Raw genomic sequence first — 41,350 nt, forward strand, 5'->3', positions numbered from 1 at the left:
GGACACTATGCCAATTAATGTACCCATTATCCTGACATGGCTGCGCATCGCCATGATTCCGCTGGTGGTCGGGCTGTTCTACCTGCCCGAAAGCTGGATGTCGGTCCCTGTACGCGACACTTTCGCCGCCTGGGCTTTCATTATTGCGGCGTTGACCGACTGGTTCGACGGCTGGCTGGCCCGCCGCTGGAACCAGACCTCGGCGTTCGGAGCCTTCCTGGATCCTGTCGCCGACAAGCTGATGGTCTGCGCGGCCCTGATCGTCCTGCTGGACCTCAGCCGCGTCGACGCCTTTATTTCCCTGATCATCATCGGCCGTGAAATCACGATTTCCGCGCTGCGCGAATGGATGGCCAAGATCGGCGCCAGCGCCAGCGTGGCGGTGCACCGGCTGGGCAAGTTCAAGACCGCCGCGCAGATGGTGGCGATTCCGTGCCTGCTGTACAACCAGCCGATCTACGGCATCAGCGCCCGCCTGCTGGGCGATGTGCTGATCATCGTGGCGGCGGTGCTGACGGTGTGGTCGATGCTGTATTACCTGCAGCGCGCCTGGCCCGCCATCCGCGAAAAGGCCATGTAGTCCAGAGTCCGATTTATTGTTTGACAGAACGGCGGCTCGGCTCGCGCAAGGCGGCCGCCGTTGAATACCAAGAGCGATCCACCGGCGTGTCCGGCACGGCGCCTCAGAGTCCAACGCCCGGAGCATCCGGACGTTGCCGGAGACAACCCGCGCACCGCCCCATCCGGCGCCGCGCTACCTGCCGCTGACCGCGGCCGCCCGCAATGAACACCGCTGCGAATACCCTGGCCCTGGACGCCGCCGCCCGCCGGCGCGACTGGAAGATCATCCTGCTGATCGGGGTGGCCCACGCTTCCTCGCACTTTTTCCAGCTGGTCCTGCCCTCGCTTTATGTCTCGCTGGGCAATGAGTTCGGCCTGGACTTCGCCCGCCTGGGGCTGCTGGTGTCAACGTTCTACGTGGTGTCCGGCATCGGCCAGGCCTCGTCGGGTTTCGTCGTGGACCGCATCGGCGCGCGGCCGGTGCTGTGGTTCGGGCTGACGTGCTTCGTGCTGTCGGGCGTGCTGATCGGGTCGGCCAACGGCTATGCCATGCTGATCGCGGCGGCAGTCGTGGGCGGCATCGGCAACTCCGTGTTCCATCCCGCCGACTATTCCATCATCAACCATCGCATTTCCGCGCCGCGCCTGGGACACGCTTTCTCCACGCACGGGCTGACGGGCAATCTGGGCTGGGCGCTGACGCCGGTGTTCATGACCAGCATCACCTTGCTGGCGGACTGGCGCGTGGCGGCCTACAGCGCGGCCGGCCTGGTGGCGCTGGTCCTGCTGCTGACGGTGCTGGGCCGCGACCTGATCGGCGGGCCTTCGCCTCTGGAGCACCATGCGGACGCGGAAGCCGGCAAGGCTGCCGCCAAGCCCGCGGCGAAACCACAGGAAAGCGTGCTGACCACGCTGGCCACGCTTTTGTCCAAGCCTGCGCTGTGGGGCGCGTTCCTGTTCTTTGCGTGCACCTCCATCGCGCTGTCCTCGGTGCAGAACTACACCATTCCCTTGCTGGGCCAGCTGTACGACCTGTCGAAGGTCGCGGCCAGCTCGGCGCTGTCCGGGTATATGGTGGCTTCGGCCGTGGGCATGGCCGCGGGCGGCTTTCTGGTGTCGGCCAATCCGCGCACCGAACGCACCGTGATGGTGGCCCTGATCCTGGCGGGCCTGACGCTGGTGGTGCTGGCGCTGGGCCTGGTGCCCGCGGTCCTGGCCGCGCCTGTGGTGGCGCTGGCGGGATTCTGCTCGGGCGTTGCGGCGCCGTCACGCGACATGCTGATCCGCCGCGTCACGCCCAAGGGATCGACCGGATCCGTCTACGGGCTGGTGTATTCCGGCATGGACGTGGGTTCGGCGCTGGGCCCGCTGGCATTTGGCCTGCTGCTGGATGCCGGATTGCGCCAGGGCCCCTGGGTGGGCGCGGGCGTGGCATTCGCTGCCGCCGCCTTCCTGGCGCAATGGATCGCGGTGCAGGCCCGGCGCGCGGAACCCGCGGCCGCGGCTTCGGCGGCTGCGCGCTCCTGATTCTGGCGGGCCCCAGCACGGGGGCCGGCTGTTTGACCCGCCGCAAGGTTCGACCCGCTTCCCTCTGATGTAATAACCCTTACAGGAAAAAGGTTATTCACAGGAGAAGCGAAATGAGAAGGGCAAGCGCGTTGCTGGCGGCGGGAGTCGCCTTGGGCGGTTGGATCGGTCTGGCCCACGCGGCCTCGCAAGAGCCGATACAGCCGGTGGAGCCGGCGGTCATCAAGGAGCCGGCCAAGGTCGAGCTGGGCAAGAAGCTCTTCTTTGACCCGCGCCTGTCCCGCTCCGGCGCGATTTCCTGTAATTCCTGCCACAACCTGGGCATGGGCGGCGCGGACAATCTCAAGGCCTCGATTGGCCACAAGTGGCAGCAGGGCTCGATCAATTCGCCGACAGTGCTCAACTCCAGCCTGAACATCGCCCAGTTCTGGGACGGCCGCGCCAAGGACTTGCGCGAGCAGGCGGGAGGTCCCATCGCCAATCCCATGGAGATGGCCTCCACCCACGAACTGGCGGTGCAGGTGCTGAACTCCATCCCCGGCTATCGGGCGGAATTCAAGCAGGTCTTCGGCAAGGACGACATCACCATCGACGAGGTCACCGGCGCCCTGGCCGCGTTCGAGGAAACGCTGGTGACGCCCAACTCGCGCTTCGACCAGTGGCTGCGCGGCGACCAGAAGGCGCTGACGGTGCGCGAGCTGGCCGGCTATGAACTCTTCAAGAACAGCGGCTGCGTGGCCTGCCATAACGGCGTGGCGGTGGGCGGCAATTCGTTCCAGAAGATGGGTCTGGTCACGCCCTACGTGACCGAGAACAAGGCCGAGGGCCGCGCGGCGGTGACGGGCAAGGACGCCGACCGCTTCAACTTCAAGGTGCCGACGCTGCGCAACGTGGCGCTGACCTATCCGTACTTCCATGACGGCGAGGCGGCCACCTTGACGCAGGCGGTGGACGTGATGGGCCGGTTGCAGCTGGGCCGGACTTTCACGCCGGACGAGAACGCGCAGATCGTGGCGTTCCTGAAAACCCTGACGGGCGATCAGCCGGCGATCCAATACCCGGTGCTGCCGCCGTCGGCCGACGACACGCCGCGGCCCGAGCCCTTTGTGAAGTAACGCGGTTTCCGGCGCCTACTGGCGGACGGTGCGCACGTCCGCCGGCGGCCCGGCTTCGAAGTTGCTGCGCCAGGGGTTGATGTCCAGCCCGCCGCGGCGCGTATAGCGCGCGTAGACCGTCAGCTGCTCTGGCTGGCAGGCCTGCATGATGTCGCTGAAGATGCGCTCGACGCAATGCTCGTGGAATTCCGCATGTTGGCGGAACGAGACGACGTAGCGCAGCAGCGATTCGCGGTCTATCGGCGCGCCCCGGTAGCGGATCTGCACGCTGGCCCAGTCGGGCTGGCCGGTGACGGGGCAGTTCGATTTCAGGAGGCGCGAGGCCAGCGTTTCCTCGACCACGTCGCCCGGGCGGGTGCGCAGCACTTCGGGCGCGGGCTCGTAGGTGTCGATCTCGATGTCCAGCTTGTCTATATAGATGCCGTCCATCTCGCCCATCCGCAATTCGGAGAAGCGCTGCGGCAGGAAGAAATCCAGCCCCACCGGCGCGCCGGCGGCGGCGCTCAGGTCGCGTTCCAGGCGGCCGCGCAGGGCGGCCGAATTGACCAGGCGGGTCTGGTTGAACGAGTTCAGGTACAGCTTGAAGGATTTGGACTCGATGATGTTGGGGCTGTCGGCCGGCACCGAGAAGGTGGCCATGGCTACGCGCGGCTTGCCCTTGGCGTCCAGCCAGGACAGCTCATAGGCATTCCACAGGTCCACCCCGGTGAAGGGCAGCTTGCCGGCTTCCAGGTTCAGCGCCGCGCGATTGTGCGAGCGCGCGATGGGGAAGAGCAGCGAGGGGTCGTATTGCGAGGCGTAGGCCACGCTCTGGCCCAGCGGGCCGTGGGACAGCGTCATAGCGGAGTCATCGGAAACTTGAAGAATGAGCGCATTGTAGGCGGTAGGAAAAAAGCCCGATTTTCCACACTGTGAAATGTAACCTTCGTCATGTGAAAGCCGCTGCTGCGCAGCAGCGGGAACCCATTTCACAGATGATAATTGCGTTCCGCAATACGAAATCAAGTTTGTAATTTATTGATTTATAAGAATAATATTTTTCGTCTTGTATAAGACATCAGTCCACATTGCTCCGCAGCAGAGGCATAGACTTTGTCCAACGATTCACGCAACGCAGGACGCGAATCTTTTGAAGTCTTCCCATCACTGACCAGGAGCATCAACATGAGCAACCGCGAAACCGAAATCCGCAATCTGCAGAAGGACTGGGCCGAAAATGCCCGCTGGCAAGGCATCAAGCGCGACTACAGCGCCGAGGACGTCATCCGCCTGCGCGGCTCGATCGGCGTGGAACACACGCTGGCGCGCCGCGGCGCCACCCGCCTGTGGGAACTGCTGCATAGCGAGCCTTTCGTGAATTCGCTGGGCGCCCTGACCGGCAACCAGGCCATGCAGCAGGTCAAGGCCGGCCTGAAGGCGATCTACCTGTCGGGCTGGCAGGTTGCCGGCGACGCCAACCTGGCCGGCGAGATGTACCCCGACCAGTCGCTGTACCCCGCCAATTCGGTGCCGCAAGTGGTCCGCCGTATCAACAATTCGCTGACCCGCTGCGACCAGATCCAGTGGATGGAAGGCAAGAACCCGGGCGACGAAGGCTACATCGATTTCTTCGCCCCGATCGTCGCGGACGCCGAAGCCGGTTTCGGCGGCGTGCTGAACGCATTCGAATTGATGAAGGCCATGATCGAGGCCGGCGCCTCGGGCGTGCACTTCGAAGACCAGCTGGCTTCGGTCAAGAAGTGCGGCCATATGGGCGGCAAGGTGCTGGTTCCGACCCGCGAAGCCGTCGCCAAGCTGGTGTCGGCGCGCCTGGCGGCCGACACGATGGGCACGCCCACCGTGCTGCTGGCCCGCACCGACGCCGACGCGGCCGACCTGGTGACCAGCGACGTCGACGAGAACGACCGTCCCTTCATCACCGGCGAGCGCACCGTCGAAGGCTTCTTCCGCACCAAGGCCGGCATCGACCAGGCCATCTCGCGCGGCCTGGCCTATGCGCCGTACGCCGACCTGATCTGGTGCGAAACGTCCACGCCCAACCTGGAGTACGCCCGCAAGTTCGCCGAGGCCATCCATCGCCAGTTCCCGGGCAAGCTGCTGGCCTACAACTGCTCGCCCTCGTTCAACTGGAAGAAGAACCTGGACGACGGCACCATCGCCAAGTTCCAGCGCGAGCTGGGCGCCATGGGCTACAAGTTCCAGTTCATCACGCTGGCCGGCTTCCACGCGCTGAACTACGGCATGTTCGAACTGGCCCACGGCTACGCCCGCCGCCAGATGAGCGCCTTCGTCGAACTGCAGCAGAAGGAGTTCGCCGCCGCTGAAATGGGCTTCACCGCCGTGAAGCACCAGCGCGAAGTCGGCACCGGCTACTTCGACGCCGTGACGCAGACCATCGAAGGCGGCCAGTCCTCGACCACCGCGCTGACCGGTTCGACGGAAGAAGCCCAGTTCGAACACGGCAAGGAACAGAAGGCCGCGTAAGCATCGCAGGAGAGTTATGCAGTTGTAGTTGCTGTTGTAGGGTGGATTCGGGTGCCTTCGGGCACCCTTTTTTTTACTTGGCGCTTGGCGTCGTTCGACATCCTTTGGGTCCACACACTCCGTTACAATAAGAAGCTTTGTGAATTCGAGCGATTCGCGCAGCCGTCCCACTTCTGGATCGGCCTTTTTCTTGCTTTCAGAATGCCTCAAGAACCTCCATCCTCAGCTGCCATGCCCGTGGTCGCGGCCTTCGACTTCGACGGAACGCTGACCTATCGGGACACGCTGCTCCCATTTCTGGCGCGAGTGTCGTGGCCCAAGCTGGCGCTAGGCCTGGCCATGGTGTCTCCGGCCCTGGCGCTGCTCATGTGCGGACAGGGGGGCAGCGACCATGGCATGGCCAGAAGGGAACGCGCGAAACAGCGCCTGTGCAGCGTCGTGTTGCGCGGCCGCAGACAGTCCGACCTGAAGGCGCTGGCTGCCCGTTGGATTCCTGGCATCGCGCTGCGGCCCGACATGCTCGCTCGATTGCGGGCACATCAAGAGTCCGGGCACCAGGTGGTGATCGTCAGCGCTTCCCCCGACCTCTATCTCGAGGATGTGGCCCGGGGCCTGGGGGCTGAACTCATTTGCACCAGGTTGGAAACGGAGGGAGGCCGCCTGACCGGACGTTTCAGCACGCCAAATTGCTGGGGGCCGGAGAAGGTGGCGCGCCTGGAAGCGCGTTTCGGGCCTATCGGCGACTACGCGTTGCACGCTTACGGAGACAGCAGCGGCGATGCCTGGATGCTGAAGGCCGCGGATTGCGCCTGGCTCAACGGGAAGAGGGTGGTTCGATGATGCCGGCATGGACCCTGCTGCGGCCCCATCAGTGGCTCAAGAACGGATTCGTGCTGGTCGGGCTGCTGTTCGGGCATTACTGGAACGATCCCGGCCTGGTCATGGCCGTCGCGATCGGATTCGTGGCATTTTGCATGGCGTCCAGCGCCGTCTACGTGTTCAATGACTACCACGACCGCGAGGCCGACGCGCGCCACCCCAGGAAGAAGATGCGCCCCATCGCGAGCGGAAGCGTAAGCCTGCGCAGCGCCCGCATGCTGGTGGCGGCATTGGTTGCGGGGGCGCTGTCGCTGCCCGCGTGGTTCGGCCTGTGGGGGGTGATGGCTGCCGTGGCTGCCTATCTCGCCCTCAATATCGCGTATACCTTCAAGCTCAAGCATGTGGTCCTGGTGGACGTGTTCTGCATCGTGGCGGGATTCATGATCCGCCTGGTCTGCGGAACCTACGCCGTGGGCATCACGCCGTCGCGCTGGATGCTGCTTTGCTCGTTCATGCTCACTTTGTTCCTGGGATTTGCGAAGCGTCGTGCGGAGTTCGGCCCGGCCTTGTCCGGGGACGCCGCCGGGCACGGGGCCACGCGTCAGGTGCTGCGACATTATTCGCCTCAGATGCTGGACGTGCTCATGGCGGTAACCGTGAGCATGACGCTGGTGACCTACGGGCTCTACACCGTGGATGCCACGACCGCAGCCATGCATGGCACTGACAATCTGATCATCACCCTGCCCATCGTGACCTTCGGCCTTTTCCGATACTTGTACCTGATCTACCGGGAAGGGGCGGGGGAAGACACCGGCCGGGATTTGCTGTCCGATGCGCCGATCCGCCTGGCGGTGATCGCCTGGGCTCTCGCGGTTTTCCTTCTGGTCAGATAACCATGGCATACCTATTCCTATTCCTGGCCAGCGCATGCAGCGTCGCTGCGAGCATTGCCTTGAAAATCGCGGGAACGTCCCGCGGCATGCCCTTGTTCGGCGTGCCGGGCGGCGCGACTTATGTCCTGGCCATCGCCTCATACGGCGCGGGCTTTGGCTTTTACGCGCTGTCGCTGCGCCGCTTGGACCTTACGCTGGCGTATCCGCTGATGGTCGCCATATCCATACTTGGCATCTTCGCGTATGGGGCATTTTCAGGCGCCGAGGAACTCGGCGCGTATCGCCTGGCGGGCGCCGCGCTCATCGCCCTCGGCATCTTCCTACTCTCTCAATAAAAGCCGATCCGATGATGACGAGATTCTTCGGCAGCCGTTTCTACAGCGGTTTCCTGTTGCTGTTCTTTTTCCTGATGGTGGCGGCGGCCTCGTTCAATGGCTTCTATACGAAGTGGCGCCTGAACGACGGCCATCCTTCGCTGGGCTTGTCGTACATGGTTGAAGGGACCGCCGCTCGCCCCTACGTCTATCGCCAGCTGCTTCCCGCCATTGCCAATCAGGTCCAGGCCTGGCTGCCGCCGGCAAGCGTGGAGCGGATTTCCAAGAGCCTGTCGGACCCGCGGAAAGTGAACAGCCGCTCCAGCCTGGCGATGAAGTATCCCGAATCAGAGGCCCTGAAGCCGGCAGTCGCCTTGCGCTATTACATCGTCTATTACCTGACCTTCTTCGCCTTGGTCGCCAGCCTTTACGTCATGCGCGCACTCTGCCTGCGGGTCGGGGCGACGGCGCCGGCCGCGATCGCCGCGCCGGCGGTCATGGCCTTGCTCTTGCCGTTCATGCTGACCGAGGGCGGCTACTTCTACGACTTCACCGAGGCGCTCTTCATCATGAGCGCCGTGACGCTTGCGCTGGGCATGACAACGCTGCGTTCATGGCGGGTGCCGCTCCTGCTGGCGCTGGCGGGGCTGGCGACGTGGAACAAGGAGGCGTTCTTCTGGTTTACGCCGGCGCTCTATCCGCTCCTGCGCGGGCACTTGGACCGCGTGCGCGCGGCTGGCCTGGTTTCCGCGTTGATGTTGGTCGGCGGCTGCGTCTACCTGGCGATGCGGCTGCGCTATGCCGGAAATCCCGGTACGACGGTGGATTTCCAGCTATGGGACAACCTGCTGTTCTACGCGGATCCCGGCAACTGGTTCCGCACTGAGAACACGTACGGCATTCTGTTGCCGCGCGGTTTCAGCATCGTGTTCATGCTTGTCTTTGCCGGCCTGCTGGCCAAGGCATGGCGCAGCTTGCCTGCCGCCTTGCGCAACCATGGCGCGACAGCCGCGGCGATCAATCTGCCCCTGTTCTTCCTGTTCTGTTCGCCTGGTGAAATGCGCAATCTCAGCATGCTGTATCCCACGTTGCTGCTGTTGATCGCCTGCGCGCTGTCGGCGTGGCTGGCCGGGGCCGGCCACGCCAACCGGTCCCGATAAGGGAAGCCCGGCAATTCTGCGCGGCGCTTGGCGTCAGAGCCCGAAGAACGCCGAGTACACCAGCCTTTCCTCCACCACGCGGCGCTGCTGCGTGGCGCCGGCGCGCCGTTCGGGCACGGCGTTGTCGGTGTAGTAGCGTTCGTATTCGCGCACCGCGATGCGCGCAGGCTTGCCGCCGCGGTCGGGCAGCGTGACGCTGGCGGACCAGATGACCGGATCCAGCAGCTCGCCCAGCAGCGGGCCTTCCAGCACTGGCGGAAAACGCACCACCGGGCCGACGACCACGTTGCCCAGGCGCGAGAGATCGGCGAGCGTCGTGGGCGTGGCGGTTTCCAGGATGGGCAGTTCGCGCATGCGGTCTATGAGTATGGGGCCAGGTATCGGGCCTGGCGGCTGGGGCGCCGGTCCTGACGGATCCAGCAGGCCCGAGGCCAGTACGGCGGCATCGCTCCAGGCCAGGTCGCTGTCCAGCGCCGGGTCGCGCGTCTGCAGCACCAGCTCGACGCGGTTGCGGCCGCTTTCGGCCGTCTGGCCTATGCCGGGAATGAAGGAGATGTTCAGGTACTCGGAGTCCAGCGGGAACTTCATCGGCCCGTGCTTGGGCACCACGCCGCGCAGGCTGAACGTCAGCCGGCCGCGTTTCTGCTCGAACACGGCGCGGCGGCGCGGCAGCACCTGGGAGAACTCGGCCTGCACCACCCGCGACAACTTGGCCGAACCGATGGCGTTGGGCTGATAGCGGGCCAGCGCCAGGCGCACGAAGGGCATGTAGGTCCGGCCGGGGTCGAGCTCGATGTCGCAATACCAGCGCGCGCGTTCCTCGCTCCAGCGCACGCGGTGTCCGACCACATGCACCAGCTTGGCCGGGATTTCCTGCAGATAGACCTGCTCGTCGGTGACGCGCGCCGAGAAGTCCGACACGCGCGCCTTGTGCTTGGGCGGGGCCGTTTCCCACAGCGGATCCAGGCCCCATTGCGTCACCAGCGGCGTCAGCGGGTTGGTGATGTCGGTGAAGTTCTGGCCGTCGCCCGCGATCACCACGCCCAGCAGCTCGCCGTCGCCGGAGGAGAACCAGGGCCGCTCCAGCCAGACCCGCAGGCCGTTGCCCAGCCGCGTCACGTCCAGCTTGCCGTCGCCCGCCGTTTCCTCCCAGCGGAAGGTCGGCACCACGTAGGTCAGGACGGGGGCGTCCGGCGGCGCGCTGGCGCGCACGATGGTGTTCTGTGCCGTACCGTCGCGCCTGAGCACCGGGGCGCCAGGGTCATCGTCCGCGCCCGTTTCCACCAGCGGGCCGTCGGCAACGGGCCCCAGCCGCGTGACCTTGTCCGCCTGCGCGTACAGCGAGGGCGGCAGGTATTCGCGGAACCGCGTGGCGGCGCGCAGACGGTAGCGGATGAGGCGGAAACGGGTGTCGCCGAATTCATGGCGGTCGCCGCGCGCGCGCAGCTTGCCGTCCGCGTTCAGTTGTTCCTTCACCGCGTTGCTCAGGGTGAAGAGGTTCGCGTAGTTTTCCGACAAGGGAACCTCGGCCAGCACGCCATGGCCGGCCTGGCGTTCCGGGCGCGGCTTCTGCAGGTCGTCCACCCATTCGTGCCAATCGGCCTCGATCTCGACCTTGCCGGTGGTGGGGCCGTGCAGCCGTACGCGGGCGTACAGGTCCGCGTGGGCATCGCCAGGTCCGCGTTGCGGTTCCTCTGCCATCAGCAGCAGCGGCTCGCAGATTGGTTGCTGCGTCGCATGGACCAGCACCAGCGAGCGGTACGGCGTGACCATCCAGCAGCCGCCCAGTACGGAAGACAGGCGCAGCGTGCCGCGCTCGCCTTCGCTGTTCGCCCAGGCGGGGATGCCGAAGGTGTTGGCCAGGCCGGGATTCACGAAGCTGGAATAGCGCAGCCGGGCAATGCGCCCTTTGGGCAGGTAGAAGGTCAGGACCCGCTTGGCTTCGTCCCAGCTGGGGAGGCCGTCGTCCAGGAAGTCCTCCGAGCAGGGCGGGTCGGTCAGGGTGGCGCGACGCTCTTCCAGCACGATGCGCAAGCCCAGCGTGTCCGGCCACTTGGATGCATGCGCCACCAGCAGCACAAGCTCTTGCGCGGGCGTCAGCGCGATTACCGCGCTGGGTCCCAGCACCTTCGGTCCCGTGACGCCGGGCAGGGCATGGCCGGGCTGGGCGCGCAGCGCGATGCCGCCCGCGGCCGGGTCCGGCAGATAAGGCGTGAGCACCTGCGCTTCGCGGTGGATGACATATTGCCCGGCGGCCAGGCGCTCGCCGGTGGGATGCTCGGCCGAGGGTTCTTTCGGCGGCACCTGTTCGGTGGTGGCGACCGCTTTCAGCACCTGCGGCGTCACCAGTTCTATGTCCGTGCCCGGCCCCTCGTCGTAGAGCGTACCGGCGTCGCGAGCTGCGATCTCGTAGGCCTGCTTGATGCCGGCGGGACTGCCCATCATGGCGTCGAACAGGCCGTGCGTTTCGCATTGCAGCTGCGAAGCCTTGGGCGGCACCACGTGGCGTTCATTGATGGCGGTATACGTGTAGTCCTTGGAGGCGTCCTCCAGGCGGGCAGCCTTGAAATCGGGGCTGTCGAGGTAGGTCGCCGGGTCCATGCCGGTATTGCTTCGGATCACCAAGCGCTCCAGCGACTCGCCTTCACTCAGGCGCGCGCGTTGCACCAGCGCCGGCGGGTCCACCGGCTCGAAGCGCCAGTAGACGACGGGCTGGGTGGCGTTGTCGTCGCGTTCCAGCGAGGGATCGTCATGCGCCAGGCTGTTGCCGGCCAGGTCCACCAGGCGCGCGCGGAAGCGGTAGGGCATGCCGAAGCGCAGGCGCGGCAGGCTGCCCTTGGCCGCCGCGAAGCTGACCGCCAGGCCGTTGCCTTTTTCCGCGGCCGTGTCCTGCACGTCTTCCGGCGCCTCGCCTTGCACACCGCTGTCCGGATCGACGCGGTCACGCAGCGTGCGCCCGGGCCGCGGCGCCACCAGGCTCCAGCCGGTCCAGCGGAACAGCGATTCATGCAGGTATTGGTCGTCCGGGTCCTCGCCGCCGCTGGTGGAGGCGCCTTTTACATAGCCTTCGTCGTCAGGCAGTTGCAACGGCGCGCCGCCGTCCGTGCAGCGGTAGGTGCCGGCGCGCTGGCACAACGAGCGCCATTTCGGAGGATCGCCAGGCGCCTGCGGCTGCGCATCCACGCGATAGCCGCGCAGCAGATCCTCGGCATAGAGCACGATGCTGCCCGGCGCGCCCGACAGCGCCGCGTTCTTCAGGGCCGCGGCCGCGGCGTTCTGCGCGACCTCCCAGGCGCGGCCGCGCCGCGCCACGCCCAGGCCGCCCGAGCGCAGCGCAGCCACGCCTTGTTTGTCGCCGGTGGTGTAGGTCACCGCGCCGTCGGCGCCCAGCGCCAGGCTCTTGGCGATCAGGTTCTGGGCGCTGAGCACGAAGTCCACGGTTTTTAGCGCGGCGCCGTCGGCGTCGACCTGGTAGACGTCGAACGGCGTGCGTGGTTCGTACAGGTTCCAGCTGTCGTCCGCGCGGCGCAGCTTCAGCATGCCGCGTTCATGGTCGGCGGGATTGCGGGGACGCGTGGTGAAGCGTTCCGCGTCGCCCGTCCAGGCGGTGGCGGGGCAGGCGTCATCACCGGCGTCGTGGCCGTCCTGCCAGCGCAGGGTCAGGAAGAAATAGCCCTGCGCGGCGGGCGCCGCCGCCAACTGCTGTTCCAAGACCGAACCCGCCGGGACCAGGCAGTCGATGACCAGTCCGAGCTGGCGCAGCAGCGCCGGGTAATCGCCGTAGGACGCCACGATGGCGTGGAAGTCCATTTCCGGCTGCGCAGGCGGCGCGGGCACGTTTGCGCCGTCAGGCCGGCGGATGCTGCGTTGTTGCGCCGTGGGCGGGTTGCGGCGGTAGAAACGGTTGGCCTGGAACAGGGTGTACTCGGCCTGCGAGTTCCACAGCTTCATCAGGTTCTGGTCGGGGCCGGCGAGGCCGCCATCGTTCCAGCGGGTGGGCAGGGCGCGCAGCGGGAAGCTCGCCCCGGGCTGGGGATTGCCCTCGGCGTTCACGCCCGGCGCCGCGGCGTGGCCTTCGTAGACGCTATGCGGGCCGTAGACCTGGGAGCGCAGCACGCGCTCGGCGCCGTCGCCGCCGTCGTCGAAGAAGCGGTCGAAGCCGGGCAGCGGCATTTCGACGCGCCGGTCGCCCAGCGAGATGAAGGCCGTGCGCGTGCCGCAGTCGCTCAGCATGTCCTTCAGGCCCGGATGCGCGTCGCGCCAGGGCAGCAGCGTGGGCGGCGTGCCGGTGGCCTGCACCGCCAGCCTGCCGTAGTGCTTGCGCGCCAGGCCCAGCACGCCCGCCACCGAGTACGAGAACAGGTTGACTTTGCTCATGTCGCGGAACACGAAACCGGCGACCGGCGTGGTCTTGGGCAGCAGCCGTTCCCACAGCGCCGCGTCGGCTTGCGCCTGCGGCTCCAGCTCGATCTCCGCTGCGCCGGTGTTCAGCGCGAAGCGCACCCGCTCCAGCGTGCGCGGCCAGTTGACCCAGTCGGCGAACGCGTGCAGCTGCTGCTCGTTCACGGCCTGCGGCGTCAGGCGCGGCGAGGCCACGATGGAGACGCGCAGCCGGCCGGCGTCGGGGCCAGCGGGTACGCGGCCGTTGGGGATCGCGGTCCAGACTATCGTTTGCTTGGCCATGGACGTTCCTCAGGCAAAGGCTTCGGCGTATTCGCGCCAGGCGTACTCGGTGCCGTCGTCGATCTGCGCCAGCTCCTGCGCCAGCGGCAGGTCGGGATGCGGCCCCATCAGGTCGCGGAAACCCGGGTCGCCATTGGACCCGGCGAACTTGCGTTCGCACGACAGCGACACGCTCATCGAGAACATGAAGACTTCGATCTCGACGGTGATGGTGGCGCGCCCCGCGCACTTGCCGCTTTCGAACTCGTAACGCAGTTCCAGGTAGATCTCGATGGAAATGCTGACGATGCCCAGCACGCTGACGCAGCCGCCCATGCGGAAGTAGCCGGCCAGCGAGCAGGCGTTCTTTTCCATGCGGAAATAAATGCCCGCCATGACGTGCACGCCGCCGGAGGCCACGCCCAGGTTCACCGACACGCTGGCGCCGAACTCGAAGGCGGCTTCCATCAGCTGGATGCCGCTGGGATCCAGCGTGATGCCGAAAAAGCCGCCGCCGCCGAACATGCACACCGACAGATTGAAGGGCTGTTCGCGCGTGCAGAAGTTGAAGCGCACGGCCAGCGGTTGGCCGATGAAGGGCACGGTGAAGCCCGCGCCCAGGCTGAGGTTGGACAGATTGAAGACGCCGATGGCGACGGCTGGCAGCGCCAGGTCGAAACCTGCGTCCACGCCCTTGGCCGAGATATCCAGGTAAGGCGGGTCGGAGAATCCATCCAGCGGGATCAGGTCGCGCAGCGTTTCGACGAAGGACAAGGGGCCCACGAACTTGATGTCGGTCAGCAGCACGTCCACGTCCATCTTCGCGGCCGTGTCGATGCGGAACTCGATCTTCTCGAAGTTCAGCTCCATGAAGCTGGCAGGCGCGATCAGGACCAGGTCGAAGTCCTTCAGAGAGCAGACCACCGACATCTTGGGCGCGCTCTGCCCGTTCTTGCGCACGCGCGCCTCCACCGCCACGCGAAAGCCGCGCGCATCGTTGACGCGGAACAGCGGCGGATCGCCCGGCTTGATCGACCAGCTCTTGATCACCGGGTTCCAGTCGAAGCGGATGGTGAGTTCATCGCCGGTCAACAGCTCCAGCAGTTCCGCGCTGGCCAGCACGGCGTCCACCGCCAGCTTGACCGCCTGCAGCGCAGTCTGCGCGATCTGGCGCGGCGCGCCTTCCAGCAGGCGCGCGCCGCCTATGGTGGCGGACAGAGGATCGACCGCGTTTGTGATGGCCTGCAGGCGCGTCCTGAGCGTCGCGGCGTCGGCAAACAGTTCGTCCAGCTGGTCGGGGTGGCCCACCACCGCATCGAGCGCGTCGTACAGCGCCTTGCCCTGCACCAGCAGCGCCGGCACGACGCCGACGCTATCCAGCAGCGTCTGGGCGGTGTTGGCTGTCTGGCGCAGCGATTGCCGCAGGCCATCCGGCAAGTGCGCGCCGTTCACTTGCGCGTCCGCCGCCGTGCTCAACGCCCGGGAGGCATCGCGCGCGGCGGTGAGCACGGCGGGCAGTCCCGGCAGCGCGGGCGCGGCGTCGAAGGACAGTCCGGCCAGCAGCGCGACCTGCGCGCGCACGGCTGCCAGCGCGGCGATCAGATCGTTGACGCGGGCCTTTGCGTCCTGCACCAGGTTCTGCGCGTAGGCCTGCGCCTGGCTGAGCAGATCCTCCAGCGTGTCGTTCAGCACCTGCAACGCGGCCTCGGCGATGCGGCCCGGCTGCTGCGCCAGGTCCGCCACCAGGCCATAGAGCCGGCCCATCTCGTTGACCAGGCTTTCCAGCTGGGAACAGGCTTCCGATACGAAGCGCGGCACCTGCTCCGGCGTGCCGGCGGCGTTGGACACCGCTTCAATCACGTCGCCCAGCGGTATGCAGCCGAACAGCAGCGGGAAGGGCAGGTCCGGGGACATGACCTTGGGGAAGATGTCCGGGCCGTTCATCTTGCCGGCGACGAAGTCCGCCACCTTGCCGCTGACCGGACCGGCCATGCGCGACAGCGCCGTGGGGCGCAGATTCGGCTGGACGAAGCCGCCCGCGCGGTCGCCTTGCGCGGAAAAGTTCAGCACCGCGTCGCCGCGGTAGCCGGGCTCGGCGTCTATGTTGCCGAAGACCTGGCCGACGTTGCCGGAGTCGAATCCGAACCGCAGGTAGTGGTCGTTCCAGCTCAGCACGTTGTTGCTGTCGCTGCCGGTCAGTTCAGCCAGCGCGGCGATGCGGATCTCGGCGCGCTTGACGCCGGGATAGAACAAGGGGCCGTTCAGCGAGTCGCTATAGGCGCGCAGCTGGGTGTTGCCAGGATCGACCAGGCCGTCGAACTCGATCGTCTCCGCTTGCGCCGCGGTATCGCCCGGCTTGAGCGGGGAAGCGAACGTGACGCGTTGCTGCTTGAACTGCGCCGTGCGGCGGCCGGATTCGGCGTCGCGCCAGGCCTTGCGCGTTTGCTTCGCGAAAAGCTCGGCATTCACGTAGTCGGGCGTCAGCCATTGGCCGCTGATCTTGCGCGGGCAGGCATGGCCGCCGTCCATGAAGATCATGGGCAGGTCGAACTGCACGATGCGGCCGTCGATGTCGGTGGCCGAACAGGCGAAGCGGAAGGGGATTTTGTCTATGCACGGCCAGAACAGCACCTGCCCCAGGCCGTCGATGTCGCTGTCCGGGGAGGTGGGCGCATCCAGGCTGGGCGTGACGGTGGTCAGGATGCGCACGCTGGAGAACGGCATCTGGCGGTGCAGGAAGATCATGTTCCCCGAGTCGTCGCGCGCCTGCAGCAGCGGGTCGGCGTACTGGCGCTCGCGCTGGCGCACGATGAGGAACATGCGCTGGCGCAGGTAGGCGGTGTTGCCGGCCGGGGCGCCCGTATGGAACTTGCGTTCGCTGACCTTCACCAGCGAGGCGCGATGGCCGAAGGGAAACAGCAGGCCCTTGTAGACCACGCGGACGTAATGATCGCGGCCCATGGCGCCGCGATGCGTCCATTCTTCCAGCGACAGCCCGGGCGCGTCCCAGTTGCCGCGCGAGTCCAGCCAGGCGCCCAGCGCGGACAGCATCAGCAGCTTGGCGTCCACCGGCTGCGGCGTGTAGTTGGCGACGGAAAAGTTGGAAGACAGGTGCGCGATCTGGAAGCGGTCGAAATCGTCCATCGGCATGCGGAAGGGCGAGGTATTCGGCTGCGGCAGATAGGTCGTCGCCGGCACCGGGAACGCCGCCTGCATCGGCTTGGTGGTGCCTTCGCCACCCAGCGCCCAGACGGCGCGCACGGTGGGCGTGGGATCGTCCGCCTGCGGCGCCGTTGCGCTGTTCTCCGGCTGCGCGGCCAGCAACTGGGTATGCCAGAGCTCGGTGTGCTGCGTGGCGGCGGAAGTCGCCGGCGCCTTGGCGTGGCGCCAGCGTTCGTCCGCATGCGGGCTGAGGATCAGCCGCCACGGCAGTTCTATCGCCGTCTGCTGCGCGGCGGGCAGCGCGGGCTTGGGGCCGCGCCTGAGGATTTCGATCAGGGCGCTGGTGCGCTGAACCTCACGGACCGGCGCGCCGCCGCCCAGGCGCAATGCGCGCAGGCCTGGCGCGCCGCCTGCCTGCCGCAGCAGCAGCGCCCCGGGCGCGTTCTGCTGCGTGGCGATGCGCGCGCTGCGCAACGCGAAGCTCGACAGCGCCGCGCGTTGCACCGGCGAAAGTTTGTCGATGCGGGTGTCGAACAGATCGCGCAGGTTCAGGCGCGGCGCGCTGGGCCCGGGCGGACGCGCATTGGCGGCCACGGTCAACGGCAGCGACTCCATCGCGGCCAGCACGCCTTCCAGCGTGTAGGGCACGTCGAAGCCGTCGGGAACGGCAAAGGCCAGCCGCGACTCGCCCGCGATGCGCGCGCGCACCGGCGGACCGGTGGGATCTTCCACGCCGCCTGCGGGTTCCGGCTTGTCCGGCGTGGGACGGGGCGGCGGCTGTTTGAAGGTGTCGGGAGGCGGACGTTCGAAGAACGTCTCTTCGCTGATCGACTGCGGCGGGAAGTGGACGATGAGCGTGGCGGCGCCGTCGCCAGCTTTCTTCAGGCGGGGCGGCTGGCCCGGCGTGACCGTCAGGTTGCGCAGCTCCAGCCGCAAGGCCAGCAGATCGGCCGGGCGCAGCACGGCATGGCCGGGGCGGGTGCCGTCGAAGAAATTGCGGTTGGGATTGGGGGCCAAAACAGGAATGTTCAGCCTTCTGGTGACCATGCCAGTTCTCCTGCAAATAAGGAAACCCAGGAACGAAATCCTGCACGTCCAGCTACCTGCGAATCGAACTGCCAATGTGGCGAAAATTATCGTTGTGTTGCGTTAGTAGTCAACAACGCACGGGCCTGCGGCAGCGGCTGCCGCGACAGCGCCGGTTTGAGAATCCGGATGTGGCCGAAAGATGTAGAAGAGGCAGGCCTTCGCTGGGGAAGCTCATGCTTTGCATGAGACTTTTGCCGCCATCTTCAGACACGGGAAGGGGTAAGGCGGGGCCTATCCGCATGGGGGACGGGTGGCCGTCAGCGGAATTTATTTTGTACGAATGCGTAACGGCTACGGCCCCGGAAATCACGCCATCCGCGGCCGGGCCGGGATCTCAACTGGCGACCGCGGGCGCGCCGCCCAGCGCCTCCAGGCATTCCGCCAGCGGAGGAATGGCGCTGGCCAGCGCCTGGACGGTTTGCGCGTCGACCTTGGCCAAGGGCGGAATCTCGGCCAGCACGCGTACGTCGCCAAAGCGTTCGATGGCTTCCTTGTTGCCCGCCGAGAGCGGCCCGCTCATGATCACGCCCAGCACCGGAATCCCGCGGCGCTTGAGGGCCTCAAGGCTGAGCAGGGTGTGGTTGATGGTGCCCAGTCCGCTGCGGGCGGCCAGCACCACCGGCATGTCCAGCCGCGCAATCAAGTCGATCATCATGTGGGTGTCGTCGATCGGCACGTAGAGGCCGCCCGCGCCTTCCACCACCAGCGGCGCCTGCGTGGCCGGCGGGACGATGCTGGTGGCGTCGACGATGGCGTCTTCCAGCGTGGCCGCGGCCCAGGGCGACAGCGGCGCCTGCAGCACGTAGGCCGGCAGGTGCAGGCGTTCGGGCGGCAGCCCGGCCAGTTGCGCCACGGTTTCGGTGTCGCCGGGTTCTTCGGCCACGCCCGTCTGCACGGGCTTCCAATAGTCGGCGTTCCAGGCGCGCGCCAGGATCGCGGACACCAGGGTCTTGCCGATGCCGGTGTCAGTGCCGGTCACGAAGACGCCGGCGGGGGACTGGTTTGATTTTTTCCACATACCGTAGGCCAGGTGATAGGTCACCCCGGCTCCTTGTTCGTCAAACGCCGCCAGCACCCGCCGCAGTTGCGCTGCGCCCAGTGGCGCGCGTCCGGGGGCGGGCGTGGTGGCGCCTATGCCTTTCAGGGCGCGCAGGAAATGCAGCCCGTCAGGATGATTTTGTATCAGCCGTTCGCTGCGCACGCCACCCGCCAGATTGCCCCTGTCCGGATGGATGGCGGCGGCGGCCGGATAGCGCGGCGTGGCGGGGGCAAGCCCCGCCGCGGCATGCGCGGCCTGCCACTCGTGGAAGGTGCCGTCCGCCAGCGTCGCCACCGCCAGGCAGCCGCCCGGCGCGAGCAGCGCGGCCAGCCGGCCCAGCCCGGCGTTCAGGTCGGAGAACCATTGCACCGCCAGGCTGGAGCAGATCAGGTCGTAGCCGCCTTCGAGTCCGGCGGGATGCTCGCCGTCCAGCAATTGGTAGCGGGCCCGGCCAGGCAGTGAGGGGCCGCGCTGCGCGGCCGCGAGCATGCCGGGGGCGATGTCGGTGACGGTCCAGTCGGCGGGACCGATGCGGCGCGCCAGCGCCTGGGTCAGCAGGCCGGTGCCGCAACCGATTTCCAGGATGCGGGGGCGGCGCGGCAGGGGCAGCAGGGCGATATCGCCGGCCAGCCGCTCGGCAGCTAGCCGCTGGACGGACGCGTGGTCTTCATAGGCGGGAGCGGCGGCGCCAAAGCGCGCGCCGATGCCGGCGTTGCGGGGGGCTTGCGTCATGCGGCGCGCGCCAGGCCGTCAATGAAGGCGCGGATGCGCTCCGCGCACCAGGGCGAGTCCGACACTGGCAGCAGGTGGCCCCCGCGCGTCCGCATATGGATCTCCGCGTCGGCCCCGCCGGCAAAGACCGCCTGCGTCATGGCCTGAGGCACGATGGGGTCGTCGGCGCCAGCCAGGACCAGCAGCGGCACGGGCAGCGCCGCCAGGGCCTCGCGCCGGTCTTCGTCGCGCAGGGCCTCCAGGTCGCGCGTCAGCGGCGCAAGTTGCGGGTCGCCGAAATCGGTCGCGTCGCCGCAGCGCTGGCGGAAGTCGCGCAGCACCGACGCGGGGTCGGCGGACAGGCGCCGGGACATGCGTTCCAGCACGCGCGGCGCCACGCCGGCCTCGAAGCCGGGGCCGGCCGCGAAGCGGGCGAAGCCGTTGATCGACACCAGGCCGAGGCAGTCTTGCGGCAGTCCGCGCAAGAGGCGCAGCAGGCCCAGCGAATGGCCGATGGCGATCACCGGGCCGGCCAAGACCGGCTCCTGCGCCGGCCCGAAATAGCCCGCGTCGAAGACGGCTTGCGGCCAGTCTTCGAGTTCAGCGCGCAGCGGCGCCCAGACCGAAGCGTCGAAGGCCCAGCCGTGTACGAACAGCAGGGTGGGGCGGGGCATGCCGGCTTGCATGGAGACGGCGGTCATCACGCCAGCGCGGCGGCGAAACCGTCGATCAGGCGCGTCACGTCCACATCGCGATGCGCCGCGCTCAGGGTGACGCGCAGGCGGCTGGTGCCGGCGGGGACGGTGGGCGGGCGGATCGCCACGGCCAGCAGGCCGCGCTGCTCCAGCCCCGAGGCCAGTTCCAGGGCGCGGGCTTCGTCGCCCACGATGGCCGGCACGATCTGGGTGGACGAAGCCCCCGTGTCCAGCCCCATGCCGCGCAGCGCGGCGCGCAGATTGTCGCCCGCAGCCGCCAGGCGGGCGCGTTCGGCGTCCAGCGTGGGCACCAGGTCCAGCGCCGCGTCCATGGCGCCCAGCACCGCGGGCGGCAGCGCCGTGGTGTAGATGAAGCCCGAGCAGGCGTTGATCAGGTAGTCGCACAGCGCGCGCGAACCGGCGACGTAGGCGCCGAATCCGCCCAGCGCCTTGCTGAACGTGCCCATGGCCAGGTCGATGCGGCCGGGCGCCAGCCCCGCCAGCCCCATGCCGCGCGGACCCAGCACGCCGGTGGCGTGCGCTTCGTCCAGGTAGACGAAGGCGCGGTAACGGTCGGCCAGGGTTGCCAGCCGTTCCACGTCGGTCCGGTCGCCGTCCATGCTGAACACGCTTTCGGTGACGATGAATCGCGACACGGGCTGGCCGGCCGCGCTCTCCGCCTTGGCGGCCAGCAGGCTTTCCAGATGAGCCAGGTCGTTGTGCCGGAAGCGGATCTGCTTCACGCCCGCCGCCTGGCAACCATGATGCAGGCTGGCGTGGTTGAGCTTGTCGGCATACAGCTCGACCTCGCCCCGGCTGGCGGCCGCGCGCAGCAGGGCGGGCAGTACGGCGGCGTTGGCCTGCCAGCCCGAGGCCAGCAGCAGCGCGGCCTCGGTGCCTTTCAGGCGGGCCAGCTTGGCTTCCACCTGTTCGTGCAGGTCCAGATTGCCGGTCACCAGGCGCGACGCCTGGGCGCCCGCGCCGTGGCGGGCCGCCCATTCGCGCGAGCGCTCGACCAGCAGCGGATGCCGCGACAGGCCGAGGTAATCGTTGCTGGAGAAGTTCAGGACTGGCTCGCCCTCGAGGACGAGGCGTCCCGGAGCGGCGGCGGAGGCCGTGCGCAGGCGGCGGCGCACGCGGCGCGCTTGCGCGCGCGCCAGTTCGGAGGAGAAAAGCGGATCCAGCTTGGACATCTATATTTCCTGCAGCGGCCGGGCAGGGGGGAGGCCGCGCCAGGCCGTAGAATGCGGGCCATTGTAGTGGAGGCGGGCGTGGCCCCCGTTCCGGCCGGATGCGCCGGGCGGACCCCCGGGGCGCGCCGCCGGTATCGAGAGGTGAATCATGCACACGCCCGACTGGGTGGCCCAGGGCCAGCCCCATATCTGGCTACCCTATGCCCAAATGAAGACGGCCACGCCGCCGCTGCCCGTGGTGCGCAGCCATGGCTGCCGGCTTGAACTGGCCGACGGCCGCAGCCTGATCGATGGCGTCGCGTCCTGGTGGACGGCCTGCCATGGGTACAACCACCCGCACATCGCCCAGGCCGTGCGCGCGCAGCTGGACGCCATGCCGCACGTCATGTTCGGCGGGCTGACCCATGAGCCGGCGCTGACCCTGGCGCGCCGGCTGGCCGCCATGCTGGGGCCGGGACTGGACCGCGTCTTCTACACCGATTCCGGCTCGGTGGCGGTGGAAGTCGCCATGAAGATGGCGCTGCAGTTCTGGCTGAACCAGGGCGAACGCGGCCGCGGCCGTTTCCTGGCGTTCCGCGGCGGCTATCACGGCGACACCTTCGGCACCATGGCGGTGTGCGATCCGGACGAGGGCATGCACAGCCTGTACCGCAGCATGCTGGCCGAACACGACATCGTCGACCTGCCGCGCAGCGAGGCCGAACTGGCCGCGCTGGAGGCGCACCTGGAAGTCCATGCCTCCCGGCTGGCGGGCATCCTGGTCGAGCCGCTGGTGCAGGGCGCGGGCGGCATGCTGCTGCACGACCCGGAAGTGCTGCGCCGTCTGCGCCGCCTGGCCGACCGCCACGGCCTGCTGCTGATCTTCGACGAGATCTTCACCGGCTTCGGCCGCACCGGCACGATGTTCGCCTTCGAGCAGGCCGGCATCCGCCCGGACATCGTGACCTTGTCCAAGGCGCTGACCGGCGGTACCTTGCCGCTGGCCGCCACGGTGGCCAGCAGCCGGGTGTTCGAGGCCTTCTGGTCCGATGACCCTTCGCACGCGCTGATGCACGGCCCCACCTTCATGGGCAACGCGCTGGCCTGCGCCGCGGCCAACGCCTCGCTGGATCTCTTCGAGACCGAACCGCGGCTGGCGCAGGCGCAATCGATCTCCGCGAGCCTGGCCGCGGGCCTGGAACCGTGCCGCGAGCTGCCCTGGGTGCGCGACGTGCGCGTGCTGGGCGCGATCGGCGTGGTCGAGCTGGACGGCATCGCCGACCGCGAGGGCCTGAAGCGGCGCCTGGTTGACGCCGGCGTGTGGGTGCGGCCGTTCGGCAATGTGGTCTACCTGACGCCGGCGCTGACCATCGCCGAGGACGATCTCGCCAGCCTGATGCGGGCGGTGGTCGAGGTGCTGCGCCGCCAGCGCCCCTGAGCCGGATGGCGTCCGGCCCGCGTGGCCGGGGCAAACCCGCCGGACCTGCCTTGATCCAGATCAAGGCGGCTTTGTAACGCGCTGGGTAACATCGGCGCATGCGAGCAAAATCGATCTTCGCCGTCCCGGCCGCCCTGTCCGACGCCGACCGCCAGCAGCGCCGCCATGCGCTGGTGCGCCTGTCGCTGGCGTGGCTGGCCATGATGCAGGTGATGATGTTCGCCTGGCCCGGCTACCTGCGGCATGAAAGCATGCCGGCCGATGCGCTGGAAACGCTGGACTGGGCCATCGTGCTGATGAACTGGGCCAGCTTCGCGCTGACCGTGCCCGTGGTGGTCTATTCGGCCTGGCCGATCTGGCGCCACGCGGGCGACAACCTGCGCCATGGCCGCGCCGGCATGGACGTGCCGGTGGCCCTGGGCATCGTCGCCGCCTTCATCCCCAGCGTCCACGCCACCTACACGGGGCGCGGCGAGGTCTACTTCGATTCGGTCACGATGTTCGTGGCCTTCCTGCTGACCGCGCGCTATCTGGAGCTGTGCGCCCGCCAGTCCTTCGGCGGCGCGGCAGGCGGCTTGCGCCACGAGCGCGTGGAGGCGCAGCGCCTGGAGCTGGGCGCGCGCGCCGATCGGCTGGCCTCGCGCTTCGTCATGGTCCAGGTCGCGCTCGCGCTGGCCGCCGCGGCCGCCTGGGCCTACATCGATGCGGCGCACAGCATTCCGGTGATGGTGGCGTTGCTGGTGATGAGCTGTCCCTGCGCCATGTCGATGGCGGTGCCCACCGCCATGGCCTCCGCCCATTCGGCGCTGGCCGCCCATCCCAATATGTCCGACGCGGCGCTGGACGAGTTGCTGGGCGAGGCGCGGCGCCGCGCTCGCCAGAACCTGTACGGATCGGTGGTCTGGCACCTGCTGATGACCCCGCTGGCGCTGGTCGGCTGGGTGACGCCGTGGCTGGCCGCGATCACCATGCTGGTGTCCTCGCTGGCGGTCGCCTACAACTCGTGGCGCTTGTGCCGCCGCGACTGGGCTGGCGCGCCGGCGCCCGCCGTCGCGCTGGAAACGGCGCAATGACCATCCTCTATCTGCTTCTGCCCCTGTCCCTGCTGTTCGTGCTGGCCATCGGGGTGTCGCTGTGGTGGGCCGTTTTCAACGGCCAGTACGACGACACCGATGACGCCGGCCGCGCCATCCTGCTCGACGACGACAGCGGACCCGCCAGCCGCGGCTGAGCGGCGCGTTTGATTTCGCGCCTGGACCCGTTGCGCCGGCGCCGCGTTCCCCACCGTGTAACCAGATGCTTGATCCAGATCAACGCTGCCTTGTTTGACTAGTCCCATCATTGCAGCCTGGAGCTATCTGTAACTTTAGGGGAAGGGCGATGAACGATTGCGCCGCAATCGCAAGCAAGGCCGACACCTTCAACTACAAGATCGTGAGGCAATTCGCGCTCATGACGGTAGTGTGGGGCATCGTCGGCATGGCTGTGGGCGTTTTTCTCGCTGCGCAGCTTATCTGGCCGCAGCTGAACTTTGACACCGCATGGCTGAGCTATGGCCGCCTGCGCCCGCTGCACACCAACGCGGTGATCTTCGCGTTCGGCGGCAGCGCGTTGTTTACGACGTCGTACTACGTGGTCCAGCGCACCTGTCAGGCGCGCCTGTTCTGCGGCCCGCTGGCCGCGTTCACGTTCTGGGGCTGGCAGATCGTCATCGTCGCCGCCGCCATCACCTTGCCCATGGGTTTCACCAGCAGCAAGGAATACGCCGAACTCGAATGGCCCATCGACATCCTGATCACCCTGGTCTGGGTGGCTTACGCCATCGTGTTCTTCGGCACCATCGTCAAGCGCCGTTCCAAGCACATCTACGTGGCCAACTGGTTCTTCGGCTCGTACATCCTGACCATCGCCATCCTGCACATCTTCAATAACATCGAAATGCCGGTGTCGATGTGGAAGTCCTACTCCGCCTACTCGGGCGTGCAGGACGCCATGGTGCAGTGGTGGTACGGCCATAACGCCGTGGGCTTCTTCCTGACCACCAGCTTCCTGGGCATGATGTATTACTTCGTGCCCAAGCAGGCCGGCCGTCCCATCTATTCCTACCGCCTGTCCATCGTCCACTTCTGGGCGCTGGCCTTCACCTACATGTGGGCGGGCCCGCACCACCTGCTGTACACCTCGCTGCCCGACTGGACCCAGTCGCTGGGCATGACCTTCTCGCTGATCCTGCTGGCGCCGTCCTGGGGCGGCATGATCAACGGCATCATGACGCTGCAGGGCGCCTGGTACAAGCTGCGCACCGATCCGATCCTGAAGTTCATGGTGACGGCCCTGTCGTTCTACGGCATGTCGACCTTCGAAGGCTCGATGATGTCGATCCGCACGGTCAACGCGCTGTCGCACTACACGGACTGGACCATCGGCCACGTGCACTCCGGCGCGCTGGGCTGGGTCGCCATGATCTCCTTCGGTTCGCTCTACTACCTGATCCCGCGTCTCTACGGCCGCGAGAAGATGTACAGCGTCAAGGCCATCGAACTGCACTTCTGGATCGCGACCATCGGCGTGGTGCTGTACATCGCCGCCATGTGGATCGCCGGCGTGCAGCAGGGCCTGATGTGGCGCGACACCGCCAGCGACGGCACCCTGGTCTACAGCTTCGTCGAGGAACTGAAGACGCGCGTCCCGTACTACCTGATCCGTTTGCTGGGCGGCACCTTGTTCCTGTCGGGTGTGTTCGTCATGGCCTGGAACGTGTGGATGACGGTGCGCGGCGCGCAGCCGGTCAATCCCGCGATTCCGCAAGACGATCCCCATGCCGCTCGCCAGCCGGTCCCCGTGACCGCCGCGCCGGCCACCGTTTGACGAGGACATCATGGCCAACCATAAATCTGGTTTCTTTTCCCACCAGACGCTCGAGAAGAACATCGGCTGGATGATCATCGCCAGCATCCTGGTGGTGTCCTTCGCGGGCCTGGTCCAGATCGTGCCGCTGTTCTTCCAGCACAGCACGACCCAGCCCATCGCGGGCGTGGAACCCTACAGCCCGCTGCGCCTGATGGGCCGCGACGTCTACATCCGCGAAGGCTGCGTCGGCTGCCATTCGCAGCAGGTGCGGGTGCTGGCGGCCGAAGTGCAGCGCTACGGCCCGTACTCGGTGGCCTCGGAATCGGTCTTCGACCATCCTTTCCTGTGGGGCTCCAAGCGCACCGGTCCCGATCTGGCGCGCGTGGGCGAACGCTATTCGGATGACTGGCACCGCATCCACCTGCGCGACCCGCGCAAGGTGGTGCCGGAATCCAACATGCCCGCCTATCCCTGGCTGGAAAAGACGGTCATCACCGGCGAGAACGTGAGCGACCGCATGCGCGCCCTGCGCACGCTGGGCGTGCCCTACACCGACGAGGAAATCGCCGCGGCGCCCAAGGCCATCGAAGGCAAGACCGAGGAAGACGCGCTGGTCGCCTACCTGCAAGGGTTGGGCGTGGGCGTGCGCAAGGCCGAGCAGGCCAGGAAGGCGGAAGAGGCCAAGAAGGCCGCCGCGCAACCCGCGGCACAGCCCGCGACCCAAGCCGCCGCGCCCGCGGCCGCGGGAGGCTGACCATGCTGGGCTATCTGAGCGCAGTCGTCACCGCCATTTCGATGGCAACTTTCTTCGGCATCGTCTGGTGGGCCTGCTCGCGCGGCCGCCAGAGCGCCAACCGCGAATCGGCCATGCTGCCGTTCGCACTGCCCGATGAGTTCGGGCAGGGACAACAAGATGGAGCGAATCGGTCATGAGCGATTTCGTTAATGGCTTCTGGGGATATTTCATCTCGATCGTCGCGGTGGGCGGCGTGGTCTGGTGCGTGTGGCTGCTGTACACGCAGCGCCGCTGGCTCAGCACCAAGCCGGCCAACGGCAAGGTCGAGGACACGGGCCACGTCTGGGACGGCGACCTGACCGAGCTGAACAACCCGGTGCCGGGCTGGTGGACCTGGATGTACCTGCTGGCCTGCGCCTTCGCGCTGGGCTACCTGTTCTTCATGCCGGGCCTGGGTGAGTACAAGGGCCAACTGGGCTACAGCAGCACCGAGGAAGTGGCCAGGCAGCAGGCCAAGATGGCCGAAGCCGTGCGTCCGATCTACGCGCGCTTCGAAACCATGGACATTCCGCAGATCGCCCAGGATCCGGGCGCCCGCGAAATCGGCCAGCGCCTGTTCCTGAACACCTGCGCGCAATGCCATGGCTCGGACGCCAAGGGCGGCCCCAGCTTCCCCAACCTGGCCGACGGCGACTGGCTGCACGGCGGCTCGCCTGAAGCCATCACGCAGACCATCACGCAGGGCCGCGTGGGCGTGATGCCGCCCTGGAAGGCCGCGATCGACGCCAAGACGGCGGCCGACATCGCCCAGTACGTGCGTTCGCTGTCGGGCCTCACGGCAGATCCGGTGCGCGTGTTCCGCGGCAAGCGCGAGTTCGCCAACTACTGCGTGGCCTGTCACGGCGTCGACGGCAAGGGCAACCAGGCGCTGGGCGCGCCCAACCTGACGGACGATGTCTGGCTCTACGGCAGCTCGGAAGCCACCATCGTCAAGACCATCCTGGATGGCCGCGACAACCGCATGCCGGCGCATGGCGACATCCTGACGCCGGAGCAGATCAAGATCCTGACGGCCTGGGTCTGGGGCTTGTCGAACAAGCCCGAAGCGACGGCAGGCGCCGCGCCGGGCACGGTAACGAAGTAAAGGCTTTACAGCGCGTTTTTGGGGGCCGCGCCAGGCGTGGCCCCCATATCACTGGACATACAGCAGGGAGCAGGAAATGGAAGATGGGTCAGCCGCAAGGACCGGCAATTCGCCTGACGGTGACCCGCCGCCCTGGCGGCCGCACGTAAAGCCGCCGCGCCCCGGGACGGAAACCCTGGAGCAGACGCTGGCGGGCGTGCGCAGCAAGATCTACCCCCGGTCCGTCAGCGGCATCTTCGCCCGCTGGCGCATCGCATTCGTCTTTCTCACCCAGCTGATTTTCTATGGCCTGCCCTGGCTGCAATGGAACGGCCGCCAGGCCGTGCTGTTCGACCTGGGCGCGCGCAAGTTCTATCTCTTCGGCCTGGTGCTGTGGCCGCAGGACGTGGTCTATCTGGCGGTGCTGCTGGTGATTTCGGCGCTGGCGCTGTTCCTGTTCACCGCGGTGGCGGGGCGGCTGTTCTGCGGCTACGCCTGTCCACAGACCGTCTATACCGAAATCTTCATGTGGATCGAGCGCAAGGTCGAAGGCGATCGCGTCGCGCGCATCCGCCTGGACGAATCGCCCTGGACCTGGCGCAAGGCGCGCCTGAAGATCACCAAGCATTTCCTGTGGATCGCGCTGGCCTGGTGGACGGGTTCCACCTTCATCGGCTACTTCGCGCCCATCCGCGAACTGGGCCATGAGCTGTTCGCGCTGCAACTCGGCCCCTGGCAGTGGTTCTGGATGCTGTTCTACGGCTTCGCCACCTGGGGCAACGCCGGCTTCATGCGCGAATCCGTGTGCAAGTACATGTGCCCCTACGCGCGCTTCCAGAGCGTGATGGTGGACCCCGACACCTTCGTGGTCACCTACGACAAGCGCCGCGGCGATCCGCGCGGCGGCCGCTCGCGCAAGGTGGACCACAAGGCCGCCGGGCTGGGCGATTGCGTCGATTGCAGCCTGTGCGTGCAGGTCTGTCCGACCGGCATCGATATCCGCGACGGCCTGCAGTACATGTGCATAGGCTGCGGCGCCTGTATCGATGCCTGCGAACAGGTCATGGACAAGATGCAGTACGAGCCTGGCCTGATCCGCTATACCTCGGAACGCGCCATGCTGGACGGCTTGTCCGCCAAGAGCGCGCGCTCCCATCTGCTGCGCCCGCGCGTGCTGATCTACGGCACGCTGATCCTGGCGCTGGCCATCGCCTTCGTCGCATCGCTGGCCATGCGCAACCCCCTGCGGGTGGACGTGATCCGCGACCGCGGCGCGCTGGGGCGCGAAGTGGCCGGCGGCATGATCGAAAACGTGTACCGCCTGCAGATCATCAATACCTCCGACCAGCCGATGCGCCTGCAGCTCTCGGCCGACGGCATGCCCGGCCTGAAGGTGATGACCGGACAGCAAGGCTCGGACACCGTCGACGTCGAGGCCGCGGCCAACAAGCTGGTGCCCATGGTCATCCGCGCGCCGGCCGGCGCCGAGCCCGGCGCCCATGCCATCACGCTGCGCGCGCGCGGCCAGGACGGCGAGAGCCGTGCGGTCGAGACCGACGAGCCCGCCAGCTTCTACGTACCCGACTGAATACTGAAAAGGACAAGCCCATGACCGCCGCCCAACCCGCCAAGACCGCCAAGCCCTGGTACCGCGAGCCCTGGCCCTGGATCCTGATGGCCGGCCCGTTCGCGGCCATGATAGGCTGCTTCGTCACGATCTATTTCGCTTTCACCAATTTCAGCAACCAGCCGATCCAGGAGGGCGTGGTCAAGCGCGGCCTGGTCATCGAGCAGGCGGCGCCCAGCGCCAATCCGTAACCGGGGAGAACACAGATGGGCTTGCGATCGTTGATGTGGATCCTGTGGCCGTCCTTCATGGCGGCCGCGGCGGGGAGCGCGCTGATCTTCGCCCTGATCGATCCCCTGGACGTGGCGATCTTCGGGCATGTGCCCACCGGGCGCACCGGCTTCTACACGGTGGCTTTCTTCGTGCTGTGGGTGATGGCGGGGCTGTCCAGCACGCTGACCGCGTACCTGATGCCCAAGGCCGAGGAGCCCGAGGACCTGTAGCCAGGGCGCGGCGCTGCCGCAGCCCCGGGGCCGTCGCAAGCGGCGGCTTATACCTTCTTCACAAACTCCGACTTCAGGCTCATCGCCCCGAAGCCGTCGATCTTGCAATCGATGTCGTGGTCGCCATCGACCAGGCGGATGCCCTTGACCTTGGTGCCCATCTTGACCACGCCACCGGAACCCTTGAGTTTCAGGTCCTTGATGACGGTGACGGTGTCGCCGTCCTGCAGCACATTGCCGGCCGAATCGCGGTAGACGCGGGCGGCTTCATCGGCAGATTCCGCGGCCTGCGCCGGCCATTCATGCGCGCATTCCGGGCAGACGTACAGGGCGCCGTCTTCATAGGTGTATTCGGACTGGCATTTGGGACAGGCGGGCAGTGCGCTCACGTGTGGACCTCAGTGTAAAAAACGCGCGATGCGCAACACGCGATTGTACTGCGCCGCATGCTGTTTTCTCCTGCGCCGCGGGCGTTTTCCCCCTTTGCATTGCGCGCTCTCAAGCCGCTGCGTCGCCGTGCAGCAAGCCCACGAAATGCCGAGCCGCGGCGCTCAGCGGCCGGTCGCGCGGCACGATGCTGCCGAAGGCCGTCAGGCTCTGCCGGATCTGGTAGGGCAGTATCGCCAGGAGACCATGCGCCGCATAGCGGCTGGCCACCGATTCCGGAATCACGCCCAGCATCGTGGACTTCATCGCCAGGTTGGTCGTGGTCAGGATGGAGGCCGATTCGATCAGGCCCTTGGGCGTGGCGGCATCGTGCGAGCGGAACTCCTGTTCGATGACGTCGCGCATCGGACTGCCATGCGGCTGCAATACCCAGGGATACGCCAGCATGGCCTCGAAGCTCACGCGCTTGCGGCCGGCCAGCGGATGGTCCACCGCCGCGATCACGGACAGAGCTTCATCGCCGATGGGGCGGAACACGTACTGGCTGTCCGACGGCGTCAGCATGCGGCCGATCACCACGTCCAGCTTGCCTTCGTTCATGCGGCCCATCAGCAGGTCGCTGGTGCCGGTGGAAATCTCCACCGCGAGCAGCGGGTAAGTCTCTTTCAGGCGTAGCAGGGCGTCGGTCAGGTGGCCGGGCGAAGCCGCCATGATGCTGCCGATGAACAGCTTGCCCGCGCTGCCCAGGCGCAGCTCCTCCAGTTCGCGCGCCAGCGACGAGACCGTGCCGCGCATGCCCCGGAAGTACCCCATCACGCATTCGCCCGCCGCGGTCAGCGCAAGGCCCCGGCCGACCCGTCCGTACAGCGGCTGGCCGATGGCCAGTTCCAGTTCATGCAGCATCTTGCTGGCCGCGGACTGGGTCATGTTGAGCTGGTTGGCGGCGGCGCGCAGCGTGCCGCGCTCCTCGATCGCCAGCAGCAGGACGATCTGCCGCATGCGCAGCCGGGCCAGCAGGGCAGGGACGTGGATCGCGCGTTCCATGATTGATCGCCTCAGGTGAACGATTGGTGCAAAAGTTTCATTTTACGGAAACAGCACTTCTTTCTAAGATGGACCCACAAAAGATTGCCCCCGCAAGGGCAAAAAAACATCAACCAAGGAGACAACCATGAAGACTCGGCTATTGGCCGCGATGGCGGCTGGCGCCTTGTGCCTGTCGGCCCTGGCGCCCGTCCAGGCGCAGACCGCCGACTGGCCCAACAAGCCCCTGCGCCTGCTGGTGGGATCCGCGCCGGGCGGCGGCACCGACGCCATGGCGCGCGCCGTGGCGGACAAGCTGGGGCCCTTGCTCAAGCAGACCGTGGTGGTCGAGAACAAGCCGGGCGCGTCGAACACGCTGGCGGCCGACCTGGCGGCCAAGTCCACGGACGGCCACACCATGGTGATGGGGGTGTCGACCGCCCATGCCATCGCGCCGCACCTGCTGAAGCTGGGCTATGACAACGACCGCGACCTGACGCCGGTGGTGTTCGTGGGCGCCGTGCCCAACATCCTGGTGGTCAACAACGACGTGCCGGCCAAGTCGGTGCAGGAATTGATCGCCTTGCTCAAGAGCAAGCCCGGCACCTACAACTTCGCCAGCAGCGGTTCCGGCAGCACCCAGCACATCGCCGCCGAGCTGTTCAAGGACGCCACCGGCGTGCAGATGATCCACATCCCGTACCGCGGCAGCGGCCCGGCGCTGGTGGACCTGATGGGCGGGCAGGTGCAGATCGCGTTCGAGACCGCGTCTTCCGTGATCCCCCATATCAAGAGCGGCAAGGTGCGCGCGTTGGCCGTGCTGAGCGCCAAGCGCAACGCCCAGCTGCCCGACGTGCCGACCATGGCCGAGGCCGGCGTGCCGGGCGTGGAAATGAGCGCCTGGTACGGCATCTACATGCCCAGCGCCACGCCCGCCGCCAATCAGAAGCGCATCCATGACGCCGTCAACGGCATCCTGGCCCTGCCCGACACGCAGACCCGCCTGCAGGCGATCGGCGCCGATATCAACCCGATGAGCCAGGAGCAGTTCGCGCAGTTCCACAAGAGCGAGAACCAGCGCTACGCCGGCGTCATCAAGAAGAACAACATTTCCGTGGAATGACCCAGACATGAGTACGCAGCAGAAACCCGTCATTGCCCTGACCCTGGGCGACCCCGCCGGCATCGGCGCCGAACTGATCGCCCGCCTGCTGGCCAGGCCAGAAGCCACGCAGCAGGCGAACATCGTGCTGGTGGGCGACGAGTGGCTGTGGCGCGAAGGCCAGCGGGTGGCGGGCGTGCAGGTCGCCACCCAGCCCGTGGACAGCATCGAGGCGGTGCGCGGCCGGCCGGACACCGGCGCGCCCGCCTGGCTGGGGGTGGACACCATCAAACCCGGCCAGGTGCATGTGGGTCAGGCCGAGGCCGCGGGCGGCGCGTCGGTGCTGCGGGTGCTCAACGCCTGCATGGACGCGGCGCGCGACGGCCACGTCGACGCCATCTGTTTCGCGCCCTTGAACAAGTACGCCATGAAGCTGGGCGGCCTGGGGCATGACGACGAGTTGCACCATTTTGCGCAGTACCTGGGCGTGACCGGCTACTTCTGCGAGTTCAACACCCTGGGCGACCTGTGGACCTCGCGCGTGTCCTCGCATATCCCGCTGAAGGACGCGGCGGCGGCGCTCAGCATCGACGGCATCAAGGACGCCACCCGACTGATCTACCGTTCGCTGCAGGCCAACGGCATTGCCGAGCCGCGCGTGGCGGTGGCGGCCTTCAACCCGCATGGCGGCGACGGCGGCACCTGCGGCCGCGAAGAGGTGGACATCATCGCGCCGGCCGTGCGGCAACTGAATGAAGAGGGGCTGCCGGTGCAGGGGCCGTTCCCCGCCGACACCATCTTCCTGAAGGCCCAGGCCGGCGAGTTCCAGGCCATCGTCACCATGTACCACGACCAGGGCCAGATCGCGATCAAGCTGCTGGGCTTCTCGCGCGGCGTGACGGTGCAGGGCGGCCTGCCCATCCCCATCACCACGCCGGCCCACGGCACGGCGTACGACATCGCAGGCCTCGGCCGCGCCAACCTGGACGCCACCTGGCAGGCCTTTCTCATCGCCTGCCGCATGGGCCTGTCGCACCGCGCCGCGCGGACGCAGGCCGGCTGATCCGCCGCTTTCATTCCATACCCTTATTCCAAGCAGGAACTCCTCATGAAGATCAAATCCGTCCGCGCCCGCGTCTACGAGTGGACCGGCAAGACCGTGCCGCCGCAGGGCAATTTCTGCTCCAACGCCATGGACCTGCTGTATTCCAAGCAGGAAACCATGAGCACCTTCCGCTTCCATGGCTGGACCGTGGTCGAGGTGGAGACGGACGACGGCATCGTGGGCCTGGGCAACGTGGCGCTGGCGCCGCGCGTGGCCAAGGCCATCATCGACCAGTACCTGGCCCCGCTGGTGATCGGGCAGGATCCCTGGGACTACGAATACCTGTGGCAGCGCATGTATCGGTCCACCCATGCCTGGGGCCGCAAGGGCGTGACCATGGCGGCGATCTCGGCGGTGGACCTGGCCATCTGGGACATCCTGGGCAAGTCGGTGAACAAGCCGGTCTTCAAGCTGCTGGGCGGCCGCACCAAGGAAAAGATCCCGGTCTATTACTCCAAGCTCTATCGCACCGACCTGAAGGCCATGCAGGAAGAGGCCCAGACCTATCTGGACCAGGGCTTCACCGCTTTCAAGATGCGCTTCGGCTATGGCCCGGCGCACCTGCAGAAAGGCGTGTCGGAGAACCTGAAGTCGGTGGAGGCGGTGCGCGAGGTGATCGGCTACGACACCGACCTGATGCTGGAGTGCTACATGGGCTGGAATCTTGAGTACGCCAAGCGCATCCTGCCCAAGCTGGAGAAGTTCGAGCCGCGCTGGCTGGAGGAACCCGTCATCGCCGACGACATCGACGGCTATGCGGAACTGAACCAGCTCACCTCGATCCCGATCTCCGGCGGCGAACACGAATTCTCGCTCTACGGCTTCAAGCAGCTGCTGGACCGCAAGGCGGTGTCGGTGGTGCAGTACGACACCAACCGCGTCGGCGGCATCACGGCGGCGCACAAGATCAACGCGCTGTGCGAGGCCTACAGCGTGCCGGTGGTGCCGCATGCCGGCCAGATGCACAACTACCACCTGACCATGAGCACGCTGGCCTCGCCCATGAGCGAGTACTTCCCCATGTTCGACGTGGAGGTCGGCAACGAACTGTTCTATTACATCTTCGATGGCGAGCCGGTGGCCAAGGAAGGCTTCATCGACCTGGACGACGACAAGCCGGGGCTGGGCCTGACGCTGAAGACCGAATACCTCAAAGACTTCAACATCATCGAATAACCATGGCTACCTACCAGAACCCGCGCTATCGCGGCATCTTCCCGGTCGTGCCCACCACCTTCACCGAATCCGGCGAGCTGGACCTTCCCAGCCAGAAGCGGGCCGTGGATTTCATGATCGACTCGGGCGTCGACGGGCTTTGCATCCTGGCCAATTTTTCCGAGCAGTTCGTGTTGTCTGACGACGAGCGCGAAGTCCTGACGCGGACCATCCTGGAGCACGTCGCCGGCCGCGTGCCGGTGATCGTGACCACCACGCACTTCAGCACCCAGGTCTGCGCCGCGCGCAGCCGTCGCGCGCAGGAGCAGGGCGCCGCGATGCTGATGATCATGCCGCCTTACCATGGCGCGACGATCCGCGTGTCCGAGGAACAGGTGACGGGATTCTTCCAGCGCGTGTCGGACGCGGTGGACATCCCCATCATGATCCAGGACGCGCCGGTCGCCGGCACGCCGTTGTCGGCCGCGGCGCTGGCGCGGATGGCGCGCGAGATCGAGCACGTCGCCTACTTCAAGATCGAGACCGCGGGCGCGGCCTCCAAGCTGCGCGACCTGATCGCGCTGGGCGGGGATGCCGTGGAAGGCCCCTGGGACGGCGAGGAAGCCATCACGCTGCTGCCCGACCTGGATGCCGGCGCCACCGGCTCCATGACCGGCGGTGGTTTCGCCGATGGCCTGCGGCCCATCATCGAGGCCCACCGCGCGGGCAAGCGCGACGAGGCCTACCGCCTGTACGAGCGCTGGCTGCCCCTGATCAATTACGAGAACCGGCAGGGCGGCATCCTCACGGCCAAGGCCTTGATGAAGGCCGGCGGCGTGATCGCCTGCGATGCGCCGCGGCACCCGTGGCCGGCCATGCGCGCGGAGGTCCGGCAGGGCCTGCTGGAGACCGCGAGCCGCCTGGATCCGCTGGTCCTGCGCTGGGGGCGTTGAGCAGGGATTGATCAGCCCGCCAAACACACTGTTCCGTCACGGCGAACAAGCCTGTCGCGCGTGACGGTTAAAATCCCTGGCTATCCATCCAGTCGGGGGCGCGTGTGCAGCCGGTCATTTCAGTTCAGGATCTATCCAAACGGTACGCATCCGGATTCCAGGCGCTCAAGAGCGTGAACCTGGACATCCGGCGCGGCGAGATCTTCGCCCTGCTCGGGCCCAACGGCGCGGGCAAGACCACGCTGATCAGCATCATCTGCGGCATCGTCAATCCCACCGCCGGCCGCGTGCTGGCCGATGGCCACGACATCGTCACGGAGTTCCGCGCGGCCCGCGCCAAGATCGGCCTGGTGCCGCAGGAAATTTCCACCGACGCGTTCGAAAGCGTCTGGAACACCGTCAACTTCAGCCGCGGCCTGTTCGGCAAGCCCACCGACCACGCCTACGTCGAGAAGGTGCTGCGCGACCTGTCCCTGTGGGACAAGAAGGACAGCCGCATCATGGCGCTGTCGGGCGGCATGAAGCGGCGCGTCATGATCGCCAAGGCGTTGTCGCACGAACCCGCGATCCTGTTCCTGGACGAGCCCACCGCCGGCGTGGACGTGGAGCTGCGGCGCGGCATGTGGGAAATGGTGCGGCGGCTGCGCGAAAGCGGCGTCACCATCATCCTCACCACGCACTACATCGAGGAAGCCCAGGAAATGGCCGACCGCATCGGCGTTATCCGCAAGGGCGAGATCATCCTGGTCGAAGAGAAGCACGCGCTGATGGCCAAGCTGGGCAAGCGCCAGCTGGCGCTGACCCTGAAGGCGCCGCTGCCGGGCATCCCGACGGCGCTGGACGCCTTCCAGCTGGACCTGTCCGACAACGGGCACAAGCTGGTCTACACCTACGACAACCAGGGCGGCGGGGAAATCTCCCGGCTGCTGCATGAACTGTCGCGCCTGGAGATCGAATTCACCGACCTGAATTCGTCGGAAAGCTCTCTCGAGGATATCTTTGTCAGCCTGGTGCACGGTCAATCATGAACTTCTACGCCATCCGCGCTATCTACCTGTTTGAAATGGCCCGCGCGTGGCGCACGCTGATGCAGAGCGTGCTGTCGCCCGTGATCTCCACCTCGCTGTATTTCGTGGTGTTCGGTTCAGCCATCGGTTCGCACATGGTCGAGATCGACGGCGTGAGCTACGGCGCCTTCATCGTGCCTGGCATGATCATGCTGTCGCTGCTGACGCAAAGCATCGCCAACGCGTCCTTCGGCATCTACATGCCGCGCTTCTCGGGCACCATCTACGAAATCCACTCGGCGCCCATCTCCTATGTGGAGATCGTCATGGGCTATGTGGGCGCCGCAGCCAGCAAGTCCATCATCCTGGGGCTCATCATGTTGGCCACGGCGCGGCTGTTCGTGTCGTTCGAGGTCGCGCATCCGTTCTGGATGCTGGGCTTCCTGGTGCTGACGGCCGTGACCTTCAGCCTGTTCGGCTTCATCATCGGCATCTGGGCCGACGGCTTCGAAAAGCTGCAGATCATCCCGCTGATGATCATCACGCCGCTGACCTTCCTGGGCGGCACTTTCTATTCCATCAAGATGCTGCCGCCGTTCTGGCAGACCGCCACGCTGTTCAACCCGGTGGTGTATCTGGTCAGCGGCTTTCGCTGGGCCTTCTATGGCGTGGCGGACGTCAGCGTCGGCGTCAGCGTGGGCATGACGCTGGTGTTCCTGCTGGCCTGCCTGATTGGGGTGCGCTGGATCTTCAAGACCGGTTACCGGCTGAAGACCTAGCGCAGACAGACCGGGCGCGGCGGCTCAGGCTTGCGCCGCCGGCGCGCGGCGGGCCAGGCCGTCATGCGCGTCGAGCAGGCGCTCGCGCCAGGCGTGGACCGGATCGTCCTGGGCCAGCAGTTCCAGCGTGCTGGTGCAGCGCGCCCACATGAACATGCCGAACACCGCATAGTCGGCATAGGCCGGCTGAGCGCCTGCCAGATAGGGCTGCTTGCCCAGCATCTGCCGCAAGGGCAGCAGCGCCGCGCGCAGCGCGGCGATCTGGTCTTCATAGCCCGCCGGCAGGTCTTCCAGCCTGCCGAAGCGCTTCTCCCGCGTGGCGCGGAAATAGTCCCGGTCCTTTTCGTGGATCAGGCCGTGGATGCTGGGCAGCAGCAACCGCGCCAGCGTCGGCACCAGGGTCGTGTCCGACCATGAATTCACGAACAGGCTCAGCGCGCGGCCGCTGGCGCCGCCGAACAACGAGGGCCGCTCGGGGAAGGTGTCTTCCAGGTAGCAGGCGATCTGCCAGGAATCGCTGACGACATGTTCGCCATGCACCAGCACCGGCACCAGTTTCTGGCCGGAAAAGTCTATGGCTTCCTTTTCCGTCAAGCGCCACGGCACGGTCGTCGCGGTCAGGCCCTTGTGGGCCAGGGCCATGCGGGTCTTCCAGCAATGCGGGCTGAAGCGCAGCGACGCATCGGCGCCAGCCAGGTCATAGAGAGTGAGATCCGGGGTCAAGATACTGCGCTCCTTCTACGTGTCGGTGAGGGAAACCGGAACAGGATAACCGGTTGCGCAGGACAGACGGCGGGCGGGCGCCTTGCGCCGCGGTCAGTTCCACACCTGCCTGAGCGCCGCCGCCGACAGATACAGGCCGCAGCCGAACACCGCATGCGTCGCCAGGCTGCGCAGGCGGTTCTTCCAGGGCGTGGGCGTGCGGGACGCGGCGATCCCCGCGCCCATGGCGGGCTGCATGACGAAAAACGGCATCACGACGGTCGCGACGCCCACGGCCAGGGCGGGCAGCCATGTGGGATCGCGCAGCCATGCCGCGCCCTCGATGCCGACCAGCAGCGCGGCGAAGACGAGACCCACGGCGTAGTGGATCGTCCATCCCAGCGCCGATTCGCCCGCGACGGGCTCGGCCCGGCCGATATTGGCGTGGGCAAGCGTGCCCCGGCACAGGTGGCCGGCCCACCGGCCGACCAGCGCATAGCCCAGTGTGGGCATGCCCAAGGCCTTCTGGAGCATGCCCCACACGTCCATCACGATCGTCGCGCCGATACCGACCAAAACCACTTTTGCCGCCACTTCCATCGATTCCATGTCTTGTTCCTTGCATTGCTGACCGCATTGTTTGCAGGCATGATAGAAGTTGAAGTCAACTTCAAGTCAAGGAGGGCGCCATGGATATTTCGGAAGTCGCCCGGCGCACGGGCCTGCCGGCCTCCACGCTGCGCTTCTATGAAAACAAGGGCTTGATCAAGGCGGTCAGCGCCGCCGGCGAACGCCGGCGTTTCGCGCCTGGCGTGCTGGATCAATTGGCGCTGATCGCGCTGGGGCAGGCCGGTGGCCTGTCGCTGGACGAGATCCAGGCCATGCTCTCGCCCGACGGCGCGTTGCGGGTGGACAGGCAGTTGTTGCTGGACAAGGCCGACAGCATCGATGCGACCATCAAGCGCCTGCGGGCGATGAGCCAGGGCCTGCGCCATGCCGCGGTATGTCCCGCCGCCAACCATGCGCAATGCCCGACTTTCCAGCGGCTGTTGAAGGGCGCCGCAGGACGGTTGAAGCAGAACAGGGCGGCGGCCGGCAAGCAAAAAAACGCCATCCACCCGTAATGGGCGGATGGCGCCAGGGCTGGCTCTCGGAGAGCCTTACTTCGCGGCGGGGGCGCCCTTGCTCATGCTCATCAGGCGTTGCTTGAGCTGGGGGTCCTGCTGTATGGCCTGGCCTATGCCGTTGAATTCGTCGACGCTCAGACCGTCGGCCTGCACCAGTTTCACCATCTTGGCGTCGGCTTCCTCGACGACCTTCTGCTTGGCGGCATCCGTCTTGGCGGCGTCGACCTTGGGGCGGTACTCGTCGACGACGCCGGAAATCTTCTGCGATGCCGAAGCGAAACGCTGCAATTGCTGGTCGGTCGGCTGGATCGCGGGCGGGGGCGCCATGCGCGGTTGAGCCTGGGCCTGGCCTTGCGCCTGGCTGGCTTGCTGCGCAAGGGCGGGAGCACCGGACAGCGCCGTCGCCAGCAGGGCGGCGGACAGGAATGCATAAGTGGAACGCTGCATGAAACCTCCTTGTTCCGGTTGAATGTCGGGCCATGATGACGACCCGGACGGTGCGGGGGCAAGTTTCGCGATGTGTTTTCCTGTTTCGGCAGGCCACGGGATGCGCGCGCGCCCCGGGAGGGAGCTCCCCGGGGCGCGGCCGAAACGTTTTGCGCGGTTTCGTAGTCGCTGCTGGCCGCGATGTTTCCTTAAATTTATGCGGGACGGGTCTATACGATCAGCATGCTCAGCAGCACCAGCGCCAGCAGCAGCACGTAGACGCGGGCGTGCAGGTGGTCCGGGATGCGCGGGATCAGCGGCGCGGCCAGCCGGATGCCGGCCAGCGACCCCAGCGCCAGCGCGGCGAAGGCCAGCAGGTCCACATAGCCCACGATCCAGGGCGCCAGCGGGTCGGCCAGGCCGCCGGCCGCAGCCATGTAGGCCAGTGTTCCCACCACCGCCACCGGCAGCGTCAGCGGATTGGCCATGGCCGCCGCCTTGGCCATGGGCAGGCCGCGGCGGCGCAGCAGCGGCACCGTCATGACGCTGCCGCCCACGCCCAGGAAGGCCGCCACCGCGCCGATGATCACGCCGCCGCCGACCAGGACGCCGCGGTCCAGAGGCCGGGGATGCGCGTCCTCCTGGGCCATGAAACCCTGGCGCAGCAGGCAATCCAGGATGGTCACGCCCAGATAGGCGATGAAGGCGTAGCGCACGAAGTCGCCGCTGGCGCGCGTGGCGGCGAGCGCGCCCAGCGCCGCGCCTGCGGCGATGAAGCCGGCCAGCGGCCAGACATAGGCCCGCAGGATGTTGCCGGCGCGCTGGTGCTTGCGCGTGGCCGCCACCGAATTCACGATCATGACGCAGGTGGACGTGGCCACCGCGATGTGCATGGCCGCCAGGCCGATGGCGTCGTGCGCGCCGTGCGCCGCCGTCAACACCGCATACAGCACGGGCACCACCACAAAGCCTCCGCCAAAGCCGAACAGCACGGTCGTCACGCCGCTCAAGCAGCCGAACAGGGCCAGAACCAGATAAAGCATTGCTGCGTCCTTCCAGGGGGAAAACGCCACGATACGGCGGCCGAAGGTGGCCCGCTTTCGAGGATGAGACAATAATGTTCGAGTTTCGGCCAATCGACCTGCCGCCGGGCAGGCGCCATCAACAGGCCATGAGTCCCAGGCCATGCGCCCCAGACAGACTACGCGTCCCAGACTATGCGCAATACCCACATCGACCGCTACGACCATCTGGACCGCGCCGTCGTCGCCATCGGCAACGACTATCCGCCTGGCCGGCTGCTGCCGGCCCACGCGCATCGCCGCGCGCAACTGTTGTATGGCGCAACCGGCGTCATGCACGTGGTCACGCGCGACGGCAACTGGGTGGTGCCGCCGCAGCGCGCGGTATGGATCCCGGCCGGCGTGACGCATCAGGTCCGAATGCTGGACGTCAGCACGCGCAGCGCCTACATCGAGCCGGGTTCGGCGCGCGCGGACCGCGAGGCCTGCGAAGTGATCGAGGTGTCGCCGTTGCTGAGGCAGCTATTGCTGGACGCGGTCGACATGCCTCCCGCCTACGATCTGGCGGGGCGTGACGGCGCGCTGGCGGCCCTGCTGCTGCATGAGGTCGAGCGCGCGCCGGTGCTGCCGCTGCATATCCCGCTGCCACGCGACAGGCGCCTGGCGCCCTTGTGCAAGGCCTTCATCGCGGCGCCTGACGCGCGCGCCGCGCCGCAGGCCTGGGCCGAGCGCCTGCACATGAGCCCGCGCACCTTCAGCCGCCATTTCCGACAGCAGACGGGCATGGCGTTTTCGGAATGGCGGCAGCGCGCCTGCGTGGTGCTGGCCTTGGCCCGGTTGGCCTCGGGCGAGTCGGTGACCGCCATTGCGCTGGATTTCGGCTACCAGAGCCCGGCGGCCTTCTCCACGATGTTCCGGCGGGTGCTGGGCCGCCCGCCC

Annotated in this window: 38 protein-coding genes; 26 read left to right on the forward strand and 12 right to left on the reverse strand. The window is 67.0% G+C overall.

The window, feature by feature from the left end; all coding sequences use genetic code 11:
• Positions 1-7: 7 nt before the first annotated feature.
• The 3 genes from pgsA (at position 8) to N5C88_RS29745 (ending at position 3,203) form a co-directional block, all read left to right on the forward strand.
• Positions 8-580, forward strand: a complete 573-nt coding sequence (pgsA, locus tag N5C88_RS29735) for a CDP-diacylglycerol--glycerol-3-phosphate 3-phosphatidyltransferase (RefSeq protein WP_059372426.1) — start codon at positions 8-10, stop codon at positions 578-580.
• Between the two features lie 203 nt (positions 581-783).
• Positions 784-2,088 (forward strand): MFS transporter, encoded by a 1,305-nt coding sequence (locus tag N5C88_RS29740; RefSeq protein WP_118932519.1) that lies wholly within the window; start codon positions 784-786, stop codon positions 2,086-2,088.
• A gap of 113 nt (positions 2,089-2,201) precedes the next feature.
• Positions 2,202-3,203, forward strand: a complete 1,002-nt coding sequence (locus N5C88_RS29745) for a cytochrome-c peroxidase (protein ID WP_118932518.1) — start codon at positions 2,202-2,204, stop codon at positions 3,201-3,203.
• Between the two features lie 15 nt (positions 3,204-3,218).
• Here the strand turns inward: N5C88_RS29745 and queF are convergent, their stop codons facing one another.
• Positions 3,219-4,043, reverse strand: coding sequence for an NADPH-dependent 7-cyano-7-deazaguanine reductase QueF (gene queF / locus N5C88_RS29750; RefSeq protein WP_059372432.1), 825 nt, complete (start codon positions 4,041-4,043; stop codon positions 3,219-3,221).
• A gap of 324 nt (positions 4,044-4,367) precedes the next feature.
• On the opposite strand from queF, the gene aceA reads away from it, so the two are divergent.
• The 5 genes from aceA (at position 4,368) to N5C88_RS29775 (ending at position 8,876) form a co-directional block, all read left to right on the forward strand.
• Entirely contained in the window at positions 4,368-5,687 is a 1,320-nt protein-coding gene (aceA, locus tag N5C88_RS29755; RefSeq protein WP_042794353.1) for an isocitrate lyase, read from the forward strand.
• 84 nt (positions 5,688-5,771) lie between these two features.
• Positions 5,772-6,527, forward strand: a complete 756-nt coding sequence (locus tag N5C88_RS29760) for an HAD-IB family hydrolase (RefSeq protein WP_280016782.1) — start codon at positions 5,772-5,774, stop codon at positions 6,525-6,527.
• Entirely contained in the window at positions 6,524-7,402 is an 879-nt protein-coding gene (locus N5C88_RS29765; RefSeq protein ID WP_280016784.1) for a decaprenyl-phosphate phosphoribosyltransferase, read from the forward strand. Before N5C88_RS29760 ends, N5C88_RS29765 begins: the two co-directional genes overlap by 4 nt.
• A 2-nt stretch (positions 7,403-7,404) precedes the next feature.
• On the forward strand, positions 7,405-7,737 hold the full coding sequence (locus N5C88_RS29770) for an SMR family transporter (protein ID WP_118932517.1): 333 nt from the start codon (positions 7,405-7,407) through the stop codon (positions 7,735-7,737).
• A gap of 11 nt (positions 7,738-7,748) precedes the next feature.
• A complete protein-coding gene (locus N5C88_RS29775) occupies positions 7,749-8,876 on the forward strand; it encodes a hypothetical protein (RefSeq protein WP_251881891.1) in 1,128 nt (375 codons plus the stop codon).
• Between the two features lie 33 nt (positions 8,877-8,909).
• Here the strand turns inward: N5C88_RS29775 and N5C88_RS29780 are convergent, their stop codons facing one another.
• The 5 genes from N5C88_RS29780 to N5C88_RS29800 form a co-directional block, all read right to left on the reverse strand.
• Positions 8,910-13,559 carry a hypothetical protein gene (locus tag N5C88_RS29780; RefSeq protein ID WP_280016786.1) on the reverse strand — a complete coding sequence of 1,550 codons (4,650 nt, stop codon included), beginning with the start codon at positions 13,557-13,559 and terminating at the stop codon, positions 8,910-8,912.
• A gap of 9 nt (positions 13,560-13,568) precedes the next feature.
• Positions 13,569-17,747 carry a hypothetical protein gene (locus N5C88_RS29785; RefSeq protein ID WP_280016787.1) on the reverse strand — a complete coding sequence of 1,393 codons (4,179 nt, stop codon included), beginning with the start codon at positions 17,745-17,747 and terminating at the stop codon, positions 13,569-13,571.
• Between the two features lie 376 nt (positions 17,748-18,123).
• Complete coding sequence (bioD, locus tag N5C88_RS29790) at positions 18,124-19,560, reverse strand: dethiobiotin synthase (protein ID WP_118932514.1); 1,437 nt, start codon at positions 19,558-19,560, stop codon at positions 18,124-18,126.
• Complete coding sequence (locus tag N5C88_RS29795) at positions 19,557-20,213, reverse strand: alpha/beta fold hydrolase (RefSeq protein WP_280016788.1); 657 nt, start codon at positions 20,211-20,213, stop codon at positions 19,557-19,559. Before N5C88_RS29795 ends, bioD begins: the two co-directional genes overlap by 4 nt.
• A gap of 26 nt (positions 20,214-20,239) precedes the next feature.
• Complete coding sequence (locus N5C88_RS29800) at positions 20,240-21,427, reverse strand: aminotransferase class I/II-fold pyridoxal phosphate-dependent enzyme (RefSeq protein WP_280016789.1); 1,188 nt, start codon at positions 21,425-21,427, stop codon at positions 20,240-20,242.
• A 148-nt stretch (positions 21,428-21,575) separates the two neighbouring features.
• On the opposite strand from N5C88_RS29800, the gene N5C88_RS29805 reads away from it, so the two are divergent.
• From N5C88_RS29805 to N5C88_RS29850, 10 genes are all read left to right on the forward strand, one after another.
• The gene (locus tag N5C88_RS29805) at positions 21,576-22,844 is read left to right on the forward strand and encodes an adenosylmethionine--8-amino-7-oxononanoate transaminase (protein WP_280016790.1); all 1,269 of its coding nucleotides are present in this window, start codon (positions 21,576-21,578) and stop codon (positions 22,842-22,844) included.
• 98 nt (positions 22,845-22,942) lie between these two features.
• Complete coding sequence (locus tag N5C88_RS29810; protein ID WP_280016791.1) at positions 22,943-23,917, forward strand: hypothetical protein; 975 nt, start codon at positions 22,943-22,945, stop codon at positions 23,915-23,917.
• Positions 23,914-24,075, forward strand: coding sequence for a cbb3-type cytochrome oxidase assembly protein CcoS (gene ccoS, locus N5C88_RS29815; protein ID WP_042794347.1), 162 nt, complete (start codon positions 23,914-23,916; stop codon positions 24,073-24,075). The genes N5C88_RS29810 and ccoS overlap by 4 nt, the downstream gene beginning before the upstream one ends.
• A 149-nt stretch (positions 24,076-24,224) precedes the next feature.
• Positions 24,225-25,712, forward strand: a complete 1,488-nt coding sequence (gene ccoN / locus N5C88_RS29820; protein ID WP_059372455.1) for a cytochrome-c oxidase, cbb3-type subunit I — start codon at positions 24,225-24,227, stop codon at positions 25,710-25,712.
• Positions 25,713-25,722: 10 nt separating this feature from the next.
• Complete coding sequence (ccoO, locus tag N5C88_RS29825; RefSeq protein ID WP_059372459.1) at positions 25,723-26,448, forward strand: cytochrome-c oxidase, cbb3-type subunit II; 726 nt, start codon at positions 25,723-25,725, stop codon at positions 26,446-26,448.
• A 2-nt stretch (positions 26,449-26,450) separates the two neighbouring features.
• Entirely contained in the window at positions 26,451-26,627 is a 177-nt protein-coding gene (locus tag N5C88_RS29830; RefSeq protein ID WP_054452859.1) for a cytochrome oxidase, read from the forward strand.
• Positions 26,624-27,574, forward strand: coding sequence for a cytochrome-c oxidase, cbb3-type subunit III (gene ccoP, locus N5C88_RS29835; protein ID WP_059372462.1), 951 nt, complete (start codon positions 26,624-26,626; stop codon positions 27,572-27,574). Before N5C88_RS29830 ends, ccoP begins: the two co-directional genes overlap by 4 nt.
• A gap of 76 nt (positions 27,575-27,650) precedes the next feature.
• A complete protein-coding gene (gene ccoG, locus N5C88_RS29840) occupies positions 27,651-29,141 on the forward strand; it encodes a cytochrome c oxidase accessory protein CcoG (RefSeq protein ID WP_280016792.1) in 1,491 nt (496 codons plus the stop codon).
• A gap of 20 nt (positions 29,142-29,161) precedes the next feature.
• On the forward strand, positions 29,162-29,371 hold the full coding sequence (locus N5C88_RS29845) for a FixH family protein (RefSeq protein ID WP_059372466.1): 210 nt from the start codon (positions 29,162-29,164) through the stop codon (positions 29,369-29,371).
• 15 nt (positions 29,372-29,386) lie between these two features.
• Complete coding sequence (locus N5C88_RS29850) at positions 29,387-29,623, forward strand: hypothetical protein (protein WP_059372469.1); 237 nt, start codon at positions 29,387-29,389, stop codon at positions 29,621-29,623.
• Between the two features lie 47 nt (positions 29,624-29,670).
• Here N5C88_RS29850 and N5C88_RS29855 read toward each other — a convergent pair whose 3' ends face one another.
• Together N5C88_RS29855 and N5C88_RS29860 are read right to left on the reverse strand one after the other, a co-directional pair.
• On the reverse strand, positions 29,671-30,012 hold the full coding sequence (locus N5C88_RS29855) for a zinc ribbon domain-containing protein YjdM (protein ID WP_059372471.1): 342 nt from the start codon (positions 30,010-30,012) through the stop codon (positions 29,671-29,673).
• A 109-nt stretch (positions 30,013-30,121) separates the two neighbouring features.
• Positions 30,122-31,054, reverse strand: a complete 933-nt coding sequence (locus N5C88_RS29860) for a LysR family transcriptional regulator (RefSeq protein WP_280016793.1) — start codon at positions 31,052-31,054, stop codon at positions 30,122-30,124.
• 127 nt (positions 31,055-31,181) lie between these two features.
• Between N5C88_RS29860 and N5C88_RS29865 the strand changes: the two genes are divergently transcribed.
• From N5C88_RS29865 to N5C88_RS29890, 6 genes are all read left to right on the forward strand, one after another.
• Positions 31,182-32,156 carry a tripartite tricarboxylate transporter substrate binding protein gene (locus tag N5C88_RS29865; protein WP_059372475.1) on the forward strand — a complete coding sequence of 325 codons (975 nt, stop codon included), beginning with the start codon at positions 31,182-31,184 and terminating at the stop codon, positions 32,154-32,156.
• Positions 32,157-32,163: 7 nt separating this feature from the next.
• Positions 32,164-33,198, forward strand: a complete 1,035-nt coding sequence (locus N5C88_RS29870) for a 4-hydroxythreonine-4-phosphate dehydrogenase PdxA (protein WP_118932507.1) — start codon at positions 32,164-32,166, stop codon at positions 33,196-33,198.
• 45 nt (positions 33,199-33,243) lie between these two features.
• Positions 33,244-34,416 (forward strand): L-rhamnonate dehydratase, encoded by a 1,173-nt coding sequence (locus N5C88_RS29875; protein WP_118932506.1) that lies wholly within the window; start codon positions 33,244-33,246, stop codon positions 34,414-34,416.
• A 2-nt stretch (positions 34,417-34,418) separates the two neighbouring features.
• Positions 34,419-35,348 (forward strand): dihydrodipicolinate synthase family protein, encoded by a 930-nt coding sequence (locus N5C88_RS29880; RefSeq protein WP_059372486.1) that lies wholly within the window; start codon positions 34,419-34,421, stop codon positions 35,346-35,348.
• A gap of 104 nt (positions 35,349-35,452) precedes the next feature.
• On the forward strand, positions 35,453-36,376 hold the full coding sequence (locus N5C88_RS29885) for an ABC transporter ATP-binding protein (protein ID WP_059372488.1): 924 nt from the start codon (positions 35,453-35,455) through the stop codon (positions 36,374-36,376).
• Complete coding sequence (locus tag N5C88_RS29890; RefSeq protein WP_042794334.1) at positions 36,373-37,134, forward strand: ABC transporter permease; 762 nt, start codon at positions 36,373-36,375, stop codon at positions 37,132-37,134. The genes N5C88_RS29885 and N5C88_RS29890 overlap by 4 nt, the downstream gene beginning before the upstream one ends.
• Positions 37,135-37,158: 24 nt before the next feature.
• On the opposite strand, the gene N5C88_RS29895 is transcribed toward N5C88_RS29890, so the two are convergent.
• Together N5C88_RS29895 and N5C88_RS29900 are read right to left on the reverse strand one after the other, a co-directional pair.
• On the reverse strand, positions 37,159-37,857 hold the full coding sequence (locus tag N5C88_RS29895) for a glutathione S-transferase family protein (protein WP_280016794.1): 699 nt from the start codon (positions 37,855-37,857) through the stop codon (positions 37,159-37,161).
• A 93-nt stretch (positions 37,858-37,950) separates the two neighbouring features.
• Positions 37,951-38,445: a DUF2938 domain-containing protein gene (locus N5C88_RS29900; RefSeq protein ID WP_280016795.1), complete on the reverse strand. Its 495-nt coding sequence runs from the start codon at positions 38,443-38,445 to the stop codon at positions 37,951-37,953.
• 80 nt (positions 38,446-38,525) lie between these two features.
• Here N5C88_RS29900 and N5C88_RS29905 point away from each other — a divergent pair, with 80 nt between their 5' ends.
• Positions 38,526-38,960, forward strand: a complete 435-nt coding sequence (locus N5C88_RS29905; protein WP_280016796.1) for a helix-turn-helix domain-containing protein — start codon at positions 38,526-38,528, stop codon at positions 38,958-38,960.
• Between the two features lie 36 nt (positions 38,961-38,996).
• Here N5C88_RS29905 and N5C88_RS29910 read toward each other — a convergent pair whose 3' ends face one another.
• On the reverse strand, positions 38,997-39,410 hold the full coding sequence (locus N5C88_RS29910; RefSeq protein WP_059372506.1) for a DUF4168 domain-containing protein: 414 nt from the start codon (positions 39,408-39,410) through the stop codon (positions 38,997-38,999).
• Between the two features lie 209 nt (positions 39,411-39,619).
• Positions 39,620-40,432, reverse strand: coding sequence for a sulfite exporter TauE/SafE family protein (locus tag N5C88_RS29915; RefSeq protein ID WP_280016797.1), 813 nt, complete (start codon positions 40,430-40,432; stop codon positions 39,620-39,622).
• A 174-nt stretch (positions 40,433-40,606) separates the two neighbouring features.
• Here N5C88_RS29915 and N5C88_RS29920 point away from each other — a divergent pair.
• Positions 40,607-41,350 (forward strand): helix-turn-helix transcriptional regulator (locus N5C88_RS29920; RefSeq protein WP_280016798.1); only part of this gene is annotated, 744 nt, incomplete at its 3' end.

It is taken from the genome of Achromobacter sp. GD03932, from assembly GCF_029839485.1.
In the GTDB taxonomy this organism is placed as follows: domain Bacteria; phylum Pseudomonadota; class Gammaproteobacteria; order Burkholderiales; family Burkholderiaceae_B; genus Achromobacter; species Achromobacter bronchisepticus_A.

Excerpts from the sequence above, each read along its gene's own strand:
- N5C88_RS29795 (WP_280016788.1), bottom strand. The coding sequence starts at position 20,213 with ATGCCCCGCCCCACCCTGCTGTTCGTACACGGCTGGGCCTTCGACGCT.
- N5C88_RS29805 (WP_280016790.1), top strand. The coding sequence starts at position 21,576 with ATGCACACGCCCGACTGGGTGGCCCAGGGCCAGCCCCATATCTGGCTA.
- N5C88_RS29900 (WP_280016795.1), bottom strand. The coding sequence starts at position 38,445 with ATGGAATCGATGGAAGTGGCGGCAAAAGTGGTTTTGGTCGGTATCGGC.
- N5C88_RS29915 (WP_280016797.1), bottom strand. The coding sequence starts at position 40,432 with ATGCTTTATCTGGTTCTGGCCCTGTTCGGCTGCTTGAGCGGCGTGACG.
- N5C88_RS29870 (WP_118932507.1), top strand. The coding sequence starts at position 32,164 with ATGAGTACGCAGCAGAAACCCGTCATTGCCCTGACCCTGGGCGACCCC.
- N5C88_RS29785 (WP_280016787.1), bottom strand. The coding sequence starts at position 17,747 with ATGGTCACCAGAAGGCTGAACATTCCTGTTTTGGCCCCCAATCCCAAC.
- N5C88_RS29890 (WP_042794334.1), top strand. The coding sequence starts at position 36,373 with ATGAACTTCTACGCCATCCGCGCTATCTACCTGTTTGAAATGGCCCGC.
- N5C88_RS29905 (WP_280016796.1), top strand. The coding sequence starts at position 38,526 with ATGGATATTTCGGAAGTCGCCCGGCGCACGGGCCTGCCGGCCTCCACG.
- queF (WP_059372432.1), bottom strand. The coding sequence starts at position 4,043 with ATGACGCTGTCCCACGGCCCGCTGGGCCAGAGCGTGGCCTACGCCTCG.
- ccoO (WP_059372459.1), top strand. The coding sequence starts at position 25,723 with ATGGCCAACCATAAATCTGGTTTCTTTTCCCACCAGACGCTCGAGAAG.
- N5C88_RS29865 (WP_059372475.1), top strand. The coding sequence starts at position 31,182 with ATGAAGACTCGGCTATTGGCCGCGATGGCGGCTGGCGCCTTGTGCCTG.
- pgsA (WP_059372426.1), top strand. The coding sequence starts at position 8 with ATGCCAATTAATGTACCCATTATCCTGACATGGCTGCGCATCGCCATG.
- N5C88_RS29765 (WP_280016784.1), top strand. The coding sequence starts at position 6,524 with ATGATGCCGGCATGGACCCTGCTGCGGCCCCATCAGTGGCTCAAGAAC.
- N5C88_RS29845 (WP_059372466.1), top strand. The coding sequence starts at position 29,162 with ATGACCGCCGCCCAACCCGCCAAGACCGCCAAGCCCTGGTACCGCGAG.
- N5C88_RS29745 (WP_118932518.1), top strand. The coding sequence starts at position 2,202 with ATGAGAAGGGCAAGCGCGTTGCTGGCGGCGGGAGTCGCCTTGGGCGGT.
- ccoG (WP_280016792.1), top strand. The coding sequence starts at position 27,651 with ATGGAAGATGGGTCAGCCGCAAGGACCGGCAATTCGCCTGACGGTGAC.
- ccoP (WP_059372462.1), top strand. The coding sequence starts at position 26,624 with ATGAGCGATTTCGTTAATGGCTTCTGGGGATATTTCATCTCGATCGTC.
- N5C88_RS29880 (WP_059372486.1), top strand. The coding sequence starts at position 34,419 with ATGGCTACCTACCAGAACCCGCGCTATCGCGGCATCTTCCCGGTCGTG.
- N5C88_RS29780 (WP_280016786.1), bottom strand. The coding sequence starts at position 13,559 with ATGGCCAAGCAAACGATAGTCTGGACCGCGATCCCCAACGGCCGCGTA.
- N5C88_RS29850 (WP_059372469.1), top strand. The coding sequence starts at position 29,387 with ATGGGCTTGCGATCGTTGATGTGGATCCTGTGGCCGTCCTTCATGGCG.
- N5C88_RS29830 (WP_054452859.1), top strand. The coding sequence starts at position 26,451 with ATGCTGGGCTATCTGAGCGCAGTCGTCACCGCCATTTCGATGGCAACT.
- N5C88_RS29810 (WP_280016791.1), top strand. The coding sequence starts at position 22,943 with ATGCGAGCAAAATCGATCTTCGCCGTCCCGGCCGCCCTGTCCGACGCC.
- ccoN (WP_059372455.1), top strand. The coding sequence starts at position 24,225 with ATGAACGATTGCGCCGCAATCGCAAGCAAGGCCGACACCTTCAACTAC.
- bioD (WP_118932514.1), bottom strand. The coding sequence starts at position 19,560 with ATGACGCAAGCCCCCCGCAACGCCGGCATCGGCGCGCGCTTTGGCGCC.
- N5C88_RS29860 (WP_280016793.1), bottom strand. The coding sequence starts at position 31,054 with ATGGAACGCGCGATCCACGTCCCTGCCCTGCTGGCCCGGCTGCGCATG.
- N5C88_RS29875 (WP_118932506.1), top strand. The coding sequence starts at position 33,244 with ATGAAGATCAAATCCGTCCGCGCCCGCGTCTACGAGTGGACCGGCAAG.
- N5C88_RS29800 (WP_280016789.1), bottom strand. The coding sequence starts at position 21,427 with ATGTCCAAGCTGGATCCGCTTTTCTCCTCCGAACTGGCGCGCGCGCAA.
- N5C88_RS29740 (WP_118932519.1), top strand. The coding sequence starts at position 784 with ATGAACACCGCTGCGAATACCCTGGCCCTGGACGCCGCCGCCCGCCGG.
- aceA (WP_042794353.1), top strand. The coding sequence starts at position 4,368 with ATGAGCAACCGCGAAACCGAAATCCGCAATCTGCAGAAGGACTGGGCC.
- ccoS (WP_042794347.1), top strand. The coding sequence starts at position 23,914 with ATGACCATCCTCTATCTGCTTCTGCCCCTGTCCCTGCTGTTCGTGCTG.
- N5C88_RS29775 (WP_251881891.1), top strand. The coding sequence starts at position 7,749 with ATGATGACGAGATTCTTCGGCAGCCGTTTCTACAGCGGTTTCCTGTTG.
- N5C88_RS29910 (WP_059372506.1), bottom strand. The coding sequence starts at position 39,410 with ATGCAGCGTTCCACTTATGCATTCCTGTCCGCCGCCCTGCTGGCGACG.
- N5C88_RS29770 (WP_118932517.1), top strand. The coding sequence starts at position 7,405 with ATGGCATACCTATTCCTATTCCTGGCCAGCGCATGCAGCGTCGCTGCG.